This is a genomic window from Vibrio sp. M250220, assembly GCF_036533795.1.
Lineage (GTDB): Bacteria > Pseudomonadota > Gammaproteobacteria > Enterobacterales > Vibrionaceae > Vibrio.
Genome location: NZ_JATABI010000029.1, coordinates 1 through 50,471, shown reverse-complemented (window position 1 = coordinate 50,471; position 50,471 = coordinate 1). Strand labels below are relative to the sequence as shown.

44 protein-coding genes and 2 pseudogenes are annotated in these 50,471 nt (G+C 45.7%); 26 read left to right on the top strand and 20 right to left on the bottom strand.

Annotated elements, in window-relative coordinates; translation table 11 throughout:
* Nucleotides 1-157 precede the first annotated feature (157 nt).
* From QTN94_RS11505 to glnA, 4 genes are all read right to left on the bottom strand, one after another.
* On the bottom strand, nt 158-1,414 hold the full coding sequence (locus tag QTN94_RS11505; RefSeq protein WP_443088791.1) for a HAMP domain-containing protein: 1,257 nt from the start codon (nt 1,412-1,414) through the stop codon (nt 158-160).
* 133 nt (nt 1,415-1,547) lie between these two features.
* Complete coding sequence (glnG, locus tag QTN94_RS11500) at nt 1,548-2,951, bottom strand: nitrogen regulation protein NR(I) (RefSeq protein ID WP_331427712.1); 1,404 nt, start codon at nt 2,949-2,951, stop codon at nt 1,548-1,550.
* Nucleotides 2,952-2,986: 35 nt separating this feature from the next.
* The gene (gene glnL, locus QTN94_RS11495; protein WP_427019917.1) at nt 2,987-4,048 is read right to left on the bottom strand and encodes a nitrogen regulation protein NR(II); all 1,062 of its coding nucleotides are present in this window, start codon (nt 4,046-4,048) and stop codon (nt 2,987-2,989) included.
* 324 nt (nt 4,049-4,372) lie between these two features.
* Entirely contained in the window at nt 4,373-5,782 is a 1,410-nt protein-coding gene (gene glnA / locus QTN94_RS11490; protein WP_331416653.1) for a glutamate--ammonia ligase, read from the bottom strand.
* 486 nt (nt 5,783-6,268) lie between these two features.
* On the opposite strand from glnA, the gene typA reads away from it, so the two are divergent.
* Nucleotides 6,269-8,098, top strand: coding sequence for a translational GTPase TypA (gene typA, locus QTN94_RS11485; RefSeq protein WP_269376950.1), 1,830 nt, complete (start codon nt 6,269-6,271; stop codon nt 8,096-8,098).
* A 57-nt stretch (nt 8,099-8,155) separates the two neighbouring features.
* Here the strand turns inward: typA and QTN94_RS11480 are convergent, their stop codons facing one another.
* Nucleotides 8,156-8,797, bottom strand: a complete 642-nt coding sequence (locus QTN94_RS11480) for a DUF2959 domain-containing protein (RefSeq protein WP_331427710.1) — start codon at nt 8,795-8,797, stop codon at nt 8,156-8,158.
* A gap of 62 nt (nt 8,798-8,859) precedes the next feature.
* Here QTN94_RS11480 and QTN94_RS11475 point away from each other — a divergent pair, with 62 nt between their 5' ends.
* From QTN94_RS11475 to QTN94_RS11465, 3 genes are read left to right on the top strand one after another with little or no spacing between them, the layout of a single operon-like run.
* Nucleotides 8,860-9,774, top strand: coding sequence for a virulence factor BrkB family protein (locus tag QTN94_RS11475; protein WP_331427713.1), 915 nt, complete (start codon nt 8,860-8,862; stop codon nt 9,772-9,774).
* Nucleotides 9,746-10,180 (top strand): D-aminoacyl-tRNA deacylase, encoded by a 435-nt coding sequence (gene dtd, locus QTN94_RS11470; protein WP_138972899.1) that lies wholly within the window; start codon nt 9,746-9,748, stop codon nt 10,178-10,180. The genes QTN94_RS11475 and dtd overlap by 29 nt, the downstream gene beginning before the upstream one ends.
* A 51-nt stretch (nt 10,181-10,231) precedes the next feature.
* The gene (locus QTN94_RS11465; protein ID WP_331416657.1) at nt 10,232-11,167 is read left to right on the top strand and encodes a bifunctional GNAT family N-acetyltransferase/hotdog fold thioesterase; all 936 of its coding nucleotides are present in this window, start codon (nt 10,232-10,234) and stop codon (nt 11,165-11,167) included.
* Here the strand turns inward: QTN94_RS11465 and QTN94_RS11460 are convergent.
* From QTN94_RS11460 to hslR, 4 genes are all read right to left on the bottom strand, one after another.
* Complete coding sequence (locus tag QTN94_RS11460) at nt 11,125-13,074, bottom strand: AsmA family protein (protein ID WP_331427709.1); 1,950 nt, start codon at nt 13,072-13,074, stop codon at nt 11,125-11,127. The two genes, QTN94_RS11465 and QTN94_RS11460, sit on opposite strands and share 43 nt — an antisense overlap.
* 113 nt (nt 13,075-13,187) lie before the next feature.
* Nucleotides 13,188-14,816 carry a phosphoenolpyruvate carboxykinase (ATP) gene (gene pckA / locus QTN94_RS11455; protein WP_331427708.1) on the bottom strand — a complete coding sequence of 543 codons (1,629 nt, stop codon included), beginning with the start codon at nt 14,814-14,816 and terminating at the stop codon, nt 13,188-13,190.
* A gap of 336 nt (nt 14,817-15,152) precedes the next feature.
* Nucleotides 15,153-16,028: an Hsp33 family molecular chaperone HslO gene (gene hslO, locus QTN94_RS11450; protein ID WP_331416660.1), complete on the bottom strand. Its 876-nt coding sequence runs from the start codon at nt 16,026-16,028 to the stop codon at nt 15,153-15,155.
* A gap of 29 nt (nt 16,029-16,057) precedes the next feature.
* The gene (gene hslR, locus QTN94_RS11445; RefSeq protein ID WP_138972904.1) at nt 16,058-16,444 is read right to left on the bottom strand and encodes a ribosome-associated heat shock protein Hsp15; all 387 of its coding nucleotides are present in this window, start codon (nt 16,442-16,444) and stop codon (nt 16,058-16,060) included.
* 225 nt (nt 16,445-16,669) lie between these two features.
* Here hslR and gspC point away from each other — a divergent pair, with 225 nt between their 5' ends.
* From gspC to QTN94_RS11385, 12 genes are read left to right on the top strand one after another with little or no spacing between them, the layout of a single operon-like run.
* Entirely contained in the window at nt 16,670-17,563 is an 894-nt protein-coding gene (gene gspC / locus QTN94_RS11440) for a type II secretion system protein GspC (RefSeq protein ID WP_331427707.1), read from the top strand.
* Nucleotides 17,564-17,598: 35 nt separating this feature from the next.
* Complete coding sequence (gene gspD / locus QTN94_RS11435) at nt 17,599-19,623, top strand: type II secretion system secretin GspD (protein ID WP_331427706.1); 2,025 nt, start codon at nt 17,599-17,601, stop codon at nt 19,621-19,623.
* Complete coding sequence (gene gspE, locus QTN94_RS11430; RefSeq protein WP_331416664.1) at nt 19,623-21,113, top strand: type II secretion system ATPase GspE; 1,491 nt, start codon at nt 19,623-19,625, stop codon at nt 21,111-21,113. The genes gspD and gspE overlap by 1 nt, the downstream gene beginning before the upstream one ends.
* Complete coding sequence (gene gspF / locus QTN94_RS11425; protein WP_331427705.1) at nt 21,113-22,339, top strand: type II secretion system inner membrane protein GspF; 1,227 nt, start codon at nt 21,113-21,115, stop codon at nt 22,337-22,339. Before gspE ends, gspF begins: the two co-directional genes overlap by 1 nt.
* A 41-nt stretch (nt 22,340-22,380) precedes the next feature.
* Nucleotides 22,381-22,824, top strand: coding sequence for a type II secretion system major pseudopilin GspG (gene gspG, locus QTN94_RS11420; protein WP_138972908.1), 444 nt, complete (start codon nt 22,381-22,383; stop codon nt 22,822-22,824).
* Nucleotides 22,825-22,845: 21 nt separating this feature from the next.
* The gene (gene gspH, locus QTN94_RS11415) at nt 22,846-23,430 is read left to right on the top strand and encodes a type II secretion system minor pseudopilin GspH (protein WP_331427704.1); all 585 of its coding nucleotides are present in this window, start codon (nt 22,846-22,848) and stop codon (nt 23,428-23,430) included.
* Entirely contained in the window at nt 23,417-23,773 is a 357-nt protein-coding gene (gene gspI / locus QTN94_RS11410) for a type II secretion system minor pseudopilin GspI (RefSeq protein ID WP_138972910.1), read from the top strand. The genes gspH and gspI overlap by 14 nt, the downstream gene beginning before the upstream one ends.
* A complete protein-coding gene (gene gspJ, locus QTN94_RS11405) occupies nt 23,760-24,413 on the top strand; it encodes a type II secretion system minor pseudopilin GspJ (protein WP_331416667.1) in 654 nt (217 codons plus the stop codon). The genes gspI and gspJ overlap by 14 nt, the downstream gene beginning before the upstream one ends.
* Nucleotides 24,403-25,416 (top strand): type II secretion system minor pseudopilin GspK, encoded by a 1,014-nt coding sequence (gspK, locus tag QTN94_RS11400; protein WP_331427703.1) that lies wholly within the window; start codon nt 24,403-24,405, stop codon nt 25,414-25,416. Before gspJ ends, gspK begins: the two co-directional genes overlap by 11 nt.
* On the top strand, nt 25,382-26,593 hold the full coding sequence (gene gspL, locus QTN94_RS11395) for a type II secretion system protein GspL (RefSeq protein ID WP_331427702.1): 1,212 nt from the start codon (nt 25,382-25,384) through the stop codon (nt 26,591-26,593). Before gspK ends, gspL begins: the two co-directional genes overlap by 35 nt.
* Nucleotides 26,594-26,603: 10 nt before the next feature.
* Nucleotides 26,604-27,095, top strand: a complete 492-nt coding sequence (locus QTN94_RS11390; RefSeq protein ID WP_331416670.1) for a type II secretion system protein M — start codon at nt 26,604-26,606, stop codon at nt 27,093-27,095.
* 4 nt (nt 27,096-27,099) lie between these two features.
* Nucleotides 27,100-27,861: a type II secretion system protein N gene (locus QTN94_RS11385; RefSeq protein ID WP_331427701.1), complete on the top strand. Its 762-nt coding sequence runs from the start codon at nt 27,100-27,102 to the stop codon at nt 27,859-27,861.
* A 57-nt stretch (nt 27,862-27,918) separates the two neighbouring features.
* Here the strand turns inward: QTN94_RS11385 and envZ are convergent, their stop codons facing one another.
* A complete protein-coding gene (envZ, locus tag QTN94_RS11380; RefSeq protein WP_138972916.1) occupies nt 27,919-29,226 on the bottom strand; it encodes a two-component system sensor histidine kinase EnvZ in 1,308 nt (435 codons plus the stop codon).
* Between the two features lie 72 nt (nt 29,227-29,298).
* Nucleotides 29,299-30,018 (bottom strand): osmolarity response regulator transcription factor OmpR, encoded by a 720-nt coding sequence (ompR, locus tag QTN94_RS11375; RefSeq protein WP_138972917.1) that lies wholly within the window; start codon nt 30,016-30,018, stop codon nt 29,299-29,301.
* Nucleotides 30,019-30,192: 174 nt separating this feature from the next.
* Here ompR and greB point away from each other — a divergent pair, with 174 nt between their 5' ends.
* Nucleotides 30,193-30,672, top strand: coding sequence for a transcription elongation factor GreB (gene greB / locus QTN94_RS11370; RefSeq protein WP_331416673.1), 480 nt, complete (start codon nt 30,193-30,195; stop codon nt 30,670-30,672).
* 61 nt (nt 30,673-30,733) lie between these two features.
* Here greB and QTN94_RS11365 read toward each other — a convergent pair whose 3' ends face one another.
* On the bottom strand, nt 30,734-32,620 hold the full coding sequence (locus tag QTN94_RS11365) for an ATP-dependent zinc protease family protein (RefSeq protein ID WP_331427700.1): 1,887 nt from the start codon (nt 32,618-32,620) through the stop codon (nt 30,734-30,736).
* Nucleotides 32,621-32,845: 225 nt separating this feature from the next.
* Between QTN94_RS11365 and QTN94_RS11360 the strand changes: the two genes are divergently transcribed.
* Entirely contained in the window at nt 32,846-35,164 is a 2,319-nt protein-coding gene (locus tag QTN94_RS11360) for a Tex family protein (protein ID WP_331427699.1), read from the top strand.
* A gap of 100 nt (nt 35,165-35,264) precedes the next feature.
* Here QTN94_RS11360 and QTN94_RS11355 read toward each other — a convergent pair whose 3' ends face one another.
* Together QTN94_RS11355 and bioH are read right to left on the bottom strand one after the other, a co-directional pair.
* The gene (locus tag QTN94_RS11355) at nt 35,265-35,735 is read right to left on the bottom strand and encodes an ATP-dependent Lon protease (protein WP_138972921.1); all 471 of its coding nucleotides are present in this window, start codon (nt 35,733-35,735) and stop codon (nt 35,265-35,267) included.
* A gap of 110 nt (nt 35,736-35,845) precedes the next feature.
* Nucleotides 35,846-36,652: a pimeloyl-ACP methyl ester esterase BioH gene (gene bioH / locus QTN94_RS11350; RefSeq protein WP_331427698.1), complete on the bottom strand. Its 807-nt coding sequence runs from the start codon at nt 36,650-36,652 to the stop codon at nt 35,846-35,848.
* 59 nt (nt 36,653-36,711) lie between these two features.
* On the opposite strand from bioH, the gene QTN94_RS11345 reads away from it, so the two are divergent.
* The 4 genes from QTN94_RS11345 (at nt 36,712) to cysQ (ending at nt 39,650) form a co-directional block, all read left to right on the top strand.
* Nucleotides 36,712-37,416 carry a ComF family protein gene (locus QTN94_RS11345; protein WP_331416677.1) on the top strand — a complete coding sequence of 235 codons (705 nt, stop codon included), beginning with the start codon at nt 36,712-36,714 and terminating at the stop codon, nt 37,414-37,416.
* An 86-nt stretch (nt 37,417-37,502) separates the two neighbouring features.
* The gene (nfuA, locus tag QTN94_RS11340; RefSeq protein WP_138972923.1) at nt 37,503-38,090 is read left to right on the top strand and encodes a Fe-S biogenesis protein NfuA; all 588 of its coding nucleotides are present in this window, start codon (nt 37,503-37,505) and stop codon (nt 38,088-38,090) included.
* A 123-nt stretch (nt 38,091-38,213) separates the two neighbouring features.
* Nucleotides 38,214-38,762, top strand: a complete 549-nt coding sequence (gene nudE / locus QTN94_RS11335) for an ADP compounds hydrolase NudE (RefSeq protein ID WP_138972924.1) — start codon at nt 38,214-38,216, stop codon at nt 38,760-38,762.
* A 60-nt stretch (nt 38,763-38,822) separates the two neighbouring features.
* Nucleotides 38,823-39,650: a 3'(2'),5'-bisphosphate nucleotidase CysQ gene (gene cysQ, locus QTN94_RS11330; protein WP_138972925.1), complete on the top strand. Its 828-nt coding sequence runs from the start codon at nt 38,823-38,825 to the stop codon at nt 39,648-39,650.
* 101 nt (nt 39,651-39,751) lie between these two features.
* Here cysQ and recG read toward each other — a convergent pair whose 3' ends face one another.
* The 5 genes from recG to gmk all read right to left on the bottom strand — a co-directional run bounded on the left by recG (nt 39,752) and on the right by gmk (nt 46,119).
* On the bottom strand, nt 39,752-41,830 hold the full coding sequence (gene recG, locus QTN94_RS11325) for an ATP-dependent DNA helicase RecG (RefSeq protein ID WP_331427697.1): 2,079 nt from the start codon (nt 41,828-41,830) through the stop codon (nt 39,752-39,754).
* Between the two features lie 325 nt (nt 41,831-42,155).
* On the bottom strand, nt 42,156-42,839 hold the full coding sequence (gene trmH / locus QTN94_RS11320; RefSeq protein WP_331427696.1) for a tRNA (guanosine(18)-2'-O)-methyltransferase TrmH: 684 nt from the start codon (nt 42,837-42,839) through the stop codon (nt 42,156-42,158).
* Nucleotides 42,840-42,906: 67 nt separating this feature from the next.
* Nucleotides 42,907-45,018 (bottom strand): bifunctional GTP diphosphokinase/guanosine-3',5'-bis pyrophosphate 3'-pyrophosphohydrolase, encoded by a 2,112-nt coding sequence (gene spoT, locus QTN94_RS11315; RefSeq protein ID WP_331427695.1) that lies wholly within the window; start codon nt 45,016-45,018, stop codon nt 42,907-42,909.
* Nucleotides 45,019-45,058: 40 nt separating this feature from the next.
* Nucleotides 45,059-45,331 (bottom strand): DNA-directed RNA polymerase subunit omega, encoded by a 273-nt coding sequence (rpoZ, locus tag QTN94_RS11310; RefSeq protein ID WP_004410883.1) that lies wholly within the window; start codon nt 45,329-45,331, stop codon nt 45,059-45,061.
* Nucleotides 45,332-45,495: 164 nt separating this feature from the next.
* Entirely contained in the window at nt 45,496-46,119 is a 624-nt protein-coding gene (gmk, locus tag QTN94_RS11305) for a guanylate kinase (RefSeq protein ID WP_138972929.1), read from the bottom strand.
* A 349-nt stretch (nt 46,120-46,468) separates the two neighbouring features.
* On the opposite strand from gmk, the gene QTN94_RS11300 reads away from it, so the two are divergent.
* The 4 genes and pseudogenes from QTN94_RS11300 to QTN94_RS11285 all read left to right on the top strand — a co-directional run bounded on the left by QTN94_RS11300 (nt 46,469) and on the right by QTN94_RS11285 (nt 49,665).
* A complete protein-coding gene (locus QTN94_RS11300) occupies nt 46,469-46,894 on the top strand; it encodes a phosphate-starvation-inducible protein PsiE (RefSeq protein WP_331427694.1) in 426 nt (141 codons plus the stop codon).
* 658 nt (nt 46,895-47,552) lie between these two features.
* The gene (locus QTN94_RS11295; RefSeq protein WP_138972931.1) at nt 47,553-47,843 is read left to right on the top strand and encodes a helix-turn-helix domain-containing protein; all 291 of its coding nucleotides are present in this window, start codon (nt 47,553-47,555) and stop codon (nt 47,841-47,843) included.
* A pseudogene (locus QTN94_RS11290) lies at nt 47,833-48,335 on the top strand (HipA N-terminal domain-containing protein); the annotation flags it as partial. The gene QTN94_RS11295 and the pseudogene QTN94_RS11290, both read left to right, overlap by 11 nt.
* Nucleotides 48,336-48,546: 211 nt before the next feature.
* Nucleotides 48,547-49,665 carry a hypothetical protein gene (locus tag QTN94_RS11285; protein WP_331427693.1) on the top strand — a complete coding sequence of 373 codons (1,119 nt, stop codon included), beginning with the start codon at nt 48,547-48,549 and terminating at the stop codon, nt 49,663-49,665.
* Nucleotides 49,666-50,337: 672 nt separating this feature from the next.
* On the opposite strand, the pseudogene QTN94_RS11280 reads toward QTN94_RS11285, so the two are convergent.
* A pseudogene (locus QTN94_RS11280) lies at nt 50,338-50,471 on the bottom strand (IS630 family transposase); the annotation flags it as partial.

The following is a 50,471-nucleotide window of genomic DNA, read 5'->3' as shown; positions in this document are numbered from 1 at the left end:
TGTTCGAGACCGCCCTTCTTTAAAGTGTGCTAGAGCAAGTAAACGCATCTTCATTTGTATAGACTTCTGCTGACTAGCGAGTTTTTTAAAGTCGATGTTGTCGAGGCTATCCATGGCATTCTCGTGTAGAAATGACAGCCTTAATTAGATCATATTTTTACTTAGATTGGTATAAGTTGTTGGCCATTTCGTTAAATGCGAACACCAGCATAGAGGTTTCATAGATATTGCCTGGCTGTGGCATATGGCTATCCCAGTCACCTTTCGCAAGACGTTTGGCTGCTGCTGTTGATGTGATGGGTGTCATTATCTGGTTAAAGGCGAGCAAACCAACAACGATGCCGATAAAGCTCGCTATTAATCCAATAACCCAACTATTTCGCTGACTTTCTGGCAGTTTACCGAGCAGATGTGACTCGGAAATAGCAACACCGATATACCATTTCAAACCATGCTCATCGATGTAAGGGGTGAAATGGTTGAAATAGCGATCTCCACTGATATCGATTGTAAAACGTTGAGTCTGGTTCAGTTGGTATAACCCTTGTGATGCCGAATACTCGGCATTGGCTTTGATTATTGGATTTGTATTTTCTGTTGCGAATAGTCGCTCTCCTTTTGGAGTTAAAGATGTACCCCAAGAGACGACATTACCATTTGTTGAGTGAGCAATGAGACGCTTCTTGTCATCGACAATATAGATCAGTGCGTTGGTGTGCTTTTGCTGTTCTTTTAGGAAGGTATTAAACGTGTCGATTTTGACATCAGTTACTACCACCCCTTGGAATTGATCGCCATAAAATACGGGGGTTAGAGCGGATAAGGTGATCTCTTGCCTTTCATCTGCATTGGCATAGATGGATGACCACATGGGCAGACGCATTTTGGCTACGGGGGCATACCATGGTCGGACTCTTGGATCATAGTTATCGATCACCGAGCGAACATTTTCGTTAATGACTTTTCCACGATAAATGACCAACTTATATTGGGTACGATTATCCTGAACCATTAAGGTGTAGCTTTTATCGGGCTCTTTGCGGAAACCTACGTACTCAGCACTTTCTCCGCCGAAGCCGATAACATCGAGTTGAGGGAAGGTATTGTAGAGATCGCGAAAGGAGGTTAGCAAATACTGCTCAATATTAGATGTGTCTCCTGAACGATAAAGTTCATTGAACCCAATAGAGTGGCTGAGAGCAAGACTTGCCTGAAAGGGTTCATTGAGAAAACTATTAAGCTCAAGTCTGACGTTCTCAGTTAGAGCTGATAGTTGTTTACTGCTGATATCGACGACCATCTCTTCATAGCTGTTCTTCTGTACTGCTATGATCACTCCGATTGTAAAGATAAATATCAATACAAACGGCAGTACAACAGCTGTTCTGAGGGTGATCTTTGTAGTCACTTTCATCCGACCCCTTATGCACTGATCGTAATACAAGGCGAGTGACAGAGGGTAAAACGGTGATTACCATACAAATAATAGACTGCAATCTGTCCGTAGTAACCTTCATTATCTGAGTCGGTTGTTAAGCGACTTGATGTCAGTAAAGCTCTTTGAGCTTTCGGGTCAGGGTGTTTCGTCCCCAGCCTAAAACTTTCGCTGCGTCTTGTTTATGACCGTTAGTATGTTCTAACGCTGCTTCCAAAAGTATACGCTCAAATTCAGGAAGTGCGTAAGAAAGTAGCTCGGTATCTCCTTGAGCAAGAGAGTTTCTTGCCCAGCTTGCCAATTGTTGCTGCCATGAACCTGCTGAACTGACATTGTTGTGCCTTTTGTCCTCAAGCAATTCAGTGGGTAGATCTCCGGGTAGAATTTCTGAGCCACTCGCCATAACAGTTAACCAGCGACAGATGTTTTCTAACTGACGAACGTTACCTGGCCAATCCAACCGATTAAGCGTTTCTACCGTGCTGGGATGCAGTGTTTTGACATCAACACTGAGTTCTTCAGCCGCTAATGCTAGGAAGTGTAAAGTGAGTTTTTCTATATCCTGTTTGCGCTCTCTCAGTGCAGGGATATGAATTCGAATGACGTTGAGGCGATGAAACAAATCTTCGCGGAAATTGCCTTTTGAAACGAGTTTTTCAAGGTTCTGGTGTGTTGCTGCGACGATACGAACATCCACTTTGATGGGGGAGTGTCCACCAACGCGATAGAACTGACCATCCGCTAAGACTCGTAGTAGTCGTGTTTGAATATCGAGCGGCATGTCGCCGATCTCATCCAAAAATAAGGTTCCACCATTGGCTTGTTCAAAGCGTCCTTGGCGAACGCTGTTGGCTCCGGTAAAGGCGCCTTTTTCATGACCAAACAGCTCTGACTCAATCAAGTCTTTTGGTATCGCCGCCATATTAAGAGCAATAAAGGGTTTGCTGGCTCGAGGGCTATGGCGATGAAGCGCATGAGCGACCAGTTCTTTACCTGTACCTGATTCACCGTTGATGAGTACGGAGATCGAAGAACGAGACAGTCGACCAATTGCACGGAATACTTCCTGCATTGCTGGCGCTTCACCAATGATCTCTGGAGGCGTGTAACCTTCGCCAGCCAGTGATGCTTGCTCTTGTCTCTGCTCGTGGCTATGTGTGATAGCTCGCTCAACTAAAGTCAGAGTTTCATCAACATCGAAAGGCTTAGGGAGATATTCAAACGCCCCTTTTTGGTAGGCATTGACCGCTGCATCAAGATCTGAGTGGGCAGTCATGATAATGACAGGAAGTTCAGGTGAACATTCATGTACTTGTTTAAGTAGCTCAATCCCATCAATGCCTGGCATACGAATATCTGAAACGAGTACGTCAGGCGTTTCTCGTTCAAGTGCCATTAAAACGCTTTCAGCATCTGCAAAGGTTTCACACTTTATGTTGGCAGATGAGAGAGTCTTCTCCATCACCCAACGGATAGAGCTGTCATCATCAACAACCCAAACGTATCCTTTACTCATATTGATTTCCTTGCAGCAAGATTACTTTCCATTGTTTAAATGGGTAAATAAATCGTAAATGTGGTTCTTCCAGGCCAACTCTCAACGTCAATTTTGCCTTGGTGTTGGTCTATTAAATTTTGTGCTATCGACAGGCCTAACCCTGTCCCCCCTTCTCTTCCGCTGACCATAGGGTAGAAAAGAGTGTCTTGTAGGTCGGCAGGAATACCTGGACCGTTGTCCGTAATTTCGATTCGTGCCGCTAGCTTGCAGCGTTGACCGTGAATATTGGCCTGATGCACTGTTCTGGTGCGAATAATAATTTCGCCGTTTTGTTGCCCATTCAAAATTTGTCCAGCATTACTCACAATATTCAGCAGTGCCTGCTCAATCTGATCCGCATCCATAAGAATTTCCGGCAGGCTGGGGTCGTAGTCGCGTTCGATAGTGACACTCTGGTTGGCTTCAAGATCAACCAACTGACGGACTTTTTCAAGGATAAGGTGGAGGTTTTCTGGGCGCTTTTTCCCTGGTCTTTGTGGGCCCAGTAGTCGATCCACTAAGGCGCGTAAACGATCGGCCTGTTCGATAATGATTTGGGTATATTCAGCTAGGCTAGGATCTGGGAGAGTGCGTTCTAGTAGCTGAGCAGCACCACGTAAGCCACCGAGAGGGTTTTTAATCTCATGCGCAAGGCCTCTAACTAGTAGCTTTGCGGCTTGTTGCTGAGCATGTTGATTCAGCTCTTGGGACAAGCGACGTTGCTGGCCTATTTTCCTCATTTCAACCAGCAGCATTATTTTTTTATTCCAAGATATTGGGCTTACAGTCACTTCAAGCATCAATGGTTTGCCATCGACAACAAAGGTAACATCGCTGTCAGTAATGCTTTGTCCACTTTGTAGTGGTTGTGACAGCAGTGCAAGATCCAGTGAGGCATGCTGGATTAAATGTGATAGTGGATGATTGACTATTCGCTTAGCACTTTGAGAAAACAGTTGTTCAGCCGCTGGATTGGCGTACTTCACCTGAAGTGACTCATTCATAATTAGAATCGCGGTCACTTGGTGGTTTAAAATAATGTTATTGAGTTCGCTGTCCACTGCTCTCTCCCTCATCCTTGAACTTGAATAGTGCAGCGCACCAAATTGGTGCGAAAGAAAATTCAAGTATGGCGCATTCACTGTAAGAACTGAAGCTAAAACCTATTGCATACAGGTACTTTAGTGTCGATTTTGTTCAGTTATTCATCATGGCTACTGCTAATGCACGGTTTCTAGAGTTGTTAATGCAATAAGCTTGCCGTCTATAAGATGTTGAATTACAAAAGAGTTGAAGGTGTAAGTAATGTCTGATTCTCGACACCGGAAAATAAAAAGGCTCGCCTAAAAGGCGAGCCTTAATAATGTTCATTGCAACCGTGTGTTGCGCACTAATGTCGATTATACAGAGTAGTACAGTTCGAACTCTAGTGGGTGAACAGCAGTGTTCACACGTTCAACATCAGCAGTTTTTAGTGCAATGTAAGAGTCGATAAAGTCATCAGAGAATACACCACCCGCAGTCAAGAACTCACGGTCTTCGTCAAGACACTCAAGTGCTTGTTTTAGTGACTCTGCAACCTTTGGAATCTCTGCAGCTTCTTCAGCTGGTAGATCGTAAAGGTCTTTATCCATTGCTTCACCTGGGTGAATCTTGTTCTTAATACCATCAAGACCAGCCATCAGCATTGCCGCAAATGCTAGGTATGGGTTTGCTGCTGGATCTGGGAAGCGAACTTCGATACGACGCGCTTTAGGGCTTGGTACCACTGGGATACGGATAGAAGCGCTGCGGTTACGAGCAGAGTAAGCTAGCATAACGGGAGCTTCGTAGTGAGGAACCAAACGCTTGTACGAGTTAGTCGATGGGTTTGTTAGAGCATTTAGCGCGCGAGCGTGCTTGATGATACCACCGATGTAGTAGATAGCCATTTCAGATAGGCCGCCGTACTTGTCGCCAGCGAATAGGTTAACGCCGTCTTTCGCTAGAGATTGGTGAACGTGCATACCAGAACCGTTATCACCTACAAGTGGCTTAGGCATGAATGTCGCTGTTTTGCCGAATGCGTGTGCAACGTTGTGTACAACGTACTTGTAGATTTGGATTTCGTCCGCTTTCGTTGTTAGCGTGTTAAAGCGAGTAGCGATTTCGTTCTGACCAGCCGTTGCAACTTCATGGTGGTGAGCTTCTACAACTAGGCCCATCTCTTCCATGATTAGACACATTGCTGAACGGATGTCTTGTGAAGAGTCAACAGGAGCAACTGGGAAGTAACCACCTTTAACGCCTGGACGGTGACCTTTGTTACCACCTTCGATGTCTGAACCAGTATTCCAAGCTGCTTCAACATCGTCGATTTTGAAGAAAGAGCCAGACATATCTGTTGAGAATTTTACATCATCAAATAGGAAGAACTCAGGCTCTGGACCAACGAGTACAGTATCAGCGATACCAGTAGAACGCATGTAGTCTTCTGCGCGTTTCGCGATAGAGCGTGGGTCGCGGTCATAACCTTGCATCGTTGCAGGTTCAAGGATGTCACAACGGATGTTTAGCGTTGCATCTTCTGTGAACGGGTCAAGAACCGCTGATGATGCGTCAGGCATCATTACCATGTCTGATTCGTTGATGCCTTTCCAGCCAGCAACAGAAGAACCATCGAACATCTTACCTTCTTCGAAGAAGTCTGCGTCGATTTGGTGAGCAGGGATTGAAATATGTTGCTCTTTACCCTTTGTATCTGTAAAGCGTAGGTCAACAAACTTAACTTCGTTTTCTTGGATCAGCGATAGAACGTTTTCTACTGACATCTTGGATAACCTCCAGTGTTATTAAAGCGGTTTAGCTCGATTCGTTTGAAATCCAGCATTGATTAATTTCTTTTCAATCGTATTAATCGATGCCGATTTAATTAAAGCCAAAACCGTGCCAAAAAAATTATTCCATTAATTTCAATGGTTTGGCTTGTTGATGTTTAACTTGGTGCAATAATTTGCACCAAAATGATCTGTTGTTGCACTATTTTGGTGCTCTTTGGGTTTGTTGCACCAATAACAAACAAAATCGTGTTCCATTCAGCCCAGTTTTCCCTTCGATGTCAATCAGGATTTGGTGTTACGTTTGGTGATTTAGTGGTGGCTAGAAAAATATCTGTTGAAATGCAGCGAATCAGATCACATATTTCTGGGTTTTTCGCTAGAATCTGGTACATTATGGCCGTTTTTTTAATCAAGTAAGTGCGCTATCCAAAACTGAGTTTTTGCTAGCGGGCTTCTTCTATCGAGCGAATCAAATCCATGGCTACTCCACAGATTGATAAATTAAGAAATATCGCGATCATCGCGCACGTTGACCACGGTAAAACAACACTGGTTGATAAACTACTACAGCAATCAGGTACTTTAGAGTCTCGCGGTGAAGCTGAAGAGCGAGTCATGGACTCGAACGACATCGAAAAAGAGCGTGGTATTACCATTCTTGCTAAGAACACAGCGATTAACTGGAATGACTACCGTATCAACATCGTAGACACTCCGGGACACGCGGACTTCGGTGGTGAAGTAGAACGTATTATGTCGATGGTAGACTCAGTGCTACTTATCGTTGACGCAGTTGACGGCCCAATGCCTCAAACGCGTTTCGTAACACAAAAAGCATTTGCTCACGGTCTTAAGCCTATCGTTGTTATCAACAAGATTGACCGTCCTGGCGCTCGTCCTGATTGGGTTATGGACCAAGTGTTCGACCTATTCGACAACCTAGGTGCTACTGATGATCAGCTAGACTTTAAAGTGGTTTACGCATCAGCACTTAACGGTTGGGCAGCTCTAGAAGAGGGTGAAACTGGCGAGAACATGGAACCACTATTCCAAACTATCGTTGAAGAAGTAGCGGCACCAGAAGTTGACCTTGAAGGTCCACTACAGATGCAAGTTTCTCAGCTAGACTACAGCTCTTACGTTGGTGTTATCGGTGTTGCACGTGTAACACGTGGTAGCGTTAAACCTAACCAACAAGTAACGGTTATTGGTGCAGACGGTAAAACTCGTAACGGTAAAGTCGGTACAGTAATGGGCTACCTAGGCCTTGAGCGTCACGAAGTTGAGCAAGCTCATGCGGGCGATATCATCGCAATCACAGGTCTTGGCGAGCTGAAAATCTCTGACACTATCTGTGCTCAAAACCAAGTTGAAGCACTGCCGGCACTGTCTGTTGATGAACCAACAGTAACAATGACGTTCCAAGTAAACACGTCTCCGTTTGCAGGTAAAGAAGGTAAGTTCGTTACTTCACGTAACATTCTTGAGCGCCTAGAAAAAGAACTTGTCCACAACGTTGCACTGCGTGTTGAACAAACAGACGATCCAGACAAATTCCGCGTATCAGGTCGTGGTGAGCTTCACCTATCTATCCTGATCGAAAACATGCGTCGTGAAGGTTTCGAGCTAGCAGTATCTCGTCCAGAAGTTATCATTAAAGAAGAAAACGGTCAGCTAATGGAACCGTTTGAAACGGTAACTATCGACGTGATGGAAGAGCATCAGGGCGGTATCATGGAAAACATCGGCCTACGTAAAGGTGAGCTGAAAGACATGTCTCCTGATGGTAAAGGTCGTATCCGTATGGATTTCGTTATGCCATCTCGTGGTCTAATTGGTTTCCAAACAGAATTTATGACTCTAACTTCAGGTTCTGGTCTTCTTTACCATACGTTTGATCACTACGGCCCACACAAAGGCGGTAATATCGGTCAACGTATCAACGGTGTGTTGATTGCTAACGCAGCGGGTAAAGCGCTAACTAACGCACTATTTAACCTTCAAGAGCGTGGTCGCTTATTCATTGGTCACGGTGTAGAAGTATACGAAGGCATGGTTATCGGTATTCACAGCCGTGATAACGATCTGACGGTAAACGCACTTAAAGGTAAGCAGTTAACTAACGTTCGTGCATCTGGTACGGATGACGCACAGGTTCTTACTCCGCCAATCATCATGACACTAGAGCAAGCTCTAGAATTTATCGATGACGATGAGCTAGTAGAAGTCACTCCTGAAAGCATCCGTGTACGTAAGAAATTCCTAACGGAAAGCGATCGTAAGCGTGCTTCTCGTGCAGCTAAGTAATCTGTAACGGATTAAATTGAATAAGCCCTGAGCGATGCTCGGGGCTTTTTTTATCCGTTATTTTTGGCTTAGTTTCTGTAGGAACTTATCTGATTCAGCAATGGCTGCGTTCATTTGTTTAATTGCGTATTGAATATCTTGCTCTAAGCTTGTGAACTCACCTTGCAGTGCGCCAATGGCACTCGCGTTGAGGTTATGTTTTAAGTAGAGAGTGTTGTCACGCAGTGTATTAAGCACTGGCGTCATCTTATCTTCAGCACGTTTCATCGCCGACAGCATTGTGTTGTATGAGCGTTGAGTCTCTTTTAATTTTTGCTCACTGGCGCGACGGAGCTTGCTGCTAGTGTAGAGTTCGAGCTCGCTTTGCCACTCTGCAAATAAGGCATCAGAAACATCTTCAATGGCCGCAATTCGATCACTCACTTCTTGTGCCGCTTTCTCGCTATCTTGATACTTGTCATTGATTTGGTTGTACACCGTTTCCAGTTCACCACCATCAAAGTGAGTTAAAGCCGAGAGAGCTTCCAAAGCACTGGTAAATTCTTGTTGGGCATCTTGTTGTGATTCTTTTGCATCTTCGACACGATCCACCATGATGTCGCGTTTGTGGTAGCCTACTTGCTCCATTGCAGAGTAATAGGCTGATTGACATCCTGTTAAGGTAAAAATCGACAATACAATCGCCAGTAAGTACGGCATGATGGGTTCCTTTCCTTTAGAATTAGAACGTTAGGATGACTGAGTTAGTTGGGAGATACAAGTTGAAAATCGAGCCATTGATTAAGCAAGCGGTGTTGTTTGTACGTTATCTGCTGACCCGTATGGGACATGATAGAGTCAATGTGAATGCGGGATATCTTGCTTACATTACCTTGTTATCTATCGTACCAATGTTGACCGTATTGCTTTCTGTTCTTTCGTCTTTTGCGATATTTGAAAATGCCGGTGACGCGATGCAAGACTTTGTTATTACCCACTTTGTGCCTGCGGCTGGAGATGCAGTAAAGGGGGCGTTGCTGGAGTTTGTCGCCAACACTGGCAAGATGAGTGCAGTGGGTGGTGTTTTTCTTTTTGTTGCCGCGTTGATGTTGATTTCAAATATCGATAAGAACCTTAACTACATTTGGCGAGTTAAACAAAAGCGCCGCGCTGTATTTTCATTTTCGATGTATTGGATGGTTTTGACTCTTGGTCCAATTCTGGTTGGTGCCAGTATAGCCGCGACGTCTTACGTTACGTCTTTGAAAATTATCGAAAGTGAAGCCATCTCAGGGATTTATGATCTACTGCTGCGTTGGTTGCCGTTTCTGTTATCTTTCTTCGCGTTTGTTGGTTTGTACCTTTTGGTACCGAATAAAAAAGTTCGCATTTCCCATGCTATGGTGGGGGCAATTGTCGCGGCACTGCTGTTTGAAGCAAGTAAAAAAGGCTTCGCGGCCTATATCACTCAGTTTCCCTCGTACCAGCTGATCTATGGGGCGTTAGCGGCTATTCCTATTCTGTTTGTTTGGGTGTATCTGTGCTGGCTTATTGTACTCGTTGGTGCCGAAGTTACCGCTGCTCTGGGAGAAAGAGAGCAGTGGAGCGAGCCCAAAGAAGTGGTACACTCAACAAAAATTCAAGTTAAACCGTCAGAAGGAAAGTACAGTGATAGCCCTGATCCAAAGAGTGAGTGAAGCAGCCGTACGCGTAAATGGTGAAGTGGTTGGAGAGATAGACAAAGGTCTACTTGTGCTGCTAGGGGTAGAAAAAGACGATGATGAAGCAAAGGCGAAGCGACTAATGGAGCGTGTGACGACTTATCGTGTTTTTGGTGATGATGAAGACAAAATGAACCTCAACGTCCAACAAGTTGAAGGTAAAGTTTTGGTGGTCTCTCAGTTCACTCTTCCGGCTGACACAAAAAAGGGCACTCGAGCGGGATTTTCTAGAGGTGCTCATCCTACGGAAGCTGAGCGCTTATATGAGTACTTTGCTGATCGCTGCGCAGAGGTTCTTCCTACGGAACGCGGACGTTTTGCTGCTGATATGAAGGTGTCTTTGGTCAATGACGGCCCAGTCACCTTCTGGTTACAAGTATAATTATAAGAAATAGTGGGGAGACACTATCTGTCTCCATAAAAAAGGATTTTTATGTTTAAGCTGATCACGCCAAAAACAGAGAACCAACTCAATAAGTATTATCACTTTCGTTGGCAGATGCTAAGAGAGCCTTGGCGCATGCCGATTGGCTCAGAGCGTGATGAATACGATCCCATGAGCCATCACCGCATGATAGTTGATGGACGTGGCTTACCTATGGCGATTGGCCGTCTTTACATAACCCCAGATAGCGAAGGTCAGATTCGCTATATGGCGGTAAAAGGTAATCGACGCAGTAAGGGGATGGGTTCATTAGTCCTCGTTGCTCTAGAGTCGTTAGCACGCCAGGAAGGTGCCAAACGACTGGTTTGTAATGCCCGAGAAGATGCCATTTCGTTTTATGAGAAGAATGGATTTGAACGACGTGGTGAGTTGACCGATGAGCGTGGACCTGTTCGTCACCAACAAATGGTGAAGCAACTCGATCCGATGGCTAATGTATTGCGTAAGCCAGAATGGTGTACAGAGTTGCAAGAGCGCTGGGAGAATCAGATTCCTATTAGTGACAAAATGGGTATCAAAATCAACCAATACACAGGCTATCAGTTTGAGTGTAGTGCGCAGCTAAATCCGAACTTAAACCCTCACAATACGATGTTTGCTGGCTCGGCTTTTACTCTCGCCACCTTAACGGGCTGGGGTCTAACCTGGTTGCTAATGAAAGAGCGTAACCTCACTGGGGATATTGTATTGGCTGACAGCCAAATTCGTTATCGTCATCCAGTCACGCAGAACCCCGTTGCATCTACGTCCCTTGATGGCATTAGTGGTGACTTAGACCGACTGGCTTCTGGTCGCAAAGCACGTATTGTGATTCACGTGACCATCTACAGTGGAGACAAAGCTGCGGTGGACTTTGTGGGTACCTACATGCTGCTACCGAACTACAAAGCTGTGCTGGGCCCTGCTTCCAAATCAAAATCATGACTATCGATGGCCTTCGGCAGCGGAGGCTCCTTGTCGCTACAGGTTTGTTTAATCACATTCGCTTTACCTAGAACATCAGACCAAAGCTCTTGGCATTTCTGTTCAGCTTTCAGTAACAAAGTAGCAAATTCAGGTTTGGTGAGATCGACTTCACCCGCTATTTGAGCGTTGTCATTTCCTCCCGCAATCACCATGCGTCCTCTGTCAGCGCGAAGCGTGATCTCGCTGAGCTCTAATGTTTGTTGGTAGTTTTTTTCACCATCAAGGCTGACCGCATCTAGCTGAGTTTGATGTAGTTGAGTGAGAATATGCCCCGATAGGCTATGAGATAGCATCGAGTAGTCACCAGATAACCCTTTAAGTTCGATTTCTGCTTCTGCCAATCCTGATAGCGAGAACGGCATTCGTTGTTGCAGAAGATAGTGGTCTAATGGAAGTCCATCGGCATGTACCGAGAGTGACCAAGGAGCGCTAACAGAGCCTCTGTCCCAAATCCCTGACGCTTCGATATAGCCTTGCTCTAAAGGAATAAACGCACGCTCAAGGGTGACTAGATTGTTTTCTGCGTGCGCTTTCACGTGTGCCTGAGTGGCGATCAGTTTGTCGATGCTTGCCGCGTTAGCGCTGATGTCTAAGTCTCCTGACAGCAGTCCTGCTTTGTTTTCGTCGATTAATGTTAGTTGCGAACCGGTCACGTTTAGCCCAGAAACTTGCCAGTATGGGCGTTGTTCTACCTGAATAAATTGGCTGTTCTCAACCTTCAGGGTTTCGATGGTTAACTTACTGAGGTTGACCACCATTTCGGTAAAGGCTGGGATGGCCAGTTCGGTTTGCTCCAGCCACTTTATACCTACGATCTTGAGTTGCTTCAAAGATACTTGTTTAGGGCTGATCGTCCCCTGTAACTGAACTCTGCCTTGTTGAAAATCTGCGTCAAACTCTTCAATCGTGACTTGTTGTGGTGCAAATGCCAATCTCGTTCTAGGGGAGAAGAGTTGTACTTGTTGATTACTGATACTTTCGGCATCAAAAGAGACATATCCACTTTGATGCTGCCACAGTGAATCATTGAGTGAGAGGTTTTCTAGCGACGCGTCAAGTTGTTCGAAGCGCCAGTGACCATAGTTAAATGAACTACTGAGTATATCGAGGCTATTAATGTGATTGATCGGCAAGCTAAGGTTATTTAAGGTCGTTACCAGTTGCTCAACTTGCTCGCTTTCTGGCAAAGAGAGCTTGTCGATGGTGACATTAACTAACGACCAACCTTGGGAATACTGCTCTGCTTGCCCAGAAAAAACAGCGCCCCGCCAGTTAAATGAGCCACCAAAAATCGTACTATCTTCTTCCTGATAACGCATATCGATCAGCAAGTTATTCAGCGCCTCGCCTTGCATATAGAGCTGTTCAGCCGAAAGTTGAATATCACCGTAAGGTAAGGATTGGCTGTTGGTAACCCAACGAGGCTGTTCGATTTGCAGATTGACGCCGCGAGCTGACCATCTTGGTGCACTAATGTCGACATGTTTCAACGCGAGCTGGTGGACGTATACACCACCAATGAGTTCTGCATACATTGCCTCAAGATTAATTGTGGCACCTTCTATTAGGATCGAGTCGAAGGAAAGTTTGTTCTGTTGCCACGGTATTTGGCTAAGCCAAAGCGTCACTGCTGGCAGCATGATGGCACGTTGAGAAGATTGAATTTCAACATCACTGAGTTTGAGTTGAAAGGGGGCCTTATATTGCACGCCAGAAGTGGTTATTGAGTAGGGAGTAAGCTTGCTGATTAGTAAGTTGACCGCTTTAGGAGCATATTGTGATTGCATCACGATATAAAGCGTCAAAATAGACAGAGTGGCAATACTGACAAGCAGGATACTCAGCAGCAACAGTGCTTTTTTCACGATGAATCACTTCCCTTAATGATTAGTGATACTAGCTTGGAACAAATTTTGGTTTCAGGCAACAAAAAGCCCCTCAAATGAGGGGCTTAGATAGACAAATAGTAAATAGGTCACTAATCGAGCTGAGGACCAGCGGCGACAAGAGCCTTACCTTCATCATTATCAGTGTACTTATCAAAGTTATTGATAAAGCGAGTAGCCAGATCTTTTGCTTTGCTTTCCCATTGCAGTGGATCTGTGTAGGTATCGCGAGGATCTAGGATGCCAGGGTCAACATCGTGAAGCGCTGTTGGTACTTCAAGGTTGAAGATTGGGATGTGCTTCGTCTCAGCGTGTTCAATTGAACCGTCTAGAATCGCGTCAATGATGCCACGAGTATCCTGAATCGAAATACGTTTGCCAGTACCGTTCCAACCAGTGTTCACTAGGTAAGCTTCAGCGCCTGCCGCTTCCATACGTTTCACTAGAACTTCTGCATATTTGGTTGGGTGTAGCGTTAGGAATGCTGCACCGAAACAAGCAGAGAATGTTGGTGTAGGTTCAGTGATGCCACGCTCTGTACCTGCTAACTTAGCGGTAAAGCCTGATAGGAAGTGGTACTTAGTCTGCTCTGGAGTCAGTTTTGATACCGGAGGAAGAACACCAAACGCATCCGCAGATAGGAAGATAACTTTGTTTGCGTGGCCGCCTTTTGAAACTGGCTTAACGATGTTTTCGATATGTTCAATTGGGTAAGAAACGCGAGTGTTTTCAGTTTTTGAACCGTCATCAAAGTCGATTGATCCATCCGAGCGCACTGTTACGTTTTCTAGAAGAGCGTCACGACGGATTGCATTGTAGATATCTGGTTCTGCTTCTTTAGATAGCTTGATGGTTTTTGCGTAACAACCGCCTTCAAAGTTGAAGACACCATCGTCATCCCATCCGTGTTCGTCATCACCGATCAGTGCACGCTTCGGATCGGTGGATAGGGTTGTTTTACCTGTACCAGATAGACCAAAGAAGATCGCAACATCATCGTCTTTGCCCATGTTGGCACTACAGTGCATCGATGCAATGTCTTGTAGCGGAAGGAAGTAGTTCATCATCGCAAACATGCCTTTCTTCATTTCGCCGCCGTACCAAGTACCGCCGATAAGCTGCATGCGCTCTGTAAGGTTGAATACTGTGAAGTTTTCAGAATTGAGGCCGTGTTCTTGCCACTTCTGGTTGGTACATTTTGCACCGTTCATGACAACGAAGTCTGGCTCAAAAGTCGCGAGCTCTTCTTCGCTTGGACGAATGAACATGTTTTTCACAAAGTGCGCTTGCCACGCCACTTCTGTAATAACGCGAATACTTAAACGTGTGTCTGGGTTAGCACCACAGTAACCATCGATAACGAATACTCGTTTACCAGAAAGCTGGTTAGTCACAAGCTCTTTTAAATCATTCCAAACAGCCTGGTCGATTGGTTTGTTATCATTTTTTACTGAATCTGAAGTCCACCACATATGTTCTTCAGTTGTCGCATCTTTGACGATGTATTTATCTTTTGGTGAGCGGCCGGTAAAAATACCAGTATCAACAGCGACAGCACCTAATTCGGTGACTACGCCTTTTTCATAGCCTTCCAGATCAGCGCGAGTTTCTTCTTCGAACAACACTTCATAACTAGGGTTACGAATAACCTCCTTTACGTTTTGAAGCCCGTGTTTGGTAAGATCAATTGTTGCAGCCTTTGTATGTTCCATAACGGTCATAGGTGCTCCTTATCGGAATATTTGTAGGGATTTTGTAATAATTTTTTAATTTTTGTCTGCTCACCATGCTAGCAATGGGCCTCAGATAAAACAGGGATATAGCTCAAAAAATATCCGCAATTTTATTGGGGTTTTAAGCGACACATCACATATTGGTAGAGCTAGTTTATCGTGTGCGCAAAGCTTTGCGCTAGAGCAAAGTCATTATTAATTGTCTAAAATTAACAGGTTAATTTATTACGGCGAAGGCTAGGTGTAGCGAGGTTTTGATCACAAAAAGGCCAGCGAGTGCTGGCCTTTTGAAGGGTAAATTACAGACTTGATAAGTCGTAAGAATTAATGCAGCGTTTTGTTACCAGAATTTGCTTGATTAAATAGCTCTGATACTTCTGCTTCGTCGAACGAATAGTTCGTGCCGCAGTAATCACAATGTAAAGAAATTGAACCAATCTCTGCCAAAATGTCATTTATTTCCGTACGCTCAACAGTAAGAATTGCTGCGCCGCTACGTTCACGAGAACAACCACAGAAGAACTCAACCGGCTGAGGTTCGAACACGCGAACTTTCTCTTGGTTGTAGAGACGGTATAGAAGCTCATTTGCTTCTAAGCTAAATAGCTCTTCATCTTTAACTGTGTTGGTTAGTTGCTCTAGGTGCTCGAAATCATCCGGCGTACCAGTACCATCTGGCATAACTTGGATTAGCATACCTGCCGCATGCGCCTTGCCTTCATATTCACCAGTACGTAGCCATAGGCGAGTTTTTAGCTGCTCAGAGTTGGCAAAGTACGTTTCTAGAATCTCAGATAAGTTTTCGCCTTCAAGACCAACAATACCTTGGTAGCGCTCACCTTTCTTAGGATCGATAGTGATCACTAAGTGACCTTTACCCATCAGGTCATGAATCGTTGCATCGTCAGCGATGTCGCCTTCAAAACGTGCAACACCACGAATCTTCTGATCGTGATCGCCATTGATGACGGCAAGCGATACAGGACCGTCACCCTGAAGTTGCATTGTAATTGAGCCTTCAAACTTCAGAGTTGCTGTCAAAAGTGTTGTTGAAACCAATAGCTCGCCTAGCAACTTCTGAATGGGTGCTGGGTATTCCTTGCTAGAAATAATACGTTGGTAAGCTTCATCCAATTGTACCAACTCGCCACGAACAGAAAGGTCTTCAAATAAGTAGCGGTTTAAAACATTGCTTGCCATGTGGCGTTTCCTCGTAAATCTGGTTGAGCTTATTGGTGCTTAAATTTAATGATGTCGCGGCGCTGTTTTTTATCTGGACGACGCTCTGGGCTTGGATTGTGAGCATGAAGTCTGCGACGTGTCGCGTTTTCTTCGCGCTTACTAATACTCTCAGCGGTCTCGGAATAGAGCAGTTGAGCTTCGGGAGCTCCACGGCGTTGATCTGAGATTTGCTCAATAACCACTGTTTTCTCTTCTTGGCCCTGCCTTAAAGTGATGATCGCCCCGAGTTCAACAGCTTTGCTAGGTTTACTGCGTTGCCCATTATAATGGACTTTGCCACCATCGACCATATTTCGAGCGATGGAGCGAGTTTTATAAAAGCGCGCAGCCCATAGCCATTTGTCGAGCCTTACCGCTTCGGTTTGGGAACCCATGGTGATTTTTACCCTCTAAGGTGAATATTATTGATGCCCTGTTACATGCACTAACAATGGTGACGAGTGTAGGTTTTTTCAAGCAAGATCATAAAAATTGGCATAGTCTGTAGTGACAATATAAGAGTTTGTTATGTTTGGATGTTGCTTGTTTTGATACAATTCAACGCCATTTATTTGATAAATTACGGTAAACTCACCTAACCTAGAAAAGAAGGATCTTGAGTGAAGCACAACAGCATGAATACGCTAATGAAGTTAGGTGAGGCATTTAAGCAACAGCAAGTACAGCAAAGAGTAAGCTTTGCGGTTATGTTCATATTGCTAACAGTCACAGCATGGATAGCAGGACAAATGATTTGGCAACCATGGAGCATACCGAGCGTATCCAAATGGCAGCCTTCTAACTTGGCGAGACAAGAAACGACCAGTTCGCCACAAATAGACCTATCTCACCTGCAAAATAGCCATCTATTTGGCCAATATCAGAGCAATGCGCCAGTTGTTCAGCAACCCAAGGTTCAAGCTGCACCTAAGAGTCGTCTTAATTTAGTGTTGGTTGGTGTTGTAACCAGTTCTGTTCCAGAGAAGAGCTTGGCGGTTATCGCTAATAAAGGTACTCAAGCAACCTACGGTTTGAATGAAATGATTGAAGGGACGCGAGCAAAACTGATTCAGGTGCAGCAAGACCGTGTGATTATTGATAATTCAGGTCGAAACGAAACCGTCATGCTTGAGGGATTGAAGTTCACTAAGCCAGCCCCTCAGGTAATAGAAAGCAGTAGCAAACAAATAGTATCGAATGCATCTCAAGATACCTTGGATCAGATACGCGAAGAGATTCGTAACGACGCAAAAATACTCTTTGAATATGTGCGAATGTCGCAAGTAAAGCGAGATGAAGAGGTGGTCGGGTATCGATTGTCCCCAGGTAAAGATAAAGCTCTATTTGAATCTGTTGGATTACAAGCAGGTGATATTGCTACGGCGATCAACGGACTTGATTTAAAAGACTCAGCGTCAATGGGTGAAGTTTGGCAAAACTTGTCGCAGATGAATGAAGTGACTTTGACTGTTGAACGCGATGGCCAGTTATTTGAGATATACATTGAATTATAAGATGGACGTCGCGACGTCCTCTCGAGGAGTGAAGAGTGAACCATTGGCTTAAAAAAAGCGCATGGCTTTTAGCGGGAAGCTTACTAGTATCACCAACAATGTCGGTAGCTGATGATTTTAGTGCCAGCTTTAAAGGCACAGACATCAGTGAGTTTATCAATATAGTTGGACGTAACTTAGAGAAGACGATCATCGTCGATCCTTCTGTGCGCGGTAAGATTGATGTACGTAGTTACGATATGTTGACCGAAGAGCAATATTACAGCTTTTTTCTCAATGTACTCGAAGTCTACGGTTTTGCTGTTGTTGAAATGGACAATGGCATTCTGAAAGTGATTAAAGCAAAAGATGCGAAAACGTCAGCCGTCCCTGTTGTAGGAGATGGCCATATCAATGGTGATGAGGTTGTTACTCGTGTTGTTGCTGTGCGAAACGTGTCGGTGCGTGAGCTTTCGCCGTTGTTGCGTCAATTGAACGACAATTCGGGTGCGGGTAACGTTGTTCACTACGATCCAGCGAACATTATCTTAATTACTGGACGCGCAGCGGTTGTGAATCGCTTGGCAGACATCATTAAGCGTGTAGACCAAGCGGGTGACAAAGAGATCGAGGTGGTAGAGCTATCGAACGCGTCTGCGGCAGAAATGGTGCGAATCGTTGAAGCTTTGAATAAAACGACGGAAGCCAAAAATACTCCAGCATTTTTGCAGCCAAGTTTCGTCGCTGATGACCGCACCAACTCGATTTTGATTTCCGGTGATCCCCAGGTTCGTCAACGCCTGAGAAAGCTTATCCAACAGCTAGATGTTGAAATGGCGTCCAAAGGTAACAACCGCGTCGTTTATCTTAAGTATGCCAAAGCGGAAGATTTAGTCGATGTCCTAAAAGGTGTGTCTGATAACTTACAAGCGGAGAAGTCGACGGGTACTAAAGGGAGCGGTACTCAGCGTGGTGAGGTGATGATCGCCGCTCACCCAGAGACGAATGCTCTGGTCCTTACTGCTCCGCCAGATATTATGATTGCTATCCAAGATGTCATTGCCCAGCTTGATATCCGTCGCGCACAAGTACTGATTGAAGCATTGATCGTAGAAATGGCCGAAGGAGATGGGGTCAATCTAGGAGTACAATGGGGTTCCCTAGAGAGCGGTGCGGTAATTCAATACGGAAATACGGGTGTACCGATTGGACAAGTGATGGTCGGACTCGAAGAGGTTAAAGATTCTACGACAACTGAGAGTTACTGGAACTCGGCGACGAACAAGTGGGAGTCTCGCCAGTCGACTGAAAAAGGTAACTACAGCACATTAGCTTCTGCCCTGTTAGGCGTTAACGGCGCTGCGTTGAGTGTTGTTATGGGCGATTGGACCGCTCTAATTAGCGCGGTTTCAACGGACTCAAACTCTAATATTCTTTCTTCACCAAGTATTACCGTTATGGACAATGGTGAGGCGTCTTTCATCGTTGGTGAAGAAGTACCTGTTATTACGGGTTCGACAGCGGGCTCTAACAATGATAATCCGTTCCAAACGGTCGATCGTAAAGAAGTGGGCATCAAACTGAAAGTGGTGCCTCAGATTAATGAAGGTAATTCAGTCCAGCTCAATATTGAACAAGAAGTGTCGAACGTGCTTGGGGCTAATGGTGCTGTCGACGTACGTTTTGCTAAGCGTCAGCTAAACACTTCTGTGATGGTTGAAGACGGTTCAATGATCGTATTAGGTGGCCTGATCGATGAGCGAGCGCTAGAAAGTGAATCCAAAGTGCCGCTATTGGGTGATATTCCGTATTTGGGGCATCTGTTTAAGTCAACCAGCACACAGGTTGAGAAGAAGAACCTCATGGTGTTTATCAAGCCAACCATTATTCGTGATGGTGTGACTGCGGATGGCATTACTCAACGTAAATACAATTTCATTCGTGCAGAACAGCTTTACAAGGCTGATCAAGGCCTAAAACTAATGAGCAATGACAATATCCCTGTGCTCCCTAAATATGGTGAAGAAATCCGACACCCAGCTGAAATACAAGCGTTTTTAGACCAAATGGATAAACAGTAATGGACGTACAAGTCACGTCATACTCAAAGCGTCTACCATTTAGTTTTGCCAATCGGTTCAAGCTAGTGCTTGAACCGACTGAAGCGGGAATGGTGCTCTATTACGTTGAACCTATTTCAGTCCAAGCTTTGTTAGAAGTGAAGCGTTTTTGTGCCCAGACTTTTTCATTGCAGTCGATCAGTATCGAGGCGTTTGAAAGCAAACTAACGGAAGCCTATCAACGAGATTCTTCTGAAGCTCGTCAGCTAATGGAAGATATTGGCGCTGATAGTGATGATTTTTTCTCCTTGGCTGAAGATTTGCCACAAGATGAAGACTTGCTTGAATCTGAAGATGATGCGCCGATTATCAAGTTGATTAATGCCATGCTAGGTGAAGCGATCAAGGAAGGTGCTTCAGATATCCACATCGAGACATTTGAAAAGAGTCTTTCTATCCGTTTTCGTGTTGACGGTGTGCTCCGCGAGGTACTTTCACCTAGTCGTAAACTAGCGCCATTGCTAGTCTCACGCGTAAAAGTGATGGCTAGACTTGATATCGCTGAGAAGCGAGTACCACAAGACGGCCGCATTTCTCTGAGAATCGGCGGTCGAGCGGTTGATGTGCGTGTTTCAACGATGCCTTCTTCGCATGGTGAGCGAGTGGTTATGCGTCTACTAGACAAAAATGCCACACGGTTAGACTTGCATAGCTTAGGGATGACCCCATCAAATCATGATGCATTTCGCGGCATGATTCAGCGACCACACGGTATTTTATTGGTTACCGGTCCGACTGGTTCGGGTAAATCAACAACCTTGTATGCAGGGTTGACGGAGATTAACAGCAACGAGCGAAACATTCTTACCGTCGAAGATCCGATTGAGTTTGATATTGATGGTATCGGTCAGACTCAAGTCAATCCAAAGGTTGATATGACGTTTGCCCGAGGCTTGCGCGCGATTCTTCGTCAGGACCCTGACGTGGTGATGGTGGGTGAAATTCGTGACCTTGAGACCGCGCAGATTGCAGTTCAAGCGTCTTTGACTGGTCACTTAGTGATGTCGACGCTCCATACCAATACGGCAATTGGTGCCATTACTCGTTTGAGAGACATGGGCATTGAGCCATTTTTAATCTCCTCTTCACTTCTTGGGGTTCTTGCACAACGTTTGGTTAGAACGTTATGCCCTAGCTGTAAGGAACCATATCAACCCGATGCCGAAACAAAAAAATTGTTTGCTATCGAGCCTGAAGCAGAGCTGACCTTATATCGAGCTTGTGGCTGCGAAGCGTGTAACTTTAAAGGTTATCGTGGGCGTACTGGCATTTATGAGCTTTTGGTAGTGGATGAAAATGTCCAGACACTCATTCACAGTGAAGCGGGTGAGCAAGAGATAGAGAAGCATATCCGTCAGCATACTCCAAGTATTCGGAGTGATGGTTTGAGTAAAGTCCGTCAAGGCATTACGTCACTTGAGGAAGTAGTGCGAGTGACTAAGGAAAGCTAATGGCGGCATTTGAATATAAGGCTCTCGACGCTAAAGGCAAAACCAAAAAAGGCGTTATTGAAGGCGACAATGGTCGGCAGGTTCGAGCTCGGCTTAAAGAACAGGGCTTGATTCCAGTCGAAGTGAGTGAAACTCGCCAGCAGGCGAAAAAGAAGAGCGAACAGCCGTCTTTATTTCAGTTTAAGCGAGGTTTAAGTACACCTGATCTCGCTCTAGTGACCCGTCAACTGGCCACACTTGTTCAGTCCGGTATGCCATTAGAAGAGTGTTTAAGAGCCGTTTCCGAACAGTCAGAAAAACCTCGTATTCGCACCATGTTGTTGGCAGTGCGTTCCAAAGTGACAGAAGGTTATACCTTAGCGGACAGTTTGGCGGATTATCCTTATGTATTTGATGATCTGTTTCGCTCAATGGTTTCTGCTGGAGAAAAGTCAGGTCATTTGGATTCGGTTTTAGAACGATTGGCAGATTATGCGGAAAATCGTCAGAAGATGCGCTCCAAATTACAGCAGGCATTGATATACCCTGTGGTGCTGGTGGTGTTTGCGATCGGTATCGTCGCTTTCCTACTCGCGGCAGTCGTACCGAAAATCGTTGGTCAATTTGTACAGATGGGTCAGGAGTTGCCTCAATCTACCCAGTTTTTGCTCGCTTCAAGTGAGTTTATTCAGAGCTGGGGTTTACAACTTCTTGTGGCCGTTATTGTGATGACTTATCTGTTTAAATATGCTTTGAGCAAGCCGAATGTACGTCTCAAATGGGACCGAAAAATTATCGCGATGCCACTGGTTGGGAAAATTGCTCGTGGACTTAATACTTCTCGGTTTGCTCGTACATTATCGATATGTACATCGAGCGCAATCCCTATCTTAGAAGGTATGCGGGTCGCGGTGGATGTTATGTCGAACCATTACGTCAAACAGCAGGTCTTAATTGCTACGGATAATGTTCGTGAAGGTTCAAGTTTGCGTCGAGCTTTGGAGCAGACCAAACTTTTCCCTCCAATGATGCTCCACATGATAGCCAGTGGTGAACAAAGTGGTGAATTAGAGGCGATGCTGACACGTGCTGCGGATAACCAAGATGCAAATTTTGAATCAACGGTGAATATTGCGTTAGGGATCTTTACTCCAACACTGATCGCTCTTATGGCTGGGTTGGTTCTATTTATCGTTATGGCGACGTTAATGCCAATTTTAGAAATGAATAATTTAATGAGTTCATAATAGCTTTGAGCGTATCTAAGCTGCTTGTCGTGGAGAAAAAAATGAATAAGAAAATGAATGTTCAGAAAGGCTTTACTCTATTAGAGGTCATGGTCGTTGTCGTCATTCTAGGGATTTTAGCGAGCTTTGTTGTTCCTAACTTATTGGGTAACAAAGAGAAAGCGGATCAGCAAAAAGCAATCACTGACATTGTTGCGTTAGAGAATGCGCTTGATATGTACAAGTTGGATAACAGTGTTTACCCATCAACGGATCAAGGTCTTGAAGCGCTGGTAACTAAGCCATCAAATCCTGAACCACGCAATTATCGTGATGGTGGCTATATCAAACGTTTACCATCAGACCCATGGGGCAACGACTATCAATATTTAAGCCCAGGCGACCACGGCAGTATTGATATCTTTACCTTAGGTGCAGATGGTCAAGAGGGCGGTGAAGGCGCTAACTCGGATATTGGTAACTGGAATATTCAAGATTTTCAGTAAGACATCCAAGTTAGGTTAACTATGCGCCGTCACGCAGGCTTTACTCTGCTAGAGATATTGTTGGTATTGGTGCTGATATCTTTGGCATCCGTAGCCGTTATTTCAACACTGACTGTCAGTGCCGAAGATGTTGCAAAGAAGCAAGCCCAAGCGCTGTTTTATCGCATTCAACTGCTCAATGAAGAGGCGATGCTAAGTGGGCGTGATTTCGGCTTAAACATCAATGAGGAAAAGTCGACCTATCAATTTATGCATTTAACCTCCAAGGGGTGGCAGAAACTGGATGAACAACATATTCCAGAGAAAACCGAGTTGGACTCGGGATTGGCATTGATGCTGCAACTAGGGGGGGATGTCTGGAGCGATAAAGAGCGACTTTTTGAGCCAGGTAGCTTGTTCGACGAGGAGATGTTTGCTGAACAAGATGACGAGAAAAAACGCCCACCTCCTCAAGTCTTCATTATGTCGAGTGGAGAAATAACACCTGTATCAGTTGCTATTTATCCGCAGCAAAAAGATGCTGAACGTGATGCATGGCGCATAGTGGTTAAAGAGAGTGGACAGATATTGTTGCTGGCTCCAGGAGAACGTGATGAAGGCGAGTAAACGTGGTTTTACCTTGCTGGAAGTATTGGTGGCATTAGCGATTTTTGCGACCGCAGCGATAGCGACGATTCGTTCTGTTAGCCAGCATATTAATACGCTCAATTTCTTGGAAGAGAAAACTTTTGCGAGCATGGTCGCAGACAATCAGATGGCGAAAGTGATGCTATCAGGACGAAAACCAAGCAAGCAAAAAGGAACTGAAATGTTAGCTGAACGCGAATGGTTTTGGTCGGTAGAGCCTGTTTCTACAGCGGGTGATCTTCTGCAAGCATTTGACGTGAAAGTGGCAGCAAGTGCGAAAGGAACACCCGTTGTGACGGTAAGAAGCTATGTACCGAAGTAGTCAGTCTTCCTCACAAGGTTTCACCTTAATTGAAGTTCTTGTCGCTATCGCGATTTTTGCCAGTTTGAGTATTGGAGCTTATCAGGTGCTCAATCAAGTTCAGCGCAGTAATGAACTGTCACTTGAACGTAGTGAACGGCTAAAAACGCTACAGAGAACGTTAGTCTTTATGGATAACGATTTTCGCCAAATGGCGCTGCGTCAATCACGCACCAATGGTGAGGAACCATCTCCAGAGCTGATTCATTGGCAGGATTACCTACTTGATTCTGATGCTAAAGGCGTAATGTTTGTACGCTCTGGCTGGCATAACCCCCAACAGCAATTCCCGCGAGGGGAGGTGAGCAAAGTGGGGTATCGATTAAAAGAAGGCGAGTTACAGCGGGTGTGGTGGCGATATGTTGACACTCCAGTTGGCCAAGAAGGGATAGTGATGCCCTTGATTGATAAGGTCGACTCCTTTGATTTACGTTTTTACGATGGCAACCAGTGGTTAGAACGCTGGGAAACGAATTATACCTTGCCGAAAGCTGTGCTAGTGAAGTTGGTATTTGAGGATTACGGAGCAATAGAACGTATCTATCTAACTGCTGGTGGTGCTTTAGAGGTCGACGAGGAGCAAAACGCGGATGGGTCGTAAGCAGCGTGGTGTGGCTCTGATTATTATTTTGCTGCTCTTGGCGGTGATGGTCAGTATCGCTGCGAGTATGGCAGACCGTTTGTTTGGTCAGTTTAGGCGCGCGAGCAATCAGCTCAACTACCAACAAGCTTATTGGTATAGCGTGGGCGCGGAAGCGTTGGCTGAAGCAGGGTTGAAACAGAGCTTTAGAGACTCAGATACCATCAATCTTTCTCAGCCATGGGCACTGGAGGAACAAACCTATCCATTGGATTACGGAACTCTGAAAGGGCGCTTAGTTGATAAACAGGCCTGCTTTAACCTCAATGCTTTAGCTGCCGTCACTGACCAGCCTAGTTCCAGCCGTTCGCCGTATTTAGTGGAAGTCTTTCAGCGTTTGCTCGAGGAACTAGAGGTGGAAAGCTATCAGGCAGAGATGATTTCTCAATCGTTGTGGGAATATTTGGATAGTAATGATGTCAGCAATTCCCCTGCAGGTGTCGAAGACAGTTACTATGAATCTATCTCTCCGGCTTACCTTACTGCCAATAGTATGTTGTCAGATAGCTCTGAGCTGAGAGCGGTGAATCAGGCTTCTGGTGAGGTGGTGCACAAGGTATTGCCTTATGTGTGTGCAATACCTACGTCTGACTTTCGCCTCAATGTGAATACACTGCAGCCTGCTCAAGCAGAGTTGCTGTCTGCACTGTTCTATCCACATTTGGCGGCCAGTGAGGCAAAAAAGCTCCTTGATAACCGCCCTTTTGATGGCTGGACGACGGTTGATGAAATGCTTAGTGAAGGGGCCTTTTCCGGTATTGATGAAAAGGTGCTGCAACAGGCTAAGGGTTACCTTGCCGTCACAAGTGCTTATTTTGAAATGGATGTGGAGATCGTCGTTGATGACTCCCGAGTAAGAGTTAGAAGCTTGCTCTTTAGTAATAATCAAGAAACTGCGACGGTTATTCGCCGTCGCTTCGGAGGTATCGGTGAACGAGTTTCTGATCGTTCGACTGAGCAATAATCCGACCTTAGCTGTTCAATGGTTAGTATGGTCGGTGATACAGCAGGAAGTGATTGCGAGTGGCGAGCTTGCGAACCAAGATGCTATTGCGGACATCGCACCGTATGGGGAAAACCGACGTACGATCGTTTTGCTCTCTGCTTCGAGCTTAGTGCTAAACGATATCGCGATCCCCTCGGGTGCCAGTCGTCAGCTTGAAGCGATGCTGCCGTACGTAATGGAAGATGAGCTGGCACAAGATGTTGATCAGCTCCACTTTACCATTTTTCATAAAGGTAACGGACGTGCTCAGGTGTGTGCGGTTGATAGCGAATGGTTAACACATATTCTGCAACGTTTGACAGCGATTGGTTGTCAGATTCAAAAAGTGCTGCCAGATGTATTAGCTTTGCCCGAGTCAAAGGGGATTTCCGCTGTTGAACTTGATGGACAATGGCTACTGAAGAAATCGACGTATTCAGGGATATCAATTGACAGCGAGTGGTTGGCTCTAGTGGCGCAGTCTGACTGGGTGAAACGTGAGGATGAGTGTTTGCCGTTAACGGCCTATTCCGCTTTGCCTGAATTGGAATTGGATGAAGAGCAAGATTGGCAAGAGACTCAGCCTCAGTTGGTGATGCAGTTACTTGCTGAACAAGCCGTTGCCAGCAAACTGACTTTGCTCACTGGGCGATTTAAGCCTAAGTCTTCATTTGGTCGTTACTGGAAAACATGGCAGAAGGTAGCCGTAGCTGCAGTATTGCTGCTCTCTGTCATCGTGGTCGACAATGTACAGAAGATACAGCGTTATGAAGCGCAAGCCACAGCGTATCGAGCGGAAAGTGAGCGTATTTTCCGCCAGTTGGTGCCAGGCAAAAATAAAATACCGACAGTCAGTTACTTAAAGCGTGAATTGGAACAGCAAGCACGATTGATGTCAGGGTCTGGCCGCGATAATTCCATATTAAGCATCCTTGCCACCTTACCGCCAATATTGAGCCAAGTGCCCTCTTTGGATCTGGTGAGCTTTAAGTACGACAGCAATAGAAATGAGGTAAGAGTGCAAGCTCAAAGTAAAGACTTTCAAACCTTTGAGAAAGCTGCAGAGTTGTTAGCCACTCGATTCGAGGTTGAGCAAGGGCAACTTAACCGCTCTGGGAGCCTAGTCAATGGCTCATTTATTTTGAAACCATTGTGAGGTGTATTGAGTGAATAATTTACTGACGTCCTTACAAACGTGGTGGCTAAGTATCTCTCAGCGAGAGCAACGCTTAGTGGTTGTGTGTGTTTTTTTTGCTGTCCTTGGAAGTGTCTACTGGGGGATCGTACAACCCGTCGCTCAAAGGGCTGATGATGCACAGATGCGCATCCAAAGTGAGAAACAGCTTTTGGCTTGGGTTCAAAGCAAGGGTGATGAGATCAGCAAGCTAAAAGCACAGGGCGGTCTGACGGTGTCGAGTATGCCAATTAATCAGGCCATTTCATCAAGCGTTAAACGTTTTAATGTTGAGCTTATTCGTGTCCAGCCTCGTGGAGAGCAATTTCAAGTTTGGATTGCGCCAATGCCATTCAATCAGTTTGTTAGCTGGATTGCCTACTTACAAGAGACATACGGGATTGAGGTCGTATTTCTGGATGTAGATAAAGGCGCTCAAGATGGCGTGGTCGAAGTGAATCGATTGCAGTTAGGTAGGGGTTAACAGAGTGAAGAAAACCATTCTATCGGGTCTATTCATCAGTAGCGTGTTTGTCGTAAGTGCGATGTTTCACATGCCCGCACAGTTCATTCTTCAATATGCGCCTTTACCCAGTGCATTGCGTGTAGCTGATATCGAAGGGACTGTATGGCAGGGAAGTGCCCAGCAAGTTCAATGGCAGGGCACAAATTATGGGGCACTCAACTGGCAGTTTAATCTGGTTAAGATGCTCGCGGGTTCACTAGAGGCGCAAATTCGTTTTGGTAGAGGCAGTGACCTCTCACTTCAAGGTCGAGGTGTGATTGGTTACGACTTCAGTGGCTTTTATGCGCAAAACCTTATTGCCGCTATTCCGGTAGAAGAAATGAGTAAGTTTATCCCTCGCTTACCTGTACCGTTGGATCTCGAAGGTCAGGTTGAGGTCAATCTTCGCTCCTATCGCTACGCCCAACCATATTGCGATAGCGCTCAAGGAAGCTTAGTGTGGAATACTCAAGTGGTGAGTACGCCACTGGCAGATCTCTATCTCGGGCCGGTCATTGTACAATTTAGTTGTCAGCAGAGTCGTATTGATGTGCAAGGAGAGCAGCAGAGCCAAGAGGTTGAAAGTGGCTTCAGTGCTGAGGTTGGGGCGGGTAGCTACAAGCTGAGTGCTTGGTTTAAGCCGTTAGCGGAGTTCCCTCAAGCGTTACAACAACAGCTCAAGTGGCTGCCAGAGCCTGCGGATAGTGATGGTAAATACCATTTCAACAATCAAGGGCAATGGTAACTGCTAGGTATCGAGCAACAATGTATAAGGGCAGCGTGATTCACGCTGCCCTTTTGATTATTTGCTGGCGGGAAAACTGATTTGTACTCTTAAACCGCCACCACTGCGATTATTAACGATAACCGAACCGTTATGTTGGCTAACAATTCGTTTGACTATCGCAAGTCCAAGTCCAGTACCTTCGCTTCCTCGAGCGGTATCACCGCGAGTAAAAGGTTCAAACAGTTTGCTAATCTGGTTCTGTTCAATGCCAGGGCCGTTATCTTCAACACAGACCCAAACCAGTTTGTTGTCTGCGGTGATGCCGGTGCTGACCTTTATCCATCCATTTCCATATCGAATCGCATTCACAACGAGGTTACTAACGGCACGTTTAATCGCGATAGGGCTGCCGAGCGTCTCTTTAAGTGGTTGAACCAAAGCGGTTTCAATTTGTACTTCATACCCACCTTCTGATGAGGCGACATCGTTAGCAATTTCATTCAAATCGACAGAGACAAATGACTGCTTGTTCACGGGCTTTAGATAGTCCATGAACTGGCTGATGATTTCATTACACTCTTCGGTGTCGCTAATAATTCCTTCTGCAAGATAGCTATCTTCTGGTGACATCATTTCGGTCGCTAATCGGATGCGGGTTAGAGGGGTTCTTAGATCATGGCTGATACCCGCCATCAATAGAGCGCGATCTTCTTCTAGAGCCTGAATGCCTTTTGACATCTGATTAAATGCGCGTGTTACGGAGCGAATTTCTGAAGCACCTTTTTCCGGAAGTGGTGGTGGAATCTCCCCTCGTCCTACGACTTTCGCTGCCTTTTCTAAAGCAATAAGTGGTCGATTTTGTAAACGAATAAACAACCAACCACCGGCTACGATAAGTAGCGCCATGATCAAGCTGTTACGAAACAGCGGTGTGAAGTCTTCTTCCTGTAGTTCGGAGAGGGGAATACGTAACAGCGACCCTGGCAGAGAATCGATCTTCATCCATAACACATAGCTGTCGTTACCCAACATCATTCGCACATCTGTGGGTGAGCCAAGTTCATTGCTCATCTCCTCACTCATCAAGTCGATCGACACTGCATGGTAGTACTCGTCAGCAATCGGGCTATCTTCAGCATGGATGGTGACACCAAGCTGCTCCAAAACTCGTCTGCGTAGAGGTGCATCCATCGCTAGTTCATCCTCTAGGCTTGCCGAGTCATCAAGCATTAGGTTTATTTCATGCCCGAGGATTTTATTGAACTGTTGCAGGCTAGGCATTAACGCGTAGTTGAACACGGCGTAGTAAGAATAGACCTGACTTGCGATTAGTAGAGTAAGAAAGATAAAGATGGATTGTGTAAATGAGCTGCGAATGCGCATAACGCCAACCTTAGTGGAGTAGAAACGAAGAGTGCGAGACCGGGTCTCGCACTCTAGTAAATCTGGAAACTGTTAGGCTTCTTTACCATCAGGGACAAAGACGTAGCCCAATCCCCAAACGGTTTGGATGTAACGAGGTTTACTTGGGTCGACCTCAAGCATACGGCGCAAACGTGAGATCTGTACGTCTATCGAACGTTCCATTGCTGAGTATTCACGACCTCTAGCCATGTTCATCAATTTATCGCGAGACATTGGTTCACGTGCATTCGTCACAAGTGCTTTCAGTACAGCGAATTCGCCTGATGTTAGGGGCATCGATTCTTCGCCACGGAACATTTCACGAGTTCCTAAGTTGAGACGAAATTCACCAAACTCAACGATCGACTCTTCGCTGCTTGGTGCGCCCGGTAACTCAATGGTTTGTCGACGAAGAACCGCCTTGATACGCGCGAGTAGTTCTCGTGGGTTAAAAGGTTTTGGTAGATAGTCATCTGCACCTACTTCAAGGCCGACAATACGATCGATCTCATCACCTTTCGCTGTCAGCATTAGAATGGGTAGCGTATTATTCGCATTACGCAGGCGACGGCAGATGGATAAGCCATCTTCACCCGGCAGCATTAAGTCGAGAACCATCAAGTGGAAGTTTTCACGAGTTAGCAGGCGGTCCATTTGCTCGCTATTGGCAACACTACGAACTTGGAATCCTTGCTCAGACAAGTAACGCTCTAGTAGTGCACGAAGACGTGCATCATCATCAACAACTAAGATCTTGTGATTTTCTTGCATGTAATGGTTCCACCTATTTGATAAGCACGCACTAAAACAGGGTAGAGGAAGACTTACCCATTGCGCAGCTTAAAATGTAACACTGTTCACGCTCTAGTGGAGCAAAGAATTGTTAACGTTTATTTCCTTTTTAGCTAATGTATATCGTAACTTCAATCTAATAACGTCAAAAATATGAAAACAAACCTAATAACCCGAGAAGGCTACGACCGACTCAAGCGCGAGCTTGATTTTTTGTGGAGGGAAGAGCGCCCTGAGGTCACTAAAAAAGTGACTTGGGCTGCGAGTCTTGGTGACCGCAGTGAGAACGCAGACTACCAGTACAATAAGAAACGCCTGCGAGAGATTGATCGTCGCGTTCGTTATCTGAGAAAGCGACTCGAACAGGTTAAGGTGGTTGACTATTCGCCCCAGCAGGAAGGCAAAGTATTTTTTGGAGCGTGGGTTGAAATCGAAAATGATGCTGGTGAGGTCAAGTCATTCCGTATCGTGGGGCCTGATGAAATTTATGGGGACGCCAAAGGGTATATTTCGATTGATTCTCCGATGGCTCGTGCGTTGCTTAAAAAAGAAGTTGATGATGAATTCAGTGTGAAAACGCCCGATGGTGACAAAGAGTGGTTTGTGAATCGCATTTGCTACTCAGCTGATTAAGGAAGGTTTCACCCACAGTATAAGTCCCGCCTATATATAGCGGGACTTTTTATTTCTGTTTCTATTGAGCAGGTTCACTAACGAGATAGTTGCTTTCGCTGGCAACTACGGCCCCATACTTGAGGAAGTTCTTACCCAAAATCATGCTGTAATGGAAACGACTCCGATCCTGTAAATTGACGCGAATGTTTTTCTCAAGATGGCCAAGCGATACATGCATTTCGACAACAGGCCGTGTTGTCGCCTCTTCGCCCTTTTTGGCTGTAATCGTCATGTTATCGAGCACTTTACGAGTGAAATCCTGTTTGACACCCTGATCGTTTTCATAGGTAAAGCTCACCATTTGCTGACCATTGCGTTTAAACAACTTGATGTTTTGCGCATTGATGGAGCTGACGTCGGCTCCAGTGTCTAGCTTCACAGGGATACTCATACCTTCGACTAAAGCCTCCTCAATATGCCCGGCTTTAAACAGTGGATAAACATCAAGTAGGTGTTCACTGCGCGTATTGATGAGTACACCATCTTTTGACATTTTCTGGCCGATGACAAAGTAATCTTCTGACTCATTTTCATCTAACACGTCTATCGCATAAGGAAGTTCCACCGGTTCTCCGTAGAGCATGAAGGTACCGAATACCACCGGGCGAATAGAGTCGCCTACCTTGAGTTTTTTGTTGATAGGCTTTGAAAACTGCTTGGCTTCCCCTTCATGGTTGGTCAGATAGTAGGTCACCCAGTCTTTGCCATTCTTATCGAACATCTCGAAACTGCTGACTTTGAGTAGCGGTGTTTTGACCGTCAAAGATGGTTGAGCTTCTAAGATAACGCCATCTAAATCGATAGCTTCGCTGCCTGAAACTTGCATTGCCTTAGAGCGAGGGTTGAAGAACTTAGGGCTGCCAGACAGTAAGGATTTTTGTTTGGTATCAACCATAAAGTGTCGATTCAACGTCTCTTTGCCTAATCGCAGTTGAGATCCATATTGACTTCGGTCACTCAAATAGACCAGCCAGTATTGAGTCGGTTGATTGGGATTGTCTACTGGTACAAACACCATTGGACGCGGTTTGCCACCGACACTGAGTTGCCTAATGACAGGTAGCGTCAGCGCTTTTTTCTCGCCTTGGCGGTTTTCGATTGTGAAGGTCACCCGTTGAGTCTTCGAGTCTACGTTGACGTCTTTGGCATGCAAAACGCTGTAGTTACTATGGAGTGAGTAGCTAATCTTTTGTTGGATACCTGCGATGGTGACCGTTTCTGCCCGACCGAGAAGCTGGGCCTGTTTTTGCTGTTGTAGATAGTCATATCCAGCAAGAACCCATGCGTTGTTGCTAAGGAAGGTTTTGCCAATCAGAATCGGAGAGGAAAATTGGCTTCGGTCGGTTAAGTTTACCTCCGTCATTACCGTTTTATCTGCAATGGTTAGAGGTAGGGTGACCGTTGGTCGCAAGATTGGCTGCTTCTGAGTTCGGTTTCGAATCACGCTGACACGAGTAATCGGTCTAGTAATTTCTATAGCCTCACCAGTGTATGGGTGAGTGATGGTGAAAGACACGCTGACTTGATAAGGGGCAAACAGCCCTGCATGCCACTTATCATAGTGAACGTTATCAATTGCTGGATGAGCAATGAGTGCTTTCATTAACTTTTGATCGCGCAATTGACTAAAATCTGGATGGCGACTGGACACATGAATATTGGTGGCATGCATTGAGGTGGTATCCGCACCCGTATCAATCTTGCCCGCAAAGGCTATCGTTTTTAGCGGCTCTACATCACTAAGGTAGACACTTTCTACTCGACCCAGCACCAATTTATCCTCAAGAGTGTAAAGAGGATGCTGTGTCGTTGCACTCAGCGCGGAATTGAGAGAGCTATTATCCGCGATAGAGAGTGACGAAAAGAAAACGGATAATACAGAAAAGGCCAGCAAGATTTTTTTCATAGTGGTTCCATATATTCATTGTTCGTTCAAAGACTTGAACGAAGTTAGTTCCAATTTTCAAATTTTAGTTCGAATGATAGCAATAGTTCTGACATAACTTTCACACAATTGCCAACCTATCGTTCTAACTATTGCGTAACCTTGCTAGCGGTAGCAAAAAGTGTTGGTTTTTACCTTTGTTACCCCAATATATTAGACGTTTAACTTAGAAAAGAGATTCAACGGATGAGCCAAGCTATCTGTAATTTGATTGCTCAGGAACTCAATGTTCGCCCTGAGCAAGTCACTGCGGCTGTTAACCTGATTGATGATGGTAATACCGTTCCGTTTATCGCGCGTTATCGTAAAGAGGTGACGGGTGGTTTAGATGATACTCAGCTGCGAAACCTAGATAGTCGCTTATCCTATTTGCGTGAGCTAGACGAACGTCGCCAAACTATCCTGAAGTCGATTCAGGATCAGGGAAAAATGACGCCTGAGCTAGAAGCTGAAATACATCAGGCAGATAGTAAAACTCGCCTAGAAGATCTTTACCTGTCGTACAAACCAAAACGTCGCACTAAGGGACAGATTGCGATTGAAGCGGGACTTGAGCCGCTAGCCGATAAACTGTGGAATGAGCCGCAAACCGATCCCGAAGTTGAGGCGGCGGGTTACATCTCTGCCGAGAACGGCATTGAAGATACTAAAGCTGCGTTGGATGGCGCTCGTGCGATCGTGATGGAACGCATTGCAGAAGATGCGAACTTGCTAGAAAAAATTCGTCACCACCTTAACCGCAATGCTGAGTTGGTATCTCGTGTTGTCGCAGGAAAAGAGCAAGAAGGTGAGAAGTTTAAAGACTACTTTGAGCACAATGAAGCCCTAAACAAAGTCCCTTCGCATCGTGCATTGGCGATGTTGCGCGGCCGCAACGAAGGCTTCTTAACCTTGGCGATGAACGCAGATCCGGCGCAAGATGAAGGTGTCCGTCAATCGTATTGTGAGACGATTATTAGTGACCACTATGGTATTTCATTAAGTAGCGCTCCAGCTGATGCTTGGCGCAAACAGGTGATCAGTTGGGCATGGCGCATCAAGGTGTCTATGCATATGGAAACCGAGTTGATGGGCGCGATGAAAGAGCGCGCAGAGATTGAAGCCATCGAAGTGTTTGCCACTAATCTCAAAGACTTGTTAATGGCGGCTCCGGCTGGTCCTCGTGCGACATTGGGCCTTGACCCTGGCTTACGTACTGGCTCCAAAATTGCGGTTGTAGACTCGACTGGTAAAGTCTTGGCGACAGAAACGATTTATCCTCATCCTCCGCAAAAACAGTACGATAAATCGGCGCAAATTGTTGATGCTTTGGTACGTAAATACAATGTTGACTTGATTGCGATTGGCAATGGTACTGCTTCACGTGAAACGGACAGTTTCGTGGCTGATCTAATTAAGCGTGGCAATCTTAAAGTCCAGAAGGTCATGGTCAGCGAAGCGGGCGCTTCGGTTTACTCTGCATCTGAGTTGGCGGCGAATGAATTCCCTAATCTTGATGTTTCATTGCGGGGCGCGGTGTCTATCGCCCGTCGTCTGCAAGACCCGCTTGCTGAGTTAGTGAAAATCGATCCTAAATCTATAGGTGTTGGTCAGTATCAGCATGATGTGAGTCAGTCGATGCTCGCTAAACGACTTGATGCGGTAGTTGAAGACTGTGTGAACGCGGTGGGTGTTGATGTCAATACGGCATCGCCGGCACTTCTTACTCGAGTTGCAGGTCTATCAAGCACTATTGCACAAAACATCGTTGATTATCGTGATGCGAATGGCCGTTTTGAAGCGCGCTCGACCCTTAAAAAAGTGGCACGTTTAGGGCCTAAAGCCTTTGAACAGTGTGCTGGTTTCTTGCGTATTATGGATGGTAAGAACCCGCTTGATGCCTCTTCTGTTCACCCAGAAGCGTATCCAGTCGTTAAAGTCATTGCAGAGAAAAACCAAAAAGATATCAAAGCTCTGATTGGTGACACTCAGTTCCTACGTGGTCTGCATGCGGTGGATTACACCGATGAAAACTTTGGTGTGCCAACGGTTACTGACATCATTAAAGAGCTTGATAAGCCAGGTCGTGACCCTCGTCCAGAGTTTAAGACGGCGACCTTTGCTGATGGCGTTAATGAGGTATCCGACTTAGAGATTGGAATGGTTTTGGAAGGCGTGGTTTCCAACGTGGCTAACTTTGGTGCCTTTGTCGATATCGGTGTTCATCAAGATGGTTTGGTTCATATTTCTGCTTTAACTGACCGTTTTGTCTCTGACCCGCGTGAAGTGGTCAAGGCCGGTGATATTGTTAAAGTGAAGGTCATGGAAGTCGATGTTCAACGCAAACGAATCGCGCTTTCTATGCGTCTCAATGATGAGCCGGGACAAGACAATCGAGCTCAGCGTTCTGCGTCGCCGCGTGGGCAGCAGCGCCAGACACAGGGTAGCCAAAGTCGTCGTGATGAGTCACAGAACAATGCGATGGGTGGTGCGTTTGCCGCAGCCTTTGCCAAAGCCAAACGCTAATTGAGTCACCACAAGTAAGAGAAAAAGCAAATCCCCGCAGTAGAGATACTGGCGGGGATTTTTTCGGCATTACTTAATCGAAGTAAACCTCGATTGAGTACTACAACACCGCAATTACATCAGAAGGTGTATTGGGAGCAACCGCATCGCCGTAATGGAATTTAATTACGGTTCTACGTTTAGCCATTTTCCCTTCTGTTATCGCCGCATCGATTATGCGTTTCGGCAAGCGAAAACGCATGGCGTAGCCTTTACCTTGATGTTCGCTGTAACTGTCTAGCGCCAGCAACTGAAATAGCCTTTCGAGTGTGTCCTTGGGCTCTTCCTGATAGAGCGAAATTGCTTCACCACTTTGTTCCGCCTCATAGCTTGGGTGCTCAGAAGGATCCCATGATGATTGCTTTCGCCGTTTATCGTCCGCTGTTACCTTTCGTTCTGCGTTGCTCTTGGTCAATGCAATCGTAGGAGCAACAGGTTCGCGAACTTTGTTGTCGCGTGCCGCTTGTTCCGTTTGCACATTAACCGATGGGGCGATGAGTGGAACACTTACGTTCGTAGGTGATACGAGCATATTTTATCTCCTCACGCCCAACCTAGAGAGTTGTCACCCCGTTCGGTTAGTCTATTTATCGACCAATTTAGTCAGATGTTTAGCGACGTTTACAATTTGTTGCACAAACCCTATTTTTGGGTGTCTTGAGAAACAAAAAGCAGCACTTGCTGGCAGAAGTTACCCAACTCCGTCATAAAAGGGGCGTGAGAGGAGTCAGAAAAGACATATTGGTCGCTGTGTGGAATTAAGCGCTCCACGTCACTGGCGACTTTGATTGGAACTAATCCATCTAGCCGCCCATATAGGCGAAGAACGGGAATCGTCAGTCGTCCTAGTTCCGCTCGGTAGTCAATGTCTGCTAGGAGTTTGAGCCCAGCCAGCAGCGCATCTGGGTTGGGAGTAGGGCGCGATAACACGGCTTTTTTAAGCTGCTTTACGTCTTGTCTTGCAGATGGACTGCCCATTGCCTGCAATGCCATAAATCGCTCAATAGTAAGTTGAAAATCCTCGACCAACTGTTCAGTAAAGGCGCTAAGAACATTGGGTTGAATACCTCGCCAAGGACGCTCAGCGGCAAATTTCGGTGAGCTTGCGACAGTGATCAGTCTGGTGACTCGTAGGGGGTGGTTTAGCGCAATATGTGTTGCTAGGAGGCCACCTAGTGACCAGCCGATCCAAGTCGCGTGTTGTGGCGCGCTAGCAAGCACTTGCTGGGCAAGATCGTCCATGTTGATGAAGCTGGATTGGTGGCTATGGCCAAACCCTGGTAGGTCAACGACGTGCACGCGATAATGCTTGCTGAGTTCAGTCACGGTTTGTTGCCAAACTGCGCCATTCATTCCCCAGCCATGAATGAGGACGATATCCGCTCCTTCGCCACAACTGTGCCAATATAAAGCTTCGGTTTTGCTCTCAGTCTCTGCCACTTTTTCCATCCCTAAAATCCTTACTCTATCGCCACAATTAGAATGTCGTCGTTGTTTGGAGTTGGAGTATGTTAGCGCAAAGGGTAGGAAAATACATCGCGGACCTGTTACCTGTGTATTGTGGTATATGCTCGCTGGAAGTGGACTCGACGACAGAGATTAAAGGTGTCTGTCGACATTGCAGCCAATATTTTGAGCCTTTACCACGTTGTCTGCGTTGTGGTTTGCCTATGGTTACCGAGGCGTTAGCTTGTGGTGAGTGCCTCAAGCGTCCACCCATTTGGCAACGAGTCTATTGCGTCGGAGATTACCAGTTTCCCCTATCCAATTACGTTTATCGCTATAAGTACCGAGGGCAATTTTGGTTGAGTGGTCAATTGTCTTCTATGCTGGCGGCAAGAATTGAACAACCAGCACAACTAGTGACCAGTGTGCCGATGCACTGGCGACGTTATTGGGTGCGCGGCTACAACCAAAGTGATTTGCTGGCGCAGGCGATAGCCCGCAAACTCAACGTATCTTATCAACCTCTTTTTAGGCGATTAAGAGCAACACCACCGCAAGCAGGATTAAGTAGAGTTGAACGAAAAGAGAACTTACTCAATGCGTTTGCTTTGCAAGGTCAACAAGCCCTCACGCAACATGTGGCAATTGTTGATGATGTTCTCACCACAGGTAGTACAGTGTATCATTTATGCAAACTACTGCTTGAAGCCGGAGTCAAAACCGTTGATATTTACTGCATCTGTCGGACTCCTGAACCCGCAAGTTAGCTGAATTTAACTAAAACGCTAGATCTCTCAGCTTTCAGGAGTAGAATGGTCAACTAATAGCCTACAAAATTACTCAGGTATTCGTCGTGTCAAATACAATTACTATTACTGAAACTGCCCAAAAACACTTTGCTAACCTATTGGAACAGCAACCTGACGGCACTAATATTCGTGTATTCGTTGTTAACCCTGGAACCCAGAATGCAGAGTGTGGTGTTTCTTACTGCCCACCTGAAGCCGTTGAAGCTACGGATACTGAGCTAGCTTTTGACGCTTTCTCTGCTTATGTCGATGAGTTAAGTCTTCCATTTCTAGAAGATGCAGAGATCGATTTTGTCACCGACAAAATGGGCTCACAACTTACTCTTAAAGCGCCTAATGCTAAAATGCGCAAAGTCTCTGATGATGCACCGCTCGTTGAGCGTGTCGAGTATGTCATTCAGACACAAGTGAACCCACAGCTTGCTGGCCACGGCGGTCACGTAAATCTTGTTGAGATCACCGAAGATGGCATTGCAATTGTTGCGTTTGGCGGTGGGTGTAATGGTTGTTCAATGGTTGACGTAACACTTAAAGAAGGCATCGAGAAAGAACTGCTACAACAGTTTGAAGGTGAATTGTCTGCCGTACGTGATGCAACGGAACACGATCGTGGTGAGCATTCTTACTACTAATTACGTTATTTAAACCGAATGAAATACATAGGGTTGGCCGTTGAGCTGACCCTTTTTTTTGTTTTCAAAGCGGACTAATTTCTCATATATTAAGAACTTCAATTTTTGCATAGGATCAAGCTTGTGGCTAAAAGGACTCCACCAGAAATTCTGGCCAAGAATACGGTCGCGCAATCACGATTATTCGCAATTGAAGCGTTAGATCTCCGCTTTAGTAATGGTGAAACGCGCACTTATGAACGAATGAAACCTAGTGGTCGCAATGCTGTGATGATGGTACCTGTGACAGCGCAAGGGGATATTTTACTTGTTCGTGAGTATGCCGCAGGAACTGAGCGTTATGAGCTTGGCTTTCCGAAAGGACTGATTGATGCTGGCGAATCACCGCAACAAGCGGCTGTGCGTGAATTGAAAGAAGAAATAGGTTTTGGTGCTCATAAACTTACTCCTTTAAAAGAGGTGGTGCTTGCCCCATCCTATTTCTCCAGCAAAATGACCCTATTCATTGCAGAGGATCTATACTCAGAGCAATTGGAAGGTGATGAACCTGAACCGTTAGAAGTGGTTCGTTGGCCTTTAGCACAAGCTGAAGAGTTGCTAACGCACCTCGATTTTAGTGAAGCGCGGAGTATTACTGCGTTGTTGCTGGCTCTACAAAGACTAAAACCATAATCAACGCCCCTTCAATTTAGACAACAGGGAAGCAGATACGTAGAGCGCTAAGGATTTTTTATGCCAATAACAGAAGACTATTCGCATCATTTACCTGCAGTGATAGAGATTGCTCGTTCAGCAGGGCAATTGATTCTCGATATTTATGAGAAAAAAGAGTACGAAGAGTACACCAAGAGTGACGAGACGCCTGTTACCAGCGCAGATATCGCCGCGCATAAGCTGATTGTAGAGAAACTGTCTGATCTTACCCCTAATATCCCAGTTTTATCAGAAGAGGCGGCAGACATTAGTCTGGAGAAGCGTTCACAGTGGAATTGCTATTGGTTAGTGGATCCACTCGATGGTACACAAGAGTTTATTGCCCGTAGTGGAGACTTTGCGACCATTATTGCGCTGGTGGAGAACCATAAGCCCGTTATGGGAGTGGTTTATGGCCCTGTTTCAGGTGTTACTTATTACGCCTATCAAGGCAAAGGCGCGTGGAAGATCCCGGATCTTAGCGAAAGTGTGCGTATTAAGGCTCATCAACATGACGGTAAGGCGAGTCCAATTGCGATCGCGATTAGTCGCCGTCAGGATATTAACCGTATTACCAATCGAATGAGCAGTAGTTGGAACTATGATTTGATTCCTCTTGGCTCAGCTGCGCTTAAAGCATGTTTAGTTGCTGAAGGGGCTGTGGATTGTTATTTGCGTCTAGGTCCGACGGGTGAATGGGATACAGCGGCCACTCAGTGTATTGTTGAGGAAGCGGGGGGAAGAATTTTAAGTACGCTCCTTGAACCCTTGTCATACAACGAACGAGATACATTAGAGAACCCGAATTTTATCGTGCTAGGTGATGAGAGCCTACCGTGGGATGAGATTTTGCAAGTTAAAGACTAGTTTCAAGCTTCTAGCCGCGAGCTTCGAGAAGGAGAGCTTGATATGATTACTCTCTACGATAACTTCTCGTAGCTCGTAGCTCGTAGCTCGTAGCTCTTCTCTTACGCCTTCGAATACACATCCCTCTCTCCTAACCAGCGTTCTATGATTGCGGCGGCATTGTCGGGATAGTTGTCATGAATATGGCGTGCGATACGCTGAACTTCGGGGATTAAGCGTTGATCTCGTACCAAATCGGCAATTTTGAAATTCGCCATTCCTGTCTGTTTGGTCCCGAGTAACTCGCCTGGACCGCGTATTTCCAGATCTTTTTGTGCAATCACAAACCCATCGTTGCTTTCTCTAAGCACACCTAAGCGTTTTTGAGCGGTTTTCGATAGTGGTGAGTGATAGAGCAGAACACAGTGGCTTGCGACGCTACCACGTCCAACACGGCCTCTCAACTGGTGAAGTTGGGCCAAACCTAGACGTTCTGGGTTTTCGATAATCATCAAGCTTGAGTTTGGCACATCTACACCAACTTCAATGACTGTAGTTGCCACTAACAGATGGAGCTTATTGTCTTTAAAATCCTGCATCACAGCTTGTTTTTCTGCCGGTTTCATTCGTCCATGTACCAAGCCAATTTTTACGTCAGGTAGCTTTCGTTGTAGCTCTTCCGCGGTGTCCGCGGCCGCTTGTGCTTCAAGGACCTCAGATTCATCAATCAGGGTACAGACCCAGTATGCTTGTTTACCTTCATTGAGGCAGGCATTTCGTACACGATTAACGATGTCATCGCGTTTCGTATCGGGTATCGCTACGGTCTGAATCGGCGTTCTACCTGGAGGCAGTTCATCGATGACTGATGTTTCTAGATCCGCATAAGCGGTCATGGCTAAAGTTCGTGGAATAGGCGTAGCCGTCATAATCAACTGATGCGGATAGGCGCCTTGCTTGGCGCCTTTTTCACGCAGTTCAAGCCTCTGGTGAACACCAAAACGGTGTTGCTCATCAATAATCACAAGCGCTAAGTGATCAAATGCCACATGTTCTTGAAACAGAGCGTGGGTGCCCACGACCATTTGTGCTTCTCCACTGGCGATCTTAGCCAGTTCAGTTTCTTTGGCTTTGCCTTTTAGTTTTCCTGCTAGCCAGCCGACTTTTATGCCCATCGGTTCCAACCAGTTGGCAAAATTGAGCGCGTGTTGCTCCGCGAGCAGTTCCGTTGGTGCCATTAGCGCAACCTGATAACCATGCTCAAGTGCGCGTAATGCGGCAAGGGCAGCAACTAAAGTCTTACCAGACCCAACATCTCCCTGTACCAAGCGCATCATTGGGTGTGCTTTTTCTAAGTCCTGTTCTATTTCTTGTACGACACGTGTTTGAGCATTGGTGGGTGAAAAAGGCAGTTGATCAAGTAATTGCTGTTTGAACTTATTGCTGGCAGGTAAAGGTAGTGCCGCATCCTGCTGTCCTTTACTACGCACAGATAGCATAGAGAGATTCTGTGCCAATAACTCTTCCATAATGAGGCGAATTTGTGCAGGGTGTTTACCTTGGTCAAATTGCTCCAGATCGATACTTGGAGGTGGTCGATGAATGGTGTGAAGTGCTTGAGCTAGCGTTGTTTGATGGTCATAGAGTCCGCTAGGAAGCAGCTCTTGAACGGCGCTTTTATCGAGTAGCTCTAACGCCTGATCCGCTAGGTTACGTAGTGTAATTTGTCTAAGGCCATCTGTAGTCGGGTAGACAGGGGTCAGAGTCTGCTCAACTTCAGCCGTTTGATTGGGTGCATAGAATTTGTAGTCTGGGTGAACAATCTCTAGACCGTAACCTCCACGCTTAATTTCTCCATAGGCGTGAACCATCTTACCTTGGCTAAAGTTGTTCTTCATCGCCGCAGTGAAATTAAAGAAGCGCAGGGTGATTGTGCCGTTTCCATCACTTATTTTGACCGTTAACATTTTCCGTTTCCCAAACAGTGTATCAACACTCATCACGGTTCCTTGCACTGCTGCCCATAGGCCTGCATGCAATTTAACGATGGGATAGATTCGGGTGCGATCTTCATAACGCAAAGGTAAATGAAAAAGCAGATCTTGGACGGAGTTGAGTCCTATTTTAGCAAGCTTTTCTGCGACTTTGGCACCGACGCCAGTCAGTGAAGTCAGGGGAATGGCAGATAAGAGTTGGGACATAACTAAGCTCGCTAAGTTATTCAATCGGTTAGTAAGGCTATCAGCATTAATAGTTAACCATTGGACTGTGTTTTTGTACAGGAAAAAATGAAGGGCGAAGATCGGGCTGCGCCCTGAGAGAATCTAGAACGCTTCGCTCCGAGAATCGAGATCGTACTTCGTCCTTCGAAAGGAGCTTGTGGTGAGTGAGTCGAAAATTGCAGGCAGCGCCGGCTAATCTTTTAGTCTAATTATCTGAATTTAAGGGAAAAGGGCTGGCATGCAATGTCAACCCTCCCAAGATTTTCTCGCTACTTGCTACTTGCTACTTGCTACTTGCTACTCGCTACTTCTTCTGCATTTCCTTCCACCACTCGTCATCTGCGACAATCTGCCCTTGGTCATCAAGAGGCGGGTAAGGCAATTTCTTTCGTTTGGCTACTTTCGCGAGCACAGGGTGTCCGCGCTCAAATAACAGGTGGTTGATGGTTTCTTCAGGAACGGAACTGATTTCATTGTCATACATACCCGCTGCTTGGCGCTGGCGTTGTGCTTCATAGAGAATGACGGCACTAGCGACAGATACGTTGAGCGACTGAACCATACCAACCATAGGGATGATGATGTCTTGGTCGGCCATTTCCTTAGCTTGCTCAGAAGCGCCTACTTTCTCACTGCCCAGAATGATGGCGGTTGGCTTGGTGTAATCAATGTCACGGAAGTCGACCGCTGATTCGGACAGATTGGTCACCAGAACCTGCATTCCTTGAAATTTAAGCTCGCTGATTGCTTGCTCGATTGAATCATGGGTTTCGACATCTACCCAGTTACGTGCACCTGCTGAAGTATGGCTAAGTGTTCGCATTTTGTTTGGCCAGACAGCATGAATCTTATGAATGCCCGTCGCATCTGCGGTTCGAATAATCGCTGAGACGTTATTGGGCTTATGGACTTCTTCAAGGCACAGAGTCAGGTCAGACTGACGAGCTTTAAGTACTTGTTGGATGCGGTTGTAGCGTTCTAAATTCATAATCTTATACAAAACAAAAGCCCTTGAAACGGTGATTTCAAGGGCAGTGGATAATCAAATCGGAGTCTTAGTTCTTACGTCGACGAACTTTTAGCGTCTGTGGCATCGCTTTTATCTTACGCATAATTCCTGCAAGATGGACGCGATCTTTGGTCGTGAGCAATACCGTGACTGTATACAAGCGACCATCTCGTTCTTCGGTCGACAGACCATGAATGTTTGAGCCGGTCTTAGAGATAACGTTAGTCAGCTCTGCCAATGCGCCTTGACGATTTTGTATGTCTACCGTCACTTCGGTAATGAACTCTTTATCGTAATCTTTCGACCACTCAACAGCCATGTACTTGTCAGGCTCTTTTTGATATCCACGTACGTTAGGACACATTTCACGGTGAACCACGAGGCCGCGACCAGGTGATACGTGAGCAATAATGTGATCATCTGGGATAGGGTGACAACAGTTGGCAAAGGTGAGCAAGATGCCTTCAGCTCCACGGATTGGCAGCTTTTTCTTGTTGCCATTATCAACTTCAGTAAGTTCATCGGCATCGCCTAACAGTCGACGGGCAATAACGATACTCATCAGTTCACCCAGACCAATATCAGCAAGTAAATCTTCAATTGTTGCGATTTTTAGGTCACCGAGAACATGAGCGATGTTCTCTTCGCTTACATCCGATAGAGAGCGTTCACCAAGAGCGTGGTTTAGTAAACGACGACCAAGCGTAATCGACTCTTCACGGCGCATGGTTTTGAGAGCCTGACGGATCTTAGTTCTTGCGCGAGAAGTTACCACATAGTTTAGCCATGCAGCATTCGGACGAGCACCTGGAGCGCTAATGATTTCAATCGTTTGACCGTTTTTCAGCGATTTACTAAGCGGGTATGGATTGCGATCGACACGTGCACCAACACAAGTATTACCCACATCAGTGTGTACAGCATAAGCAAAGTCTACCGCAGTTGCGCCGACAGGAAGTTCGACAATACGGCCTTTCGGTGTAAAGACGTAAATCTCGTCAGGGAAAAGGTCTGATTTTACATTTTCGATAAATTCGAAAGAGTTACCCGCACTTTGCTGGAGTTCTAATAGGCTTTGCATCCATCGTTGTGCTTTGACCTGTGCGGTTGTGCCAGTACGTTCACCATTGCCTTTGTAAGACCAGTGCGCAGCGACACCTTTATCCGCCATCTGGTCCATATCGTCAGTACGGATCTGCACTTCTACGGGTACCCCATGAGGGCCAACCATTGATGTGTGAATGGATTGGTAGCCATTAGCCTTTGGTACAGCGATGTAGTCTTTCATACGTCCTGGGCGAGGCTTATAAAGGCTATGCACTTGACCTAGCACTCGGTAGCAAGTGTCTGCATCTTCAACGACCACACGAAATGCGTAAATATCCATAATGGTATGGAAGCGCTGCTCTTTGGTCTTCATCTTGTTGTAGATGGAGAAGAGGTTTTTCTCTCGACCAAATACACGCGCGTTCAGACCTACCTCTTCGAGGCGACCTTCAATCTCATCGTGGATGCGCTGAATCATCTCTTTACGGTTACCACGCGCTGATTTTACCACTTCTTTTAATACGCGATAGCGATTTGGGTAGAGCGCTTCAAAGCCTAGCTCTTCGAGTTCGGTTTTGATGTTGTGAATACCAAGGCGATGTGCCAGAGGAGAGTAGATTTCTAGAGTTTCACGTGCGATGCGGCGTTTTTTGTCTGGGCGAAGCGCGCCCAAAGTGCGCATATTGTGTGTGCGGTCAGCGAGTTTGATGAGAATAACGCGGATGTCTTGCACCATGGCAAGCACCATCTTACGGAAGTTTTCTGCTTGAGCTTCCTTGCGATCGCGAAACTTAAGCTTATCAAGCTTAGAAACGCCATCCACAAGTTCTGCAACCGTATTACCAAATTGAGCTTCGAGCTCTTCTTTGGTGACTTCAGTGTCTTCAATGACATCATGCAGCAGAGCGGCTTGTAGCGTCTCGATGTCTAGGCGCATTTCACCCAGAATACGAGCAACAGCAACAGGGTGGATGATATATGGTTCACCGCTAGAGCGGGTTTGCCCTTCATGGGCGTCTTTCGCTACCACATAAGATTGACGCAGAGCCTCAATTTGAGGCTCTGTTAGGTATTCTTGGGCAACGTCTTTGAGGCTATCAAATAGATACAAATTTTAGGCTCGGAAGATAGTTGTTATAGAGAAGCGTTAATTAACGGCTGTGAGCGATGCTGCTAACAGCGGCTAGTTCAGCGGCTTCTTGCTCTTGCTGCTCTTGACGCTCACGTGCATCAAGGATCTCTTTAGTGATAAGACCTTCTTCGATCTCGCGCAGAGCGATAACCGTTTGCTTATCATTCTCTTCTGGCACTAGTGAATCTTTGCCACCAGTTTGCATTTGACGAGCGCGGCGTGCCGCAATTAGAACTAGGTCGAAACGGTTGCCTACTTTTTCAACAGCGTCTTGAACAGTTACGCGTGCCATGAGAACTCCAAATTAGTTAACTTAAATTTTGAATGACGAGAAATTATACAGGTAGAGTGGCTTAGATGCTAGTCACTAGTTACGAGCCACTGGTTTGTTGAAACTCTCGCCTATTGGTTAATGGAACTATTATCTTTTCGAAACTCGAAGCTCGAAACTACAACTTATTCAGCTAAAAGAGCATCCAGCATGCCTTTATATTTATCAGCTTGCTTGTCTTGCTTCAATCTTTCTGCGCGAATGATGGCCTTAAAATCCATTAGTGCGTTGTCGAAATCGTCATTAACGATCACGTAGTCGTACTCACTATAATGTGAAATTTCAGACTTCGCTTCTGCCATACGCTTGGCAATCACAGCATCGCTGTCTTGACCACGCGCGTTAAGGCGACGCTCTAGTTCACCATTTGATGGTGGCAGGATAAATAGGCTTTTTGCCAATGGCATTTGTTCACGGATCTGACGAGCACCTTGCCAGTCAATATCTAGAAAAACATCGATGCCTTTTTTTAGGTTGTCTTCAATCCAAACGCGAGAGGTGCCGTAGTAGTTCCCGAATACTTCTGCATATTCTAGAAACTCACCTTTTTCAATCAGCTCTTCAAAGAGCTCTTTTTGTACAAAGTGATAGTGGACACCATCTTGCTCACCTGGACGCATACCTCGAGTTGTATGTGATACCGACACTTTCATCGCGTAGGTTGGGTTGGTTTCTAGCATGGCCGAAATCAGACTAGATTTTCCCGCACCGCTTGGTGCAGATACGATATAGAGAGTGCCTTTACCCATAGGGACGATTCCATATTTGGTTTGATGACCGTCAGTATCTAATGACTGACATATTAAAGATAGCACTGACCCACTAAAACACCGAAGTGGTTAAATTTAGGCCAGAAAAATGGAGGCGAAGAGTAGCATAATCTATCATTCAGAAACAAGTAGCAGACCTTAATACCGCCCTTATAAACCCCAAGGCTTCATGCACGTTTTAGGCTTTTGGACTTATTGATTTGTGGCTTAAGTATGGCGTTAATCTGGGGTGCTAGAAATCAACTAAAGGATGAACACGATCTGGCACAATTTATTAACCGTCGTGATAAACTGCTTTCTACTTAGTGTCTTATCGAGAAAAGAGGTTATGCCTTCCAATCTACCTAAATCTTTCAGTAAACCATTTCTCAAGAGTTTTCACGTTTTAGAAGCTGTCCTCTTGATTGCGATAACGTTAGCGACCTTGTTTGCTATGGTGGAAGAGTTTGTTCATGTCTTTACTGAGAAACGTGTTTTACTGACAGACATTCTATTGATGTTCATCTATCTAGAAGTACTGGCTATGGTGAAACAATTCGTGATGAACGGTAAGATCCCTGTACGCTATCCTATATACATTGCTATGATGGCAATAGCTCGTTACATCACATTAGGTATGAAGGAGCTTGATGCGACTCTCGTTGTTTGGCTTTCTATTGCTGCATTTATTCTAGCAGCTGCCACTTTAGTGATTCGAGTTGGTCATCACTATTGGCCTTATGTTGATCACACGACAGAAGAGAAGGATGAGTAGACACTAATCCACTTCTTCATCTCTTGCATCCTCAGGCTAGGAGCAAACATCTATGCTTCTAGCGCTGTGAAAGCGTAAGTCTCAGGTTACGTTTTTGCTTCCTTAAGATCTCAAAAAAGCTAAATTTTTGTATGCAAATATAAAATAATCGCATGTCTCACATGTGAGATATTTCTTGTGTCCTAATCTGCCGTCACACAATTTGCTGCCGCTACACCAATAGTTTAATTTAGTGATGGTACGACGTTCTTTAAAGTATATTTCACGATAGACTCTCAGACTGTGAGCTAGACTTAGTCTGATCATCAAGGTTCGGTTGTTATGTGTTTACAAATGCACCACACGCATTTCCACTACTGTTTAGAGACGATGTCTGCCTTCTACTACCTTCCTATATTGGATTGGAAATCAGCCTCAGCAAACCACTGAGTTTGATCAAATTGTTTATGCTGAATCCATAGAGCAACTGCCGGAGAAGATTGGCGGAGCCGTTTGTTTTGACTTCACCGAACCTGACAAATTAGATGATGCCATCAAGACGTTTTATCACAACCGCTGGCGTTGGTCTTGGTTGCTATTCGCTAATGGATACAATAATATCCATTTGCTGTTTTATTTCGCTATAATGGATATAACTGTACCCATTTGGTCTTTGCGGATGAATTTTACCTTACTTGATGATACCGACGTCAGCCAAGCCTATGCAGCTTATTTGCGCGAGTTACGAAAGCAGGCAAAGCTGTCACGAGCGGCGCTTGCTGAGCGAAGCTGTGTACCTGCGGCCACCATTAAGAAGTTTGAGTTGACCGGGCAAATTTCATTTCGCCAATTGTTGTTGCTTTGGCAAACACTTGACTCGCTAGATAGGCTCTATCAACTCACTGAGCCTAACAAAGAGCGCGCCACTATACCCACGAGTATCGATGAGGTGCTAAAAGATGAGTTTTAAACCGATTCAGAAGCTTAATGTTACTCGTACGCTAAGCTCAGGTGAACAGATATCTGTTGGGGTCTTGGCGCAGAATCGGCAAGGTGTTTTTTCCAGTATGCAGACAGCTATTTGCAGCAGTTTGGCAATTTATCACCGTTTACCTTGCAGTCGAGCACACAAGTTCAAGCCGCACCTAAAGCGCCGCATCAAGGTGTACATGGCGTATTTGGAGATTGTTTGCCCGATGGCTGGGGCATGTTGTTACAAGATCGTATTTTCCGGCAACAGGGCATTCTGCCTAATCAATTAACAGCGATGGATAGGTTAGCCTTTGTCGGTGATAAAGGCATGGGAGCGCTGTTTTTTTCTCCGGTGTCTGAGCTTTCAGCCACCACGCATGCGGATATTGATTTAGCAACCTTGGGCTTAGAAGCGCAAACGCTGTTCGATGCTTCAATGTCAGACTATATGGACGACAACCATGATGAGTTAGATGGGCATACGCAACAGGGTTTCCCAGCAGATAATTACTTCTCGCCGGAAAGAAACCTAAGCATGCTCATCGAATCACGGTTTATTGAGCGATTTTTACAGTTTTGGGGATTTGTGAGCATTGATCCAAGACGTTTTTTAAACACGGAACTTATTGGTAGAACGGTACAGGTACTGCCTTTATTAAAACAAACTTTTCAATTCACAATAAATAGATAGCAAGGTCTTCGTGAGCGAATATCAATACTATAAATTCGAGCGTCTGGATGGGTATTTAGATGCTAAAGCACGCCAAGCACTCAGATCGATTTCAAGCCGTGCCGAGATCAGCGCTACGTCCTTTCAGGTGTATTACACCTACAGTGACTTAAAGGCAGAGCCTTCTGAGTTGATGGTAAAATACTTCGATATCGGTTTTTATTATGCCGATTGGGGCTCAATCGATGTATACATCAAGCTACCAGCTGGAACGCTTCCAGATGTGTTACTCGGCTTTTCAATAGATGGGCTTTATGTGCATCAAAGCGATGAGTGGCAGTTGCTGATTTTTTCCATCGAGGAGTATGACGAATATTTTGACGATGAAGATGCTGACGACTTTTTCCTGCATTTAGCTGCTTTACGCAGTGGGTTAATGCAAGGGGATTGGCGCCTTGTGTACTTCATGTGGCTCAAAGCGTTTGAATTTAATGATGACGTTGAGCGAATGCCGTTGATTAAATTCGATTTTGAACACCTCAGTGAAGAGTTGCAGGCCTTTGCGGTACTGTATGATATTCCCTTAGCATTGGTTAAGGCGCTCGCCATGGTGCTGACCGAACAACCCAGTCACCAAGCCAAACAAACTCAGCTTACGTTTGATGCGTGGCGCCATAATCTCTCGGAAGCAGAGAAAGACACGCTATTACGCACGTTGTTTGAGCAAGGCCAGCTAACCCGTCACCAAGCCTTAGCGCTGACGCGAAAAGAACCTGCCAACATAGACGAGATCTATCAATACTGGTTAACCCCTGCCGTCATTTCTCCTTTCATTGAGCAAGCGCAAAGTCTGTTACAGCAAGAGCAAGCCGCAGCACTCGCTAAAAAATTAGCCATCGAAAAAGCGGAAAAAGAAAAAGCGTTGACGGATATCTACAATCAGCGTGAGCACTACTGGCAGCAATCACAAGAGCAAGCGGATCGAACATGCGCCAGTGGTTACGATGCGGCGTCACGCTATCTGCATCAGCTGTTTGAAGCCTATCAGTTCAAAGCGAATGAAGCAGCGTTTGAACAACGTTTTAAGCGCTTTGTTGTGGCGAATAATAGCCGTAAAGCACTGTTAAATCGTTTGAGTGATTTGCTTTAAACGATGAGGCGATAGGCTGGCCAAATGACGTTAGCAAAAAGCTGATTGAGGGTTGATTGAAAGGTTGTAAGCCCACCCAAAAGTCTACAGATTGTTACCTTTTAAGTCACTTTGTGTAGACCTCTAACCGCTGAGTTTTCCAGCTCAGTAAACGCATGGACGAGTGCTCGACTTGCATTACACACTTTTACGCGCATAAAAGTGTTGTGGTGTTCTAGTTGAGCAAGACTTTTTCGTTGTGAGATGGCTTTCGGTACTTACATACTTGGGCTTTTGGGGCAGTATGGGCAAAGCCTTAATTCATGCCATTTAGCCACACACCAACCCTGCCCACAGAGCATTAATTACTTGGGGCATTATGTAAATACTGGGACAGGTTGTTAGCTGTACCATCAGAAAGCTGCACGCACCCGCGATCCGCAGGGGGACACTTCTCTTGAAAACAAGGGGCGGCTATTTATTGCACTGGTTAGACGATGACAATCGCCTCGCTACTGGGCGATGCCCGACAACACCCGCCCACGTATGTACTGCGTGAAAGGCAGCATCTTGGATGACTAAAAAGGCGATGACCCCTGTGTGGGCTTGTCGCCTTGTAGTGTACCGTCAGTCAACATAGGTACTTGGCAAGGTTTGAAGTATAAAGCTGACAAGACCGCTAAATAGCTGATCCTAATTATGCTTCACTTTTTGTACTCCATGACCACCGCTGGGAAACGATGAAATGTTATCCATAAAGTTTCGAACCCGTTTTAATAGTTGCCACATTGCTTTGCATTGATGATTCCGAGTTACTGTTTCATGTA

Bases quoted from the DNA above. Each gene is read 5' to 3' on its own strand.
- bioH (WP_331427698.1), bottom strand. From the start codon at position 36,652: ATGGAAAAAGTGGCAGAGACTGAGAGCAAAACCGAAGCTTTATATTGG.
- typA (WP_269376950.1), top strand. From the start codon at position 6,269: ATGGCTACTCCACAGATTGATAAATTAAGAAATATCGCGATCATCGCG.
- hslO (WP_331416660.1), bottom strand. From the start codon at position 16,028: ATGGCAAGCAATGTTTTAAACCGCTACTTATTTGAAGACCTTTCTGTT.
- hslR (WP_138972904.1), bottom strand. From the start codon at position 16,444: ATGGGTTCCCAAACCGAAGCGGTAAGGCTCGACAAATGGCTATGGGCT.
- QTN94_RS11465 (WP_331416657.1), top strand. From the start codon at position 10,232: ATGTTTAAGCTGATCACGCCAAAAACAGAGAACCAACTCAATAAGTAT.
- QTN94_RS11505 (WP_443088791.1), bottom strand. From the start codon at position 1,414: ATGAAAGTGACTACAAAGATCACCCTCAGAACAGCTGTTGTACTGCCG.
- gspH (WP_331427704.1), top strand. From the start codon at position 22,846: ATGCGCCGTCACGCAGGCTTTACTCTGCTAGAGATATTGTTGGTATTG.
- recG (WP_331427697.1), bottom strand. From the start codon at position 41,830: ATGTCCCAACTCTTATCTGCCATTCCCCTGACTTCACTGACTGGCGTC.
- gspJ (WP_331416667.1), top strand. From the start codon at position 23,760: ATGTACCGAAGTAGTCAGTCTTCCTCACAAGGTTTCACCTTAATTGAA.
- ompR (WP_138972917.1), bottom strand. From the start codon at position 30,018: ATGCAAGAAAATCACAAGATCTTAGTTGTTGATGATGATGCACGTCTT.
- glnL (WP_427019917.1), bottom strand. From the start codon at position 4,048: ATGAGGGAGAGAGCAGTGGACAGCGAACTCAATAACATTATTTTAAAC.
- gspF (WP_331427705.1), top strand. From the start codon at position 21,113: ATGGCGGCATTTGAATATAAGGCTCTCGACGCTAAAGGCAAAACCAAA.
- gspG (WP_138972908.1), top strand. From the start codon at position 22,381: ATGAATAAGAAAATGAATGTTCAGAAAGGCTTTACTCTATTAGAGGTC.
- gspK (WP_331427703.1), top strand. From the start codon at position 24,403: ATGGGTCGTAAGCAGCGTGGTGTGGCTCTGATTATTATTTTGCTGCTC.
- gmk (WP_138972929.1), bottom strand. From the start codon at position 46,119: ATGGGTAAAGGCACTCTCTATATCGTATCTGCACCAAGCGGTGCGGGA.
- QTN94_RS11365 (WP_331427700.1), bottom strand. From the start codon at position 32,620: ATGAAAAAAATCTTGCTGGCCTTTTCTGTATTATCCGTTTTCTTTTCG.
- envZ (WP_138972916.1), bottom strand. From the start codon at position 29,226: ATGCGCATTCGCAGCTCATTTACACAATCCATCTTTATCTTTCTTACT.
- cysQ (WP_138972925.1), top strand. From the start codon at position 38,823: ATGCCAATAACAGAAGACTATTCGCATCATTTACCTGCAGTGATAGAG.
- QTN94_RS11480 (WP_331427710.1), bottom strand. From the start codon at position 8,797: ATGCCGTACTTACTGGCGATTGTATTGTCGATTTTTACCTTAACAGGA.
- glnA (WP_331416653.1), bottom strand. From the start codon at position 5,782: ATGTCAGTAGAAAACGTTCTATCGCTGATCCAAGAAAACGAAGTTAAG.
- gspI (WP_138972910.1), top strand. From the start codon at position 23,417: ATGAAGGCGAGTAAACGTGGTTTTACCTTGCTGGAAGTATTGGTGGCA.
- gspE (WP_331416664.1), top strand. From the start codon at position 19,623: ATGGACGTACAAGTCACGTCATACTCAAAGCGTCTACCATTTAGTTTT.
- QTN94_RS11295 (WP_138972931.1), top strand. From the start codon at position 47,553: ATGAATTTTACCTTACTTGATGATACCGACGTCAGCCAAGCCTATGCA.
- trmH (WP_331427696.1), bottom strand. From the start codon at position 42,839: ATGAATTTAGAACGCTACAACCGCATCCAACAAGTACTTAAAGCTCGT.
- pckA (WP_331427708.1), bottom strand. From the start codon at position 14,816: ATGACCGTTATGGAACATACAAAGGCTGCAACAATTGATCTTACCAAA.
- greB (WP_331416673.1), top strand. From the start codon at position 30,193: ATGAAAACAAACCTAATAACCCGAGAAGGCTACGACCGACTCAAGCGC.
- QTN94_RS11300 (WP_331427694.1), top strand. From the start codon at position 46,469: ATGCCTTCCAATCTACCTAAATCTTTCAGTAAACCATTTCTCAAGAGT.
- QTN94_RS11355 (WP_138972921.1), bottom strand. From the start codon at position 35,735: ATGCTCGTATCACCTACGAACGTAAGTGTTCCACTCATCGCCCCATCG.
- rpoZ (WP_004410883.1), bottom strand. From the start codon at position 45,331: ATGGCACGCGTAACTGTTCAAGACGCTGTTGAAAAAGTAGGCAACCGT.
- glnG (WP_331427712.1), bottom strand. From the start codon at position 2,951: ATGAGTAAAGGATACGTTTGGGTTGTTGATGATGACAGCTCTATCCGT.
- QTN94_RS11360 (WP_331427699.1), top strand. From the start codon at position 32,846: ATGAGCCAAGCTATCTGTAATTTGATTGCTCAGGAACTCAATGTTCGC.
- QTN94_RS11345 (WP_331416677.1), top strand. From the start codon at position 36,712: ATGTTAGCGCAAAGGGTAGGAAAATACATCGCGGACCTGTTACCTGTG.